Source organism: Actinomadura sp. NTSP31 (assembly GCF_041951385.1).
GTDB classification, from domain to species: Bacteria; Actinomycetota; Actinomycetes; order Streptosporangiales; family Streptosporangiaceae; genus Spirillospora; species Spirillospora napierensis.
The window spans coordinates 55,402-112,381 of record NZ_JBGNUT010000021.1; the positions used below are offsets into that span (position 1 = coordinate 55,402).

Consider the following 56,980-nt stretch of genomic DNA (forward strand, 5'->3'; position numbering starts at 1 on the left):
ATGTGGTTGCCGCCGCCGAGGTGGACGCCCCGGCGGCGGCGTGGCGACCGCATGTGCCCCTGTGCGCAGGAATTATGCCGTGCCGCCATCGTGCACGATACCGTCCGCATACGCGCGTGGACGGTAGGTCGTCATGCATGTCGTCACGGCTCCACTCGAGCGGTTCGGTGCTTTGCCCGAGCCGGTGGGGATTGACCGATGATGACCAGCAACACCCGCGCCGATGCTCTGCTCCCCATAGGGAGCTGCCGTAGAGGTGATGAACCGGCGCGGTCGGCGTCGTGCGGCCCGGCTGCCCGGACGCTGCCGATGAGGGCCACCGGTTTCGATGTGGTGGAGGTGGGGGCGGCCGGGGAACCGGTGCCGCACCCACGGATCCACCGTGCTGCACGGGGCAGTCGCCGTAACGCGGGCCTGCCGGCATGAGCGTCGCGATCCTGCCGGGCGCCTCAGTGTGGCAGGTCCCGATCGAGACGCGGGTCGGTGCTTTCACGCCCACCAAGCCCCCGCCTGAGTGGGACCAGGTCGCCGATCCGGTGCGCGCCGCGGTGATCGCGGCGGGACCGCTGGTGGTCGCCGACGCGCTGGAGGCGGTGTCGGTGCTGGGCAAGGCCGCGGTGTACGGGGTCAGGACCAGCCGCCCTGGCCGCAGGCGGTTGCGGGTGCAGGACTGGCTGGAGGCGGACTTCGTCGAGGAGTTCATCGACCAGGGCTGTCGCGGGGTGTCCAAGTCGACCCGGTCGGCCTACCGAACCAGGCTGCGGCGGCTGGGCGCGGCGCTGGTCGGGCCGCCGGGCACGCGGATACCGCTGTCGGCGTGGACCCAGTGGCGGCCCTATGGGCAGGCCGAGACCTCGGCGCTGTGGTCATGGGTCCAAGGGCAGCCGACAGCCCTGCTGCGTCACGATCTGGCACTGTTGACGGCGCTCGGGCTCGGCACGGGCGTGGTGGGCGGCGAGGCCGCCCACCTGCGCCGCGAGGACGTGCAGGTGCTCGACAACGGTGCGGTCCTGGTCGAGGCGGGCCGACCGCGCAGGTCGATACCGAGCCTGGGCGAGTGGGAGAGGGAACTGGCGCGGCTTGTCGGCACGATCGCCGACAAGTCCTGCTTCCTCGTCTCACCGGGAGTAGGCGACCCGTGCCGCCGCGGCTCGGTGATCGCCGCGGTGACGGCGCGTGCCCAACCAGCTCCGAAGACGCCGCGGCTGTCGGGGACCAGGCTGCGCGCCACCTGGCTGGCCGGGCTTGTCGAACGCCGGGTCGACCTGTCACTGATCATGTCGGGGGCGGGCCTGACGAGCCTGCAGCCGCTGGACCGGATCCTGCCGTTCGTGCACCGCCCCGACACTGTCACCGGCGACCGCATCATGCGCGGCAATTGATGCCCCGGGCACACATGAGCCGAACACCAGCCGACCTGACACCAACTGGCCCGGTGCTGTCGGATTCACCACGAGCCGCCACACCGCGGGGCAGGGGGCGTGGCCCGCCGACAGGGCGACCACAACGGTGGCGGTATACGTCTCACCGGATCGCGCGCAAAGAGCCGCCGCCGAGTTGCATCTCGGCGGCGGCGGACGGTCCGTAACCCATCCAGCTCCACGCAGGAAGATCAAGACCGAGGCTTCAGCCTACCCGGCTCGGCGATCTGTGCTGGGGATAGGCCAGGGCCCGGCCACGACTTCCTGTGCGCATTTCCACCCGAATGCGCTTCATGCAGGAGGTAACAGCCATGCAGGTTTCGCTCGCCATGCAGGTCTCAATAATTCTGGTCATCACCGGCCGGACCGGGCGGCGACGCGGCCGTCCTGCCAGCCCGCCGCGGCATCCCGCACACCAAGCCCTCACCAAGCCCAACACCGTCCCCGGCGCCTGGTTGCGGGGACGTCAGGTCGGCGGCGTGCCCTCGCGCGCGGGGGCTGCGAGGTTCGACCGCGCCGAGCGCGTCCGCTCCGTCCCCACAGCCGTCGCGGCACTCGGGTCGCCGTGCTGCGCGGCGGTGCTGCCCGGCGCCGGGGCCTGGCCACAGCCATACCTGCAACGCCGATTCCAGGTTGGCGATGGTCATCATGTCGACCCAGACCGCGCCGGACAGAAGGTTGGCGATCGTCTGCCGGTTCACCCCGCTGACGCGCCCGAGATGCTTGGCGCTGAACGCCTGCTCGGCCATCGCCGCCGCCAGGTTTGCGGCCACCGCCTGGGCGACGCGCGCGGCGTGGTGCTCCTGCAGGCGGGCATGGGGCCATTCCCCTTCGACCACGAAGTCGCATGGCCGTATCGCCCGGGAATTGTCGCCCACCACAGTGCACATTGTGAACCATGGTCACGGCACGAAACCAAAGTCCTGGGGGCTAATGGCATAGCACCCCCGCGGAGCGGGCAGGTGATGATCTTGAGGAGAACGGTTCTCCTGATCACTAACTGGGGGCGTGACCGGGTGACAGAGCAGAACACCGAGTTCGAGATCGGTGTCGAAACATATGTGCCCGCAGGGAATCCGCCGGGCTGGCGGCGTGTCGCTGCCGAAGTCCGCCGGGCCGTCCGGCGGGGCGCGCCGTCGGCGGTTTATCCGGCTCGAGAGCTGATGGGGGTGCTGACCCGGCTGGCGTTGTTCGCCGACGCCGAGGGCTATCCCCTGCAGGCCGAGCTGTGGCTCACCCGCGAGTACATCGAGCGGTTCGCCGCGGTCGGCTGCTGCGACCTCAGCCAGGCCACCCGGGCCAACTACCGGTCCAAGCTGCTGCGGCTGCGTGAGGCCCTGCTGGGCGGTGACTGCCTCACCGGCAGACCCGCCCAGCTCCCCGGATCGGGAGCCAACCCGCCCTACAGCATCATCGAGCAAGCGCAGTTGTACACCTGGGTGGCGGGGCAGCCCACCCAGGAACTGCGCCGGGGTCTGACAGTGCTTCTGGCGGCAGGACTGGGCTGCGGCATCGACTCGACCGAGATCGCCCGGCTCAGGATCGGTGACGTTCGTTCTTCCGGCCCCGCCCGGCGCCTGCCCGAGCCGGCCACGGCCGTCGACGGCGGGAACGAGGGCCCCGCCACCGGCCGGGATCGGGGCCAAGACACATCTCAAGACACCGCCCAGCGCCGAACCCCGGACCAGGTCCAAGCGAACGGGGACCGCCCTGACCACGCTGACCACGCTGACCACGCTGACGACGAGGGCGCGGTGCGGCTGGCCGTACGAGGCCGGCGCGCGCGGATCGTGGTGTGCAGGCGGCCCTGGGAGCGTGTCCTGGACGACCTCGCCGGGCAGGCCGGGCGCGACCACGGCGACGATGCTTACCTCTTCCGGCCGGGCGTGGCCAACCGGGGCGGAAACCTGGTCACCAACTTCGTCGCCCGAGCTCACCCGGCACCAGCGACACCGGCCTTCAAGACCGGCCGGCTGCGGGCGAGTTGGCTGGTCTCGCTGATCAGCGAAGGCGTGCCGCTGCAGGCCTTGGTCGCCGCCGCGGGGCTGCAGACCCTGCACGGACTCAGCCGGATCATGCCCCATCTTCCTGCCGTCCCAGCCGACACCGCCGCGACCATCCTGCGAGGCGTCCGGTGACCGATCAGCCCGACTCCCGCCCCCAACGTGGGGCCGGCGACCCCGCCTACACCGCTGACCATGCGCGCAACGCGCACAGTCCCGTCCCCGAGCGCACCCCCGACGCCATTACCGGGCCCGACGCTGAGCCTGGTCGAATGCGGGCCAGTACAGCAGCCTCGTCCTCCATCGGCGGGCAGACTCACGGGTGGACCGCGATCCGCCAAGAGAGGGTCTTCTTCCACAACGTGCGGGTGCGCGGTGCCGCGCAGTTCATCTGCAACAGCGGCATCGCCGAGGAGTTGCAGCGGCTCATCACCTGCAGCACCGGGCGGCGGCGGACCTGCACCGTGGAGGGGTTCCTGGTCGGGTGCGCGCTGGCATCGCGCATGCGCAACGGCGCCGTCCAACTCAACCACGTCACCGACATCCTGTACTGGGGCATCGATGCCGAGTGGCGGCGCCGCTTCGGCCTTGACGACAAACCCGACAACGCCATCGGCTTCGAAGCCGCCTACGCGGTGACCCGGCGGCTGTTCCACCGGCTCATGTCGGTCATGGACCCCTCACCGCTGCCCAAGAACAAGCAGATCCTCAAAGAGGACGCCCGGCAGATCATCGCCGCCGCCGACCCCGACGAGCTGCGGCGGCGCCGCGAGCTGCTCGACCGGGTCGCGGGCCAGATCCTGCACGCCTCCCACGCCAGTGTGCAGCACCTCCTGCAGGAGCACTGGGACGGTTCGCTCGGCGTGGACGCCACCGTGATCGGCACACCGGCACGCGGGACCAGCACCCGCAACCCGCTCACCTCCACCGACCCCGACGCAGGCTGGTACACCCGCAGCGGAGACCACGCCGACCCACACGACCCCAACCCGGCCGGGTCCAGCCCGGCCACAGACCAAGACCGGCTTCGAGGCGGCAGGAGCGGCAAGTTCCTCTTCGGCTACGACGCCGCGATCGCGGTGGCGCGCAACCCCCACCACGACCCGGTACCCGGCCGGATCGGCGACCCGGCCGAAATCCCCGCGCTGATCATGGGCCTGCGGCTGAGCAAGCCCGGCCACATGCCCGGACAGAACGGCATCGCCGTACTGTCCGACATCGTCCGCCGCGGCCACCCCGCCGGATACGTCGGGGCCGACGCCGCCTACAACGGCGCCAAGGAACAGGACTGGCAACTCCCGCTACGCGCGATGGGATACCGGCCCGTCTACAGCTACACAAGGAAGCAGCTCGGCACCCAGGCACAGGCCTTCGGCGCCCACTTGAACGAAGGCACCTGGTACTGCCCGGACATGCCCGACCTCCTCGTCGATGCCACCAACGACCTGATAAACCGCAAGGACGACGATCCCCGCAAGATCGACAAGCAGACCTGGCGCGCCCGCATCGACGCCCGCCAGCCCTACGCCCTGCCCCGCAAGGGCAAGCCCGATGGCGAGGGGCATCAGCGTTTCCTCTGCCCGGCCTCAGCCGGCAAGGTTCAGTGCCCCCGCAAACCCACCAGTCTGGGAGCCGACCCGGCACTTCCCTTGATCTCGATCAAGCACCGCCCCGTCCAGGACCCGCCGATCTGCCGACAGACCTCGATCACCATCGCACCCGAACACGGCGCCAAGCACTGGCAGCCCCACCCTTACGGCAGCGCCGAGTGGCAGCGGATCTACGGACGCCTGAGGAACTCGGTCGAGGGCATCAACGGCTACGCGAAGCAGGACACCTACGAAGCCATCGAACGAGCCTCAGGACGGCGCATCCGCGGCATCGCCGCCCAGACCTTCCTGCTGGCCTTCCAACTCGCCCACGCCAACCAACGAAAGATCTCCTCCTGGCTCGACACCCTGCCCGGCCTCGACGGAACGCCACGCCGCCGCGCCCGGCGACGTAAGACCAAGGCCCTGGGCACCTGGACACCCACAGGCCACATCGACGAGCCACCCGCCGCCTGACCACGAGCACAACACACCCACACGCGCCAAAACCAGGGCCGGGCGGCCACCACAGCCGCCCGGCCCCGACGCGCCCAAAACGCGCCCGCCCCCCAGAACGAGACCCCGCAAAGACGAAGGCCCCGGAGCTTGCCGCTCCGGGGCCTGATTCGTCACTGTGGGGCTAGGACTTTCGTCGGTACCCCGAGTGGGCGAGGAGGGATTTGAACCCTCACATCCTTTCGGACACACGGACCTGAACCGTGCGCGTCTGCCGTTCCGCCACTCGCCCGGGGCGTCGGCCCGTCTCCGGGCGCTTGAAAAGGCTAGCACGGTCGGAGCAGTGGTTAGGTACTCGGATACTTCTCGCGAACCTTCGCACCGATACGATCGTCTACCAGTGGTGAGAGGAGGTGCCCGTGGGCGTCATTCAGCGCTTCGAGCGACGGCTCGAGGGCATGGTCGAAGGGGCCTTCGCCCGTGCCTTCAAGTCGGAGCTGCAGCCGGTCGAGGTGGCCAGTGCTGTGCAGCGCGAGATGGACGATCGAGCCGCGATCGTGGCGCAGGGCCGCACGCTGGTCCCGAACGACTTCGTCGTCGAGATCTCCCAGCAGGACGGGCAGCGCCTGCAGGTGTACGCCGACAGCCTGAGCCAGGAGCTGGCGAATCTGGCGCGGGAGTACGCGAAGGAGCAGGGGTACTCCTTCGTCGGCCCGGTGCGCGTCCGGTTCGAGAACGCGGGGGATCTCGCCACGGGCATGTTCCGCATCCGGTCCGGTGTGATCCGGGGGTCCACCGTGGAGGGCGGAGAGATCCGCCAGCCGGTGAGCGACGTGCCGCAGGGGGGACGCGGGGGGGCGTTCGGCGGCAACCCGCGGCTCCTGGTCACGACCGCGGTGGAGGGCTCCGACACCACGCAGCGCACCTACGACATCAACACTCCGGTCACCCTCCTGGGCCGCGGCACCGACTGCGACCTGCGGCTCGTGGATCCGGGCGTGTCCCGGCACCATGCCGAGATCCGCGTAGAAGGTCCCGAAATCGTGCTCGTGGATCTAGGGTCGACCAACGGCTCGTTCGTGAACGGGCAGCCGATCCGGCGGGTCACGCTGGTGGACGGCTCCCGGGTGACGATGGGCCGCACTACCCTTGTGTTCCGCCGCGATAGGGAGTAACCCCGACTCCGATGTCCCCATTCACCCTCACGCTGATCAAGCTGGCGTTCCTCGCGGTGCTCTGGCTCTTCGTCATCGCGGCCGTCGGTGTGATCAGGGCCGACCTGTTCGGTTCGAAGGCGGCGACGAAGGCCGCCGCGCGGGCGGCCCAGCCCCGCCCGCAGAAGGCCGGCCGGCCGCAGGCGGCGCCGCCCGCGCCGCCGCGCCGCGCCGCCGCCGCCCCTGGCGGTGCCCCCGGCAAGCTCGTCGTCGTCCAGGGCGAGCGGGCGGGCACCGTCATCGATCTCACGGGGGTGCCCATCACCATCGGACGGGCCAATGACGCCACGCTCGTGGTGACCGACGACTACGCTTCGACCCGGCATGCCCGACTTTATGCGCAGGACGGTCAGTGGATCGTGGAAGATCTCGGCTCGACCAATGGCACATATCTCGGACGCACGAAGGTCAGCCGGCCGATGCCGGTACCGCCCGGCGTACCGATCCGTATCGGCAAGACCGTGATCGAGCTGCGCAAATGACTCTGGGAATCCGCTACGCCGCGCGCTCCGACGTCGGCATGCTGCGCGAGGGCAACGAGGACTCGGCGTACGCGGGGGCGCACCTGCTCGCGGTGGCCGACGGGATGGGCGGGCACGTCGGCGGCGAGATCGCCAGTGCCGCCGCCATCGACGCGCTGCGCGGGCTGGACAAGGACCTGCCGGCGAACGAGCTGCTGGCCGCGCTCGAGCACACGGTGAAGACGGCCAACGACAACCTGCACCGCATCGTGGAGTCCGACCCCGCCCTGCAGGGCATGGGGACGACGCTGACGGCGATGCTGTGGGCGGGCAACCAGGTCGCGCTGGTGCACATCGGCGACTCCCGGGCGTACCTGCTGCGGGACGGCAGCCTGTTCCAGATCACGCACGACCACACGCTGGTGCAGTCGCTGGTGGACGAGGGCCGGATCAGCCCGGACGAGGCGGCGACGCACCCGCAGCGGTCGCTGCTGCTGCGCGCGCTCGACGGCCGCGGCGAGGTCGACCCGGACCTGTCGCTGCGGGAGGCGAAGGTCGGCGACCGCTACCTGCTGTGCTCGGACGGCCTGTCCGGCGTGGTGACGGCCGAGACGATCTTCCAGGTGCTGACGGACGTGGCGGAGCCGGAGCAGGCCGTCCGGCAGCTGATCGACCTGGCGAACCGGGGCGGCGGCCCGGACAACATCACCTGCGTGGTCGCGGACGTGGTGGACCTGGAGCGGCATCCGCCGACGGGCGGGCCGGGCCACGCGGTGGGCGCGGCGGCGAACGCCGCGCCGCCGGAGCCGCCGGGCGGCGGGACGGGCCCGAACGTCACCGTGGCGGACACCCCGGCGGGGCGGGCCGCGCAGCTGCGGGACACGATGCCGCAGCCGCCGGTCGCGGTGGACGAGATGCCGCCGCCGGCGCCGATGCCGATGAACGAGCCGATGGCGGGGCCGCCCGGCGCGCTGCCGCAGGGCATGCAGGAGCCGATGGCGGCGCCGCGGGGGCGCGGCGGCGCGCGCCGGTGGACGTGGCTGATCGTGGTGGCGGGCGTCGTCGTGGTCGCCGTGGTGGCGGGCGGCTTCGTGCTGATCCAGAACGTCCGGAACGGCTACTACATCGGCGCGGAGAACGGCAGGGTCGTGCTGTACCGCGGGACGACGCAGAAGGTCCCGCTGATCAGCCTGTCCCGCAAGGCCGACCGGCAGCCGAACCCGCCGATCCTGCTCGCGGACCTCCCGAAGAACGTGCAGGACCAGGTGAAGGGCACCTACTCGGTGAACGGGCCGTCCGCGCTGGACGAGCTGAAGAGCCGGATGTGCAAGTACGTCCTCACCCAGGAGTCGGGGAAGGTCGTCATCGTCAAGGGGCAGGGCCAGCGCAGCTGCACGCCCCAGAAGGTCACCAACAGCGACATCCCGCTGAACGAGCTGCCGACGTCGGACGCGAACGCGGTGACGAGGGGAGGTCTGGCGTTCGTCGGCCAGCAGGCGGCGGAGGCGAAGCTCAAGGAGCTGGGCGACCGCCGGGACGCGTGCAAGGCGAGCAACCCCTCGATCAAGGACTGCCCGTCCGACGGGGGGAAGCCGTAGATGAACTCGCTCGGGGAGCAGATCAGGGCCGTCCTGCCCTACCAGCGGCGGAACGCGGCGTCGTTCGCGCTGCTGCTGTTCGCGATGGTGCTGACGCTGTCGGCGTTCGCGGAGGTCGGCCTGGCCCGGGACGGGTACCTGCCCGCCGGGCTGTTCACCTACGGCGGCGCGCTGCTGGTGCTGGCGCTCGCCGCCTACTTCGTGCAGGCGAAGTTCCTGCCGTACGCCGACCCGCTGCTGCTGCCGCTGGCGGTGGCGCTGAACGGGCTCGGGCTGGCGATGATCTACCGGCTCGACCTCGACACCAGCGAGGGCCACAAGGTGGCGCAGCTGGCCGGCAAGAAGCTGATCCCGGACGACGCGAACGCGACCCAGCAGCTGATCTGGACGTTCGTCGGGATCGTGCTGTTCGTCGGCGCGGTCATGATCATGCGGGAGACCACGAAGCCGGACGCGCCGCTGTCGTTCACGCCGAAGACCGCGCAGCGCTACACCTACCTGATCGGCCTCACCGCGATCATCCTGCTGCTGCTGCCGATCGTGCCGGGCATCGGCGCGCAGATCAACGGCGCGCGGGTGTGGATCCACGTCGGGCCGCTGTCGGTGCAGCCGGGCGAGTTCGCGAAGCTGCTGCTGGTGGTCTTCTTCGCCGGCTACCTGGTGAACAAGCGGCAGGCGATGTCGCTGATCGGCAAGAAGATCGGCCCGTTCAGCCTGCCGCGCGCCCGCGACCTGGGCCCGATCGTCGTGATCTGGTTCTTCTGCCTGGGCGTGCTGTTCATGCAGAAGGACCTCGGTACGGCGCTGCTGTTCTTCGGCCTGTTCGTGTCGATGCTGTACATCGCGACGCAGCGGGTGTCGTGGGTGGCGATCGGCGTCGGGCTGCTGGCGGTCGGCGTCTTCGTGGCGACGCAGCTGCCGTTCATGGCCCACGTCAACCAGCGCATCGACATCTGGCAGAACCCGAAGCCCTACTTCGACGGCGGCTGCCTGCTGGACAGCGGCAAGGTCGTCCCGGTGAACCCCGACACCACGATCTACAAGCAGTTCAAGGCGCAGGGCAGCGGCTACCCGGGCTACGCGGCCTGCGCGAAGCTCGGCGGCGAGTACTCCGACAGCCGGCAGCTGATGATGGGGCTGTTCTCGCTCGGCGAGGGCGGGGTGCTCGGCAAGGGCCTCGGGCAGGGCGAGCCGTGGCGGACACCGCTGTCGTTCAGCGACTTCATCTTCGACTCGATGGGCGAGGAGCTCGGGCTGACCGGGCTGATGGCGCTGCTGCTGGTCTACGCGTTAATCGTGCAGCGCGGCATGAAGACGGCGGTGGCCGCGCGGGACCCGTACCTGAAGCTGTTCGCGGGCGGCGTCTCGTTCGTGCTGGGCCTGCAGGTCTTCGTGATCGTCGGTGGGGTCACCAAGCTGATCCCGCTGACCGGCCTGACCACGCCGTTCCTGTCACAGGGCGGTTCGTCGCTGATGGCGAACTGGATCCTGATCGCGATCCTGGTGCGGATGAGCCACGACGCGCGCAAGCCCGCCCCTCAGGCCATCCAGGACGAGGGCATGACCCAGATCGTGAGCACGAGGTGATCTCTCCCGTATGAACATGGACAAGCCGATCCGGTGGGTGGCCGTCTTCGCGCTGTTGCTGTTCTTCGGGCTGATGGCGCAGGTGAACTACGTCCAGGGCAGCGAGGCGGAGAGCCTGCGCACCGACCCGCACAACGCGCGGCAGTACCAGGCGGTGTTCAACTCGCCGCGCGGGCAGATCTCGGCGGGCGGCGAGGTGCTGGTGGTGTCCACCCCGACGGGGAAGGACAATCCGAAGTACGGCCGGACCTACAAGGACGGCCCGGTGTTCGCGCCGCTCACCGGCTACTTCAACGGGAACGCCACCCAGGTCGAGCGGGCCTACAACTCGCTGCTCGGCGGTAAGGACAAGCGGATCGCCAACCAGCACTGGTTCGACACGTTCATCGGCAAGAAGCCCGAGGGCGCGAACCTCGAGCTGACGGTCGACCCGCAGGCGCAGCGCAAGGCGTACGAGCAGCTGAAGGCGAACACGGCGCCGGGCCGGCGCGGCGGCGCCGTGGTGATCGACGCGAAGACGGGCGCGATCCGGGTGGCGGCGTCATGGCCGTCCTTCGACCCGAACGAGGTGGCGCCGCAGACCGGTGACAAGGGCGCCAAGCGGCTGGAGCAGCTGGACAAGGGCAGCGGCGTGGTGCGGCCGCTGAACGACAACGCGCTGAGCCAGACGTTCCCGCCGGGGTCGACGTTCAAGACGGTGACGGGGACGGCCGCGATGCGGCAGCTCGGGATGGACGACCAGTCGACGCTGGACACCTCGCCGCTGTCGCTGCCGGAGTCGGGGACGAACCTGCCGAACGACAGCGACACCGGCGCCTGCGGGGGGCAGGCGGCGATGAAGGACGCCTTCGCCCAGTCCTGCAACACCTCGTTCGCGCGGCTGGCGCTGCAACTGGGCATCGAGCGGCTGAACTCGGGCGCGACCGCCTACGGGTTCAACAAGTCCGTGAAGATCGAGCCGCAGATGCCCGCGGCGGAGAGCGACGTGCCGGTGAACTTCACCGACGCCGACGGCAAGAAGCAGCACACCGGCCGGGACGCGACGGCGCGGTCCGGCATCGGGCAGGAGAACGTGCGGGCGACGCCGCTGCAGATGGCGATGGTCGCGTCGGCGATCGTCAACGGCGGCAAGCTGATGAACCCCTACGTCGTGGACAAGGTGCGGGCCAAGGACCAGAGCGAGCTCTACAGCGCTTCGCCGAAGCAGTACAGCCAGCCGCTGTCGGGGAGCCAGGCGTCGCAGTTCCAGGACATGATGCGCGCGGTGGTGCAGGCGGGCACCGCGACGAACCTGAAGGGCGACAACATCGCCGGCAAGACCGGTACCGCCGAGCAGGGTCCCGGCAACCCGAACGCGCGCTGGTTCGTCGGGTTCGCCCCGGCCGACAACCCGCGGTACGGGTTCGCGGTGATGACCGAGGGCTCCGGCTTCGGCGCGACCGGCGCGGGCCCGATCGCGGCGGCGATCATGCGCCAGGTGCTGAAGAAGTGAGCGCGGGCCTCGTCCTCAACGACCGGTACCGGCTGCTGGAGCGGCTGGCGACCGGCGGGATGGGCGAGGTCTGGCGGGCCCGGGACGAGTCGCTCGGCCGTCCGGTGGCGGTGAAGCTGCTGCGGCTGGAGCTCGGCGCGGACGTGTCGGCGCGCGGCCGGTTCGAGTCGGAGGCGCGGTTCGCGGCGGGCCTGGCGCACGGCGGGATCGCGCAGGTCTTCGACTTCGGCGAGCAGCACGGCCGGACGTTCCTGGTGATGGAGCTGGTGCCGGGCGAGCCGCTGGACGAGATCCTCGCGCGCGACGGCGGGCTGCCGGTGGAGGCCGTGCTGGACCTGCTGGTCCAGGCGGGCCGGGCGCTGGCGGTGGCGCACGAGGCGGGGATCGTGCACCGGGACGTGAAGCCGGCGAACCTGATGGTGTCGCCGGACGGCACCCTGAAGATCACCGACTTCGGCATCGCGCGGCGGCTGGCGGCGGCGTCGCAGACCCAGACCGGGATGGTCATGGGGACGGCGCACTACATCTCGCCGGAGCAGGCGTCGGCGGGCGAGATCACCACGGCGGCGGACCTGTACTCGCTGGGCGTCGTGGCCTTCGAGTGCCTGGCGGGCGAGCCGCCGTTCGACGGGCAGACACCGGTGGAGGTGGCGCTCAAGCACGTCCGGGACGCGCCGCCGGAGCTGCCGGCGCGGGTGCCGGCGGCGGCGCGGGCGCTGGTCGGGCAGCTGCTGGCGAAGGACCCGGCGGACCGGCCGGCCGGGGCGAGCGCCGTCGCGGACCGGGCGCTGGCGATCCGCCGGGCGCTGAGCACGGGCCGCCGGGCGCGGGACGGCCGGAACGCGGCGGAGCGCCCGACGGTCGTCGACCCGCTGGCGGCGCCGCTGCGGACGGCGCCCGTCCCCCAGGGCACGGCACGACGATCACCCGATATGTCGGGATTTGACGCAGCCAGTGCGGCGGATAACCTCACCAACGGGACAGTGACCGGGCAACGGCGCACGGCACTGGCGCTCACCTCGGTCGCCGCCGTGCTGGTCGTGGTGGGCGTCATCGTCGCCGGCTCGTGGTGGCGGGGCGCGTCCGGCTCGGCCCCCGACCGGCGGGACGAGCCGCAGGCCCCCGCGACGAGCCCGGTCGGCGGCGACAGCGTCGACGCCCCGGCCACCCGTGCCCCGAAACCGTCCGCGCGCCGGACGCCGACCCCCGCACCGGCTGTCAGCGGCCCGCACCGGGCGCATAGGATCCGTCCGTCAACGCCACGGAGCCACGGCGCGTCCCCTACACACAAGCCGACCACGAAACCGTCCCGGGCGACTCCCACCGCCCCTGAGCCCACACCGACACCGACGGGGAGCACCACGACTCCGTCAACTCCGACCCCGGATCCCTCTCCCACCGGGAGCGGGGAGCTAAGTTCGGACCACAAGGTGTAGACGTACGAGGGAAAGTGCACATATGAGTCAACCTCGGCTGCTCGGCGGCCGCTACGAGCTCGACACGGTGATCGGGCGCGGCGGCATGGCCGAGGTCTACCGTGCCCGTGACCTGCGATTGGATCGCGTGGTCGCGATCAAGACGCTGCGCTCGGACCTGGCGCGCGACCCCACGTTCCAGGCCCGGTTCCGGCGCGAGGCCCAGTCGGCCGCGTCGCTGAACCACCCCTCGGTCATCGCGGTGTACGACACCGGCGAGGACATGATCGGCGACACCCCGATCCCGTACATCGTGATGGAGTACGTCGACGGGAGCACGCTGCGCGACCTGCTGCGGGAGAACCGCGCGCTGCTCCCGGACAAGGCACTGGAGATCACCGACGGGATCCTGCGCGCGCTGGACTACAGCCACCGCGGCGGGATCGTGCACCGCGACATCAAGCCGGCCAACGTGATGCTGACCCGGCAGCACGAGGTCAAGGTCATGGACTTCGGCATCGCCCGCGCCATGGCCGACTCGGCGTCCACGATGACGCAGACCGCGCAGGTGATCGGCACCGCGCAGTACCTGTCGCCGGAGCAGGCGCAGGCCAAGCGGGTGGACGCCCGCAGCGACATCTACTCCACCGGTTGCGTGCTGTACGAGCTGCTCACCGGCCAGCCGCCGTTCACCGGCGACTCCCCGGTCGCGATCGCCTACCAGCACGTCCGGGAGGAGCCGGTCCCGCCGTCGCAGATCGATCCGCAGATCCCGCAGTGGGCGGACGCGATGGTCCTGAAGGCGATGGCGAAGGACCCCGACCACCGGTACCAGAACGCGAACGAGTTCCGGCAGGAGATCCAGCGCGTCCTGCAGGGGCAGCCGGTCGCCTCGACGGCGGCGTCCACGATGCTGATGGGCGCGCAGCAGCAGGGCACCCAGGTGATGGGCGGCTACCCGGGCGGCGGCCCGGCGCACACGCAGGTGCAGCGCCCGATGGACGACGGCTACAACCTGCCGCCCGTCCACTACGACGAGGACGGCGACCGCCGCGGCGGCGCGGGCAAGAAGGCCGCGCTGTGGATCGCGCTCGCCGTGGTGTTCATCGGCGGCGCCGCGCTCGTCGGCTGGATGATGAGCGGGGGCGGCGGAGACGAGAAGGTCGCGGTCCCGAGCGGCATCGTGAACGTCTCGCAGGAGAACGCCGCCGCGGAGCTGACCAAGGCCGGCCTGAAGGTCGGCACGGTGACAGAGCAGTACAACAGCGACGTCAAGGACGGCTACGTCATCAGCTCCGACCCGGCACCCGGCAAGAGCGTGGCCAAGGGCTCGTCGGTGGCGCTGGTGGTCTCCCAGGGGAAGAAGCCGCCGCCGCAGGTGGAGGTCCCGGACGTCACCGGCAAGCCGTACGCGCAGGCCAAGAACACGCTGGAGGAGAAGGGCTTCGAGGTCGAGCACTCGGTGCAGACCAGCGACAGCGTCCCGCGGCTCAGCGTGATCAGCTCCGACCCGCCGGGCGGCACCAAGGCCAAGAAGGGCTCGACGGTGAAGCTGGTCGTGTCGAACGGCCCGAGCAGCATCAAGGTGCCGGCGCTGTTCAACAACAGCAAGCGGGCGGCCTGCGCCAAGCTGGAGGGCCTCGGCCTGAAGTGCAAGGTGCAGGAGGGCGCGCCGCCGCCGGACAAGCAGGTCGCGACCGGTTTCGTCTACGACCAGTCGCCCGGCCAGGACGCGACGGTGGCGCCCGGCGACACCGTGACGATCTTCGTGGCGCAGAAGCCGACGCCGACGCCGAACCCGACCGACACCTCGCCCAACCCGCAGTGGCCGACCGGGTTCCCGAACCCCGGCGGCGACTAGACCGGCGATCGCGGCAGCAGGGGCCCGTTCCTCCAGTGGAGGGACGGGCCCCTTCGCGTCGGCGGGCCGGTTCGCGGCGCGGTCACGTTCGGCGGTGCGGTGCGGTCCGGCGCCGGGCATGCGAAGAGGGCTTCCGCCACTCGGGGGCAATGGCGGAAGCCCTCGATAGGTCTTCGGTTACCGCGTCCCGGACGTTACGGGTTTCAACCGAATTTTTCTCACGAATCCGGCTGATGCCGGACGGGGCGGCGAATGCGCACGTCAGCGGCGGTCTCGCAGGCGGTGAGCCAGTTGCGGAGCAGCCGGTGGCCGCCGGTGGACAGGATCGACTCGGGATGGAACTGGACCCCCTCCACCGGATGGACGCGGTGCCGCAGGCCCATCACGACGCCGTCGGGGGTGCGAGCGGTGACGTCCAGGACGTCGCGGGGCACGGTGGCGGGGTCGACGGCCAGCGAGTGGTAGCGGGTGGCGGGGAACGGGTCGGGGAGGCCGGCGAACACGCCGGCGCCGTCGTGCTCGATAGGGCTCGTCGACCCGTGCACGATCTCCGGCGCGCGCGCCACCACGGCGCCGTGCGCGTGGGCGATCACCTGGTGGCCGAGGCAGACGCCGAGCAGCGGCACGCCCGTCCGCCCGGCGGACCGGACGAGGTCGAGGCAGATCCCGGTGTCCGCGGGGTGGCCGGGCCCGGGGCTGAGGAGCACGCCGTCGGCGGACGCGGCGTCGGCGAGGGTGGCGCCGGAGCGGTCCAGGACGGTGCACTCGGCGCCGAGTTCCCGCAGGTACTGGACGATCGTGAAGACGAAGCTGTCGCGGTTGTCCACGACGAGGACGCGCATCACCCGGGTTTCGCGCTCGACGTGGGCGACGGGGTCCCGTCGACGACGCCGTGGTCGAGCTGGACCTTGGGCTCCAGCCAGGGGAACACGCCCCACCACAGGACGGCGGCGAGGACGGCGACGATCGCGAGGGCGATGCCCGCCTTGGCGGGCCAGGTCCCGGGCAGGTGGCGCCACAGCCAGGCGTACACGTTCTCTCCTACTTTCCTGCGGCGGCGGGCGGCGCGGACGCGCCGACACGCGGTGCGGCCGACACCAGCTCACCGAAGATGATCATCCGCTTGGCGGCCGAGTACTTGGGGTGGCAGGTGGTGAGGGTGATCGTCGGCCGGGTGGGCCGGCGCCCGGGATGGAACGGGACGGGGGCGGTCACGTCCACCTCGGTCGGCTTGACGATCTTCCGGTCGGTCATCTCGTAGACGTACTGGTGGTCGCGCGTGTCGATGAGGATCCGGTCGCCGCGGTCGAGGTCGCCCAGCTTGTTGAAGGGGGCGGAGTAGGTCGTCCGGTGGCCGGAGACCACGAAGTTGCCGACCTGGCCGGGCAGCGCGGTGCCGGGGTAGTGGCCGGGCCCCTTGCGCAGGTCGGACACCGTGACGCCCTCGATGATCACGTAGTGGTACCCCTTGCCGAGCTTCGGGATGCGGATCATCGCGAGGCCCTTGCCGAGCCTCACCTTCTCGGTGGTCGGCCGCGCCGGCGCCCCCCAGGTCCTCATCAGCTGCTTTCCCAGCTCGTCCTGCTGCGCGCTGGTGTACTGGCCGGTGCCCCAGAGCTCGTAGGTGACGAACAGCATCACGATGATCCCCGCGGTGATGCACAGCTCCCCCATGCCCCGGATCACCATCCGCACCGCGCGTCCCCCTCCCGAGCCTCAGGGCGCCCCGGACGGCGCCTCCGTCGGCACCGTAGCGTGCTTCATGGTGACGTTGGCGCTGTAGGCGGGGAGCGTGGCTCGGCCGATCGTCCGGACGGCGTAGCCGAGCCCGTAGGCGCGCACGTACTTGCGGTAGATCGCGACGTCGCGGGACGCGGCGAGCGCGGCGCGCAGCCGGCCCGGGTCGCCGGCGGCGGTGATCCGGAACGGCGGCGAGTACACGACGCCCTGCAGGATGAGGGTGTTGCCGACGCACCGGACGGCGCTGGTCGCGATCACCCGCTGGTCCATGATCTGCATCGCGCGGGCGCCGCCGGCCCACAGCGCGTTCACCACGGCCTGGACGTCGCTCTGGTGCACGACGAGGTCGTCGGGGCGGACGCCGGACGGCAGGTCGCCGGACGGCTGCGGGGCGTCGTCAAGCGCGACCCGGACGGCGGGCCCGGTGTGGGCGGTGAAGCCGGCCGCGGCGGCGAGCCCGTCGGCCTCGCCCTGGGCCCGCTTCACGCGGGCGTCGTTGCGTCCGGCGGCGCGGGAGAGGGCGTCGACCTCGCGGTGCAGCCGCCGGTACTCGGCGCGCTCGCGGCGGCTGCCGCGCTGCTCGTCGCCGATCAGGTCGGTGACCCGGGTGCGGCCCTCGTCGCGCAGGCTGGTGCCGCGGGCCGTGCTCGCGCTCGCCGCGAACAGGGTTCCCGCGGCGAGCGTGAGGACCGGGATGATGCTTCCCCACGCCGAACGCCGTACCCTCATCAACCGGTGCTGTTCATCAGACGGTGCTCACCAAGCGACTACGCTAACCGACAAACCACCCATGCGCGGACCGGCGCTCCGGCCGCCGGGCGCTCGAGGAGAACGATCCCACCGTGGCCAAGTCCAAAGTGCGCAAGAAGGCCGTTTACACGCCCCCGCAGAAGTCGAAGGCGCCGGAGGTCAGCCCGCGCTGGCTGGTCCCGACGATGGTCGGGCTGTGGCTGATCGGCCTGATCTGGATCGCGGTCTTCTACGTGACGGCCAGCACCGGCACGGACGTGCCGTTCATGTCCGACCTGCACAACTGGAACCTGGGGATCGGCTTCGTGGCGATCATCCTGGGCGTGGTGCTGTCGACCCGCTGGCGCTGATCCGGGCTGGATACCCGCTTCCGGAGCGGCCGAATCCACGAAAGTTATCCACAGGCTGGGGATCTCTGGCCCCGGCTTTCCCCAGGTTTTCCACAGGCGCGGGTACCGAGCGGTCTTCGGGGGACCGCCTCCGGACACGGAGAAGCCGCCCGCACCCTGGAGGGGCACGGGCGGCCTCCGCATGCCATGGGCCTGCCCGGCGCGCGTCCGGCGCCCGCTAGGTCAGTGCCAGCGTCTTGACCGTCACCAGGGTCGCGAGCGCCACCAGCATGACCACCGGCACACCGGTGTGCAGCAGCCGCCGCTGCGCCGCCGGCGCGTACGCGAACGCCAGCGCGATCAGCGCGCCGACGACCAGCCCGCCGATGTGCCCCTCCCAGGAGATCCCCTTCACCGAGAAGGTGATCGCCAGGTTGATCACCAGCAGGAACAGGATCGGGCCGGTGGGCGCGCCCAGCCGGCGGCCGATCACGAAGTACGCCCCGAACAGGCCGAAGATGGCGCCGGACGCGCCCACCGCCGCGCCGTACGGCTCGACCAGGTACAGCAGCACCGAGCCGCCCAGCCCCGACAGCAGGTACAGCGCCAGGTAGCGCCAGCGCCCGAGCACCTGCTCCAGCGACGGCCCCACCGCGTACAGCGCCCACATGTTGAACAGGATGTGGGTGAAGCCGAGCGAGCCGTCGCGGTCGTGCAGGAACATCGTGCTGACCAGCCGGTACCACTCGCCCTCGGCGACGCCGACGACCTCCCCCTGATGGGTGACGCCCAGCCCCACCATCTCCAGGTCGAGGACGACCCGCGGCGACGCCAGCTCGACGATGTACATCAGGATGCACAGGCCGATCAGCGTGTAGGTGACGACCGGCATCGCCGCCGCCGGCCCGCGCGCGCCCAGCACCGTTCGCGGGGCGGCACTGCGCGCGCCACGGTTGCCCTCGGCGACGCACTCGACGCACTGGTGCCCGACGGCCGCGTCCCGCATGCACTCGGGGCAGATGTAGCGGTCGCACCGCGTGCAGCGGACATAGGTCTCCCGCCCCGGATGCCGGTAGCAGGTCGGCACCGAGGTCTCGGGCGCGGGACTTTGTTCTGTGCTCATCCGGTCTCCGTCGGGCCGTCGCGTGGGTGTCAGCCGGCGTTGGTGCTCACCCAGGGAAACGACTAACGCCGCTCGATCGTCACCGACTGGATGACGACGTCGTCCTTCGGGCGGTCCATCCGGCCGGTCGGGGCATTGCTGATCTTGTCGACGACGTCGGTGCCCTCGACGACCTTGCCGAAGATGGTGTGCCGGCCGGTCAGGTGCTGCACCTGCCCGATGTTGTCGGTGGTGATGAAGAACTGCGAGCCGTTGGTGCCGGGCCCGGCGTTCGCCATCGCCAGCAGGTACGGCTTGTTGAACTTCAGGTCCGGGTGGAACTCGTCCTTGAACTGGTAGCCGGGACCGCCGGTCCCGGTGCCCAGCGGGTCCCCGCCCTGGATCATGAAGCCGGGGATGACGCGGTGGAAGATCGTCCCGTTGTACAGCGGCGCCTCGGACTTCTGCCCGGTGCTCGGATCGGTCCAGGTGCGCCGGCCCTCGGCCAGTTCGGTGAAGTTCGCCACCGTCTCGGGCGCCTGGTCCGGGTACAGCTGGATCACGATCTTGCCGAGCGACGTGTCGAGCGTCGCGAAGGTCTCGTTGGCCACGCTGGCCGCCTCCTCGTGAAGTGGGTCTGTGCACGTTCCCGCGGGTCTCGACCGGCCCCCGATTCGTCACATTGCGTGACCGGTTGGTCGCGCGCATCGGGTTTACCTTCCGGCACTCGGGAAGGGTGCCTGGCAGGACCTCGCAAACAGGGAGGTTAGCGTGTCCCTAATGATTAGTATCCGCCGGAAGCCGCAGGACGAGATGCTGACGCGGCTCGGCCGCGTCCAGGAAGCGGCCCGCCAGGGCGCGGGACGGTGCCAGGAAGGCGCCTCCGTCATGGCGGAGCGGATGATGCCGGCCGCCCAGGAGCAGCTGATGGTCATGCGCGGCTGGAGCGCGCCTCGGCTGCGGCTGGCCGCCCGGTACGTGGAGACCGGGCTCGCCCCTCGGGTGAGCTCGTTCCTCGGCGACGTCGCCCAGCGGGTGGAGCCGCCGAACCGCGACCGGCCGAGGCGCGGCGCCGTCATGGCGATGATGGGCGTCGTGGCCGCGGCCGGGATGGCCGGTGTCGTGCTGACCAAGCGCGACGCCATGCGCGACATGGCCAAGGGCTCCGGGGAGCAGGGGGAGGCCGTGTCGGCCGACTCCATGACGGTCTCCGGGTCCGACGTCGACGGCTCGGTGCAATCGCCGCACTGACCGTCCGGGCCGTCCGGGCCGTCCGGGCCGTCCGGGCCGTCCGCGGCTTCAGCGGCTTCGGCGGTGCGTGTGCGTGAGCGGGGCCCCGGCCGGACCGGCCGGGGCCCCGCGCATGCGTGCGGGCGGCATGCGGGTGCTCCCGTCACACCGGTTACTACCAACCGGTACGGTGAACGCCATGTCGCCGAAACCGCGCTCGCTGGGGCAGCAGCTGGCCGCCGGGGCCAGGGAACGGGCCCGCCGCGGCCTGCACACGGCGGTGCACGCCACCTGGCAGTGGATCCAGCGGCAGGGCGAGATCACCCCGCACACGCCGGGCCGCCGCCGCTTCGCCTATCTCGGCGAGGGCGCGTGCATCGGCTTCCCCGTCGGCGCCATCTACGGCGAGCCGTGGATCTCGATCGGCGACCACACCCTCGTCGGCACGCACGTGACGATCTCGGCGGGCTTCGTCCCCGGCCTGGACCTCGGCCCGGACGTCATCGTGTCGATCGGGTCGAGCTGCTCGCTGGGCCGCGGCACGCACATCGTCGGCCACCAGTCCATCGAGATCGGCGACGACGTCTTCACCGGGCCGAACGTCTACATCACCGACCAGAACCACACCTACGGCGACCCGGCCATGCCGATCGGCCGGCAGTGGCCGGAGAACAACCCGGTGGTCATCGGCGACGGCTGCTGGATCGGCACCGGCGCGATCATCCTGCCGGGCACCCGGCTCGGCCGGAACGTCGCCGTCGCGGGCGGCGCGGTCGTCCGCGGCGAGTTCCCGGACCACTCGGTCATCGGCGGCGTCCCCGCCAAGGTGCTGCGCAGCTACGACGAGGAGAACGGCTGGCAGCCGCCGCTGCGCAACGGACCGCTGATGTCCCTCGACGAGCTCGCCGCCCTCTCCGTGGACGGCCTGGAAGGCCTTCAGCTCCTCCAGGACAAGCTCCGCGAGGAGGCCGGCTGAGAAGCCGGCTGGAAGAGCCGCCCGTTCGCGTGCAAAGGCCGAGGCCCCGTCCGTCCGGACGGGGCCTCGGCGTTCGCGTGCGTCAGTTGTAGCGGGCGGCGCGGCGGTCTCCGCCGTCGCGGCGCTTGCCGCCGCCTCCGCCCCCGAAGGAGCGGCGGCCGCTGTGCGGCGCCCCACCGGACCTGGGGCCGCCGCCACGGCGCTCCCCGCCCGCGTAGGAGCCGCGGTGCTCGCCGCCGCTGTAGCCGCCGCCCTCGCGGCGTCCCTCGTACGAGCCCTCACTGCGGCCCTCCGAGCGCTGGCCGCCGTCCTGGCGGTCGAACGAGCGTCCGCCGCGTCCGCCGCCGCCGCCGAAGCCGCGTCCGCCCCGGCGCCCGCCGCCCGGACGGCCCCGGCCGCCCTCGCCGCGGCGCGGCCGGTCCGGGATGAGCGGCTCCTCGATCGGGATGCCCGACGGGATCCGCGCCCCGGTCAGCTTCATCAGCTCGGCGTCGCCGCTGCTCACCCGGACGCGCGGCGCGTTGATGCCGGCGCGGCGGGTCATCGCGGACGTCGACCGCACCTGGTGCGGCAGGACGAGCGTGACGACGGTGCCGCGCTCGCCGGCGCGGGCGGTGCGGCCCGCGCGGTGCATGTAGTCCTTGCTGTCGGCCGGCGGGTCGACGTGCATGACGAGGCTGACGTCGTCCACGTGGATGCCGCGCGCGGCGACGTCCGTGGCGACCAGCACGCTGATCGTGCCCTCGCGGAACTCGGCGAGCGTGCGGGTGCGCAGCCCCTGGCTCTTGCCGCCGTGCAGCCCGGCCGCGCGGACGCCGACCTGGGTGAGCTGCTTGGCGAGCCGGTCGACGCCGTGCTTGGTGCGGGCGAACAGGATCGTCCGGCCCTCCCGGTTGGCGATCTCGGCGGTGATGGCGCCCTTGTCCTTGGGCGCGACCAGCAGCAGGTGGTGCTCCATCGTGTCGACGGACTCGTCCACCGGGCCGATCGCGTGCGTGACCGGGTCCTTCAGGTACCGCTTGACCAGGACGTCCACGTCCTTGTCGAGGGTCGCGGAGAACAGCAGCCGCTGCCCGCCGGGCTTGGCGCCGTCCAGGATGTCGGTGACGTCGGGCAGGAAGCCCATGTCGGCCATGTGGTCGGCCTCGTCCAGCACGACGATCTCGACGTCGGACAGGTCGCAGGCGCCCTGCCGCATCAGGTCCTTGAGCCGGCCCGGGGTGGCGACGATGATCTCGACGCCGCGGCGCAGCGCGTCGATCTGCTTGAACATCGACGTCTGGCCGATGACGGTCTTGAACTTCAGCCCGAGCCCGCGGCCGAGCGGCTCCAGGTTGGTCTGCACCTGCTGGGCCAGCTCGCGGGTCGGCACGAGGATGAGCGCCAGCGGGCGCTTCGGCGCGGCGCGGCGCCCGGACAGCCGGGCGAGCAGCGGCAGGCCGAAGGCCAGGGTCTTGCCGGAGCCGGTCTTGCCGCGCCCGAGGACGTCGCACCCCGACATCACGTCGGGGATCGCGGCGGCCTGGATCGGGAACGGGGCATCGATGCCCTGGCGGGCCAGGGCGGACACCAGCGCGGCCGGGAGGCCGAGCTCGGCGAAGGTGGGAACCTGCTCGTCGGCGATGTCCGGGCCGGCCGGGACGTCGGCGGACGGGTTCTGTGCAGCAGCAGCTGTGGTCACGCATTACCTTCCGAGAGGGGGGCACGTCTCGGGAGGCACCACGGTGTGATCGGCAGGAAGCGATCGGTGCGCTACAAGGACGAGCCTGGCGCCATCGGGGCGCCGAAGATTGATTCGTAGAGTCTAACGTCGGCCGGGTGCCTGCTTATGCCCCGTCCCGGGTGGAACATGCGTCGCGGGTGACTCAGCATGCGCATGAGATCCCTGTGACGGGGGTCGTGAGAGGGTCGGGGGAACGCCGGGTCACCGCGCCGGCGCCGGTCGCGACGGGGAGTCCCTCGCGCGCCCAGTACTCGAATCCCCCGATCATCTCCTTGACGGGAAGGCCGAGCTTAGCGAACTCCAGCGCGGCCTTCTGCGCGCCGTTGCAGCCCGGGCCCCAGCAGTAGACGACCACGGTCGTCCCTTGGGGGATCAACGCTTCGGCGCGCGCGGCGATTTCCGCGGTCGGCAGGTGGACGGCGCCGTCCACGTGGCCCTGCGCCCAGCTTTCGGCGCTGCGCGTGTCGACGATCACGATGCCGGGTGCGGCGGCGGCCAGGTCGGCGGCCACGTCTGAGACGTCCGTCTCGAAGGCGAGGCGGGCGGCGAAGTGGCGGCGCGCCTCGTCGGCGTCGGCGGCGGGTACGGCGGTGACGGCGCTCATAGCGGCTCCCTTGACTCGGATGTGTCGATCCTCTGTGCTGGCACCGCATGTCCGGGAGTGGCATGAATGTCGCCTATCGCTAAGATTGCGCCATGCGCGTCGCCGCCCCCGCCCGCCGGCACACCGTCTCGGTCCTGGCGTTCGACGGCATGGCCCCGTTCGAGCTCGGCTCCGTCGTCGAGGTGTTCGGCCTGCCCCGGCCCGAACTCGGCGTCCCCTGGTACGACCTGCGGGTCTGCTCGCTGGAACGCGGCCCGATGCGCGCGGTCGGCGGGTTCACGATGGCCGCCGAGCACGACCTCGAGACGTTCGCGTCCGCCGACACGGTGATGGTGGTCGCCGTCGCGGACGTCCACGGCGACCCGTCCCCCGAGGTCGTCGCCGCGTTGCGGAAGGCCCACGCCCGCGGCGCCCGCGTCGTGTCGATCTGCTCGGGCGCGTTCGCGCTGGCCGCCGCCGGCCTGCTGGACAATCGGGACGCCACGACGCACTGGCGGTACGCGGACCTGCTGCAACGCCGCTACCCGGACGTCCGCGTGACCCCGGACGTCCTGTACGTCGACGGCGACGACGTCCTCACCGGCGCGGGCAGCGCCGCCGGGCTCGACATGTGCCTGCACCTCGTCCGCAAGGACCACGGCGCCCGGGTCGCCAACGCGGTCGCGCGCCGCCTGGTCGTCCCGCCGCACCGGGAGGGCGGGCAGGCCCAGTTCGTCGAGGCCGCGGTCACCGCGCCCGCCGCGGACGGCGCCGACGACGCGATCGCGCGGAGCATGCGCTGGGCGCTGGCGCACCTCGCCGAGCCGATCACCGTCGCGCGGATGGCCCGGGAGGCGCACCTGGCGCCGCGCACCTTCATCCGGCATTTCAACCGGCAGACCGGGACCAGCCCGCTGCGCTGGGTCGTCACCCAGCGGATCATGGCCGCGCTGCCGCTGCTGGAGGAGGGCACGGCGCCGGTCGAGCGGATCGCCGCCGCGGTCGGCTTCGAGAGCCCGGTGACCTTCCGGCACCACTTCGGGCGGGCGATGCGGACGTCGCCGTCGGCCTACCGCCGCACCTTCCGCGCCACCGCGTCCTGACGCCCCCTCCCGCTCAGCGCGCGCGTCCGGGCGGACGCCCGCGCCGCCGTTTGTGAGCGAGCTTACGACGACAGGTAGTACTACGCGCCGTAGTATTAGCCACAGGACGTAGTACTACAGCTTGTAGTAGATAAGCCGGAGAGGCGCGCGCCCATGGACTCGGTCGACATCGCACGGTGGCAGTTCGGGATCACCACCGTCTACCACTTCCTGTTCGTCCCGCTCACGATCGGGCTCTCCGCGCTGGTCGCCGGCCTGGAGACGGCGTGGCTGCGCACCGGGAGGACGCGGTACCTGCGCGCCGCCAAGTTCTGGGGGAAGCTCTTCCTGATCAACTTCGCGATGGGCATCGTCACCGGCATCGTGCAGGAGTTCCAGTTCGGGATGAACTGGAGCGACTACTCCCGCTTCGTCGGCGACATCTTCGGCGCCCCGCTCGCCATCGAGGGCCTCCTCGCGTTCTTCGTCGAGTCGACCTTCCTCGGCCTGTGGATCTTCGGCTGGGACAAGCTCAACGCCAAGCTCCACAACGCCTGCATCTGGCTCGTCCACATCGGCACCCTGCTGTCGGCCTACTTCATCCTCGCCGCGAACTCGTGGATGCAGCACCCGGTCGGCTACCGCATCGACCACGCGACCGGACGCGCCCGCCTCACCGACTTCTGGGCGGTCCTCACCAACTCCACGCAGCTCGTCTCGTTCCCGCACACGATCACGGCGGCGTTCGTCACCGGCGGCTTGTTCATGGCGGGCGTCAGCGCCTGGCACCTCGCCCGCGGCAGGAACATCGAGGTCTTCCGGCCGTCGCTGAAGGTCGCGCTCGCCGTCACGGCCGTCGCGTCGATCGGCGTCGCCATCACCGGCGACCTCCAGGGCAAGGTCATGACCGAGCAGCAGCCGATGAAGATGGCCGCCGCCGAGGCCCTCTACGAGACCGAGCAGCCCGCGTCGTTCTCCGTCCTCACCATCGGCACGCCGGACGGCCACAAGGAGGTCTTCGGCATCAAGGTCCCGCGCGTGCTGTCGTTCCTCGCCACCGGCACCTTCGACGGCGAGGTCAAGGGGATCAACGACGTCCAGGCCGCCGAGGAGGCGCGGTTCGGACCCGGGAACTACCGGCCGGCCGTCCCGGTCGCCTACTGGAACTTCCGGGTCATGGCCGGGGTCGGGATGCTCACCGCGCTCGTCTCGCTGGCCGGGCTGTGGCTGCTGCGGCGCGGGCGCCTGCCGTCCAACCGCTGGGTGTACCGGGCCGGCGTGCTGTCGCTGACGCTCCCGTTCATCGGCAACTCCGCCGGATGGATCTTCACCGAGACCGGACGGCAGCCCTGGTCGGTGTTCGGCGTGATGAAGACGTCCGCGAGCGTCTCGCCCGGCGTGTCGCCGACGTCGATGCTCATCTCCGTCGCCTCCCTGACCGCGCTCTACGGCGTCCTCCTGGTGATCGAGACCGGGCTGATGCTCAAGTACGCCAAGGCCGGGCCGCCCACGGAGGACGAGGTGCTGCCCCCGCCGCCGTCCGGCGACGACGCCGACGACACCGAGCGCTCGCTCGCGTTCGCCTACTGAGTTCGCCTACCGAGGGAGCCGGCCATGGAACTCACCACCGTCTGGTTCGTCATCATCGCCTTCCTGTGGACGAGCTACTTCTTCCTGGAGGGATTCGACTTCGGCGTCGGGATGCTGATGCCCGTCCTCGCCCGCGACGACGTCGAGCGCCGCGTCGTCATCAACACCATCGGGCCCGTCTGGGACGGCAACGAGGTGTGGTTCATCGTCGCCGGCGCCGCCACCTTCGCCGCGTTCCCCGAGTGGTACGCCACCCTGTTCAGCGGCTTCTACCTGCCGCTGCTGGCGATCCTGCTCGCACTGATCATCCGCGGTGTCGCGTTCGAGTACCGCGGCAAGCGCGACGACGCGCGGTGGCGGGCCCGCTGGGACCGGGCGATCTTCTGGGGGAGCCTCGTGCCCGCGTTCGTGTGGGGCGTCGCGTTCTCCAACATCGTCCGGGGGGTGCCGCTGGACGCCTCGCACGACTACGCGGGGACGCTGCTCGACCTGCTCAACCCGTACGCGCTGCTCGGCGGGCTCGCCACGACGTCGCTGTTCGTCCTGCACGGTGCGGTGTTCCTCGCGCTGAAGACGTCCGGCGAGATCCGGTTCCGGGCGCGCCGCGTCGCCGGGATCGCGGTCGTCGCGGCCATCGCCGCCGGCGGGAGCTTCCTGCTGATCACCCAGCTCCAGCACGGCAAGCCGGTGACCTGGCTGACCGCCGGAGGCGCCGCGGCCGGGCTGGTGCTCGCCGCCGCCGCGAACCGGCGGGGGCGCGAGGGCTGGGCGTTCATCGGCACCGGCGCCGCCATCGTGCTCGCCGTCGTCACCCTGTTCACCGCCCTGTTCCCGGACGTCATGCCGTCGACGCTCGGCTCCGGCGGCCTGACCACGGACAACGCCGCGTCGAGCGACTACACGCTGAAGATCATGACGTGGGTCGCCGCCGCGTTCACCCCCATCGTGATGATCTACCAGGGGTGGACGTACTGGGTGTTCCGCAAGCGGATCGGCACCTCCCACATCCCCGCGGCGCCGAAGAAGAAGCCGGAGCCGGTGCGGTGAAGCCCCTCGACCCGCGGCTGCTGCGGTACGCCCGGACGACGCGGATCTTCCTGCTGTCGTCCGTGGCGCTCGGCACCGCCACCGCCGCACTGATCATCGCGCAGGCGACCCTGCTCGCGGACATGCTCACCCGCGCGTTCCTCGGCGGCGCCTCGCTCACCGGCCTGCGCACCCCGCTGCTGCTCCTGCTCGGCGTCGTGCTCGGCCGGGCCTTCGTCGCCTGGCTGCAGGAGGTCGCCGCCCACCGCTCGTCCGCCGCGGTCAAGTCGCAGCTGCGCGGCCGGCTGCTCGCCCACGCGATGGCGCTCGGCCCGCGCTGGCTGTCCGGCGAACGCAGCGGCGAACTCGCCACGCTCGCCACCCGCGGGATCGACGCGCTGGACGACTACTTCTCCCGCTACCTGCCGCAGCTCGTCCTCGCGGTGATCGTGCCGGCGGCCGTCGGGCTGCGGATCCTGCTGGGCGACTGGCCGTCCGCCGTCACGATCGCGGCGACGCTGCCGCTCATCCCGGTCTTCGCGATCCTCGTCGGGCTCACTACCCAGCGGAAGATGGACCGGCAGTGGCGGACGCTGTCCGTCCTCGCCGCGCACTTCCTCGACGTCGTCGCCGGCCTGCCCACGCTGAAGGTCTTCGGCCGGGCGCGGGCGCAGGCCGACCGGATCCGCGAGGTCACCGACCGGCACCGGCGCGCGACCATGGCGACGCTGCGGATCGCGTTCCTGTCCGCGCTCGTGCTGGAACTGCTGTCGACGCTGTCGGTCGCCCTCGTCGCCGTGTCGATCGGGCTGCGGCTGGTCGACGGCGGGCTCGGGCTGGAGACCGCGCTGCTCGTCCTGGTCCTGGCGCCGGAGGCGTACCTGCCGCTGCGGCAGGTCGGGGCGCAGTACCACGCGAGCGTCGAGGGCCTCACCGCCGCGTCGCGGATCTTCGAGGTCCTCGAGACGCCGCCGCCCGCCACGGGGAGTCGATCGGACGTTCCGGACGTTTCCCGCGCGACCCTCCGGCTGGACGGCGTGACGGTGACCTATCCGCGGGGCCCCGCGCTCAAGGACTTCTCGCTGACCGTCCATCCGGGGGAGACGGTCGCGCTGGCCGGGCCGAGCGGCGCCGGGAAGTCGACCGTGCTGTCGGTGCTGCTCGGGTTCGTCCGGCCGGACTCGGGGCGCGTCCTGGTCGACTGGGACGACCTCGGCTCCTTCTCCCCGGACGCCTGGCGCGAACGGATCGCCTGGGTCCCGCAGCGCCCCTACCTGTTCGCCGGGACGGTCGCGGAGAACATCCGGCTGGGCCGTCCGGACGCGCCGGACGCCTCCGTGCGGGCCGCCGCCGAGGCCGCCAACGCGCTGGAGTTCGTCGAGGCCCTGCCTGCCGGGTTCGAGACGGTGCTCGGCGACCGGGGAGCCGGGCTGTCGGCGGGGCAGCGCCAGCGGATCGCCCTCGCCCGCGCCTTCCTCCGCGACGCGCCGCTCCTCCTGCTGGACGAGCCCACCTCCAACCTCGACGGCGAGAGCGAGGCCGCCGTGATCGACGCCGTCGAACGCCTGAAGACCGGCCGTACCGTCCTGCTCGTCGCCCACCGCCCGGCCCTCACCGCGCTGGCCGACCGGGTGGTCGCCGTCGAACCCGCGGCGGTGGCGGCATGATCCTCCGGCTGATCAGATTCGCCCGCCCGGCGCGGGGACGGCTGCTGCTCGCCGTCCTGTTCGGCGTCCTGGCGCTCGGCAGCGGCGTCGGCCTCATGGCGACCTCCGCCTGGCTCATCTCCCGCGCGGCACAGCACCCGCCCGTGCTGATGCTGATGGTCGCGATCGTGGCCGTCCGCGCGTTCGGGCTCGGCCGCGGCGTGTTCCGCTATGCCGAACGCCTCGTCGGGCATGACGCGACGTTCCGCATCCTGGCCGATCTGCGCGCGCGCGTGTACGAACGGCTGGAGCGGCTGGCGCCTGGCGGGCTCCCCGGATTCCGTGGCGGGGACCTGCTGAACCGGCTCGTCGCCGACGTCGACGCCGTCCAGGACCTCTTCCTCCGCGTCCTACTGCCCTGCACGGCCGCCGCCATCGTCGGCGGGGCCTCGGTGGGGCTCGCCTGGGCGCTGCTTCCCTCGGCCGGCGTCGTCCTGCTGCTGGCCTTGCTGCTTGGCGGCGTGGTCGCGCCCTGGCTGTCGTCCGCGACGGCGCGCCGGGCCGAGCGCCGCACGACCGACCTGCGCGGCGAGCTGACGTCCCATGTCGTCGACACCCTCCAAGGCGCGGCCGAACTCATCGCCTACGGCGCCGCACCCGCGCAGCTCGCCGAGGCCGCCCGCCTGGACCGCGCCTTCACCCGCGGCGCGGCGCGGTCCGCCGCGTCCACCGGCCTCGGCGCGGCCGTCTCCGCCCTCGCGGGCGGGCTGGCCGTGTGGGGCGGCCTCGCCGTCGGCGTCCCGGCCGTCCGCTCGGGCGCGCTCGACGGGGTGCTGCTCGCGGTGGTCGTCCTGCTGCCGCTGGCGGCGTTCGAGGTCGTGGCGGGTCTGCCGCTGGCCGCCCAGTGTCTGGAACGCGTCCGCCGTTCCGCCGCGCGGATCTTCGCCGTCCTGGACGCTCCGGTACCGGTCGAGGACCCGCCCACCCCGTCGCCGCTCCCCGAGGCGCCGTACACCCTCCGGGTCGAGAACCTCCGGGCCCGGTGGACGCCCGCCGCCCCCTACGCCCTCGACGGCGTCTCCCTCGACCTGACGCCGGGCCGCCGCTGCGCGATCGTCGGCCCGTCCGGTTCGGGCAAGACGACCCTGACCGCCGTGCTGCTCCGGTTCCTGGAACCCGCGTCCGGCTCGGCGTCCCTGAACGGCGTCGACCTGCGCGCGCTGACCGGCGACGACGTCCGGAAGGTCATCGGCCTGTGCGCGCAGGACGCGCACCTCTTCGACTCGACGATCGAGGAGAACGTCCGCCTGGCCCGCCCCGCCGCCACCGACGGCGAGATCCGCGACGCCCTCCGCCGCGCCCGCCTCCTCCACTGGGTCGACTCGCTGCCCCACGGCCTCGCCACCCGCGTCGGCGAGCACGGCGCCCAGGTGTCCGGCGGCCAGCGGCAGCGCATCGCCCTCGCGCGCGCGCTCCTCGCCGGCTTCCCGATCCTGCTCCTCGACGAGCCCGCCGAACACCTCGACACCGCGACCGCCGACGCGCTCACCGCCGACCTGCTGAGCGCCACCGAGGGCCGGACGACCCTGCTCGTCACCCACCGCCTCGCCGGACTGGACGCCGTCGACGAGATCATCGTCATGTCCGAAGGGCGCGTGGCGGACCGCGGCACCCACACCGAGCTGATCTCCCGGCCCGGCCTCTATCGCTCGCTGTGGCGGCGCGAAACGGAGCTTCCGGTCATCCCGGGACGCGGACCCCGGCCTCGGGAGATGCGTCTCCCGTGACCTGCTCCGGCTCCCGGCGCCACGGCAGGAACGCGCACGCCGCGATCAGCAGCACGCCCGCCACCGCGATGGCCGCCCGCACCCCCACGAACCCCGCCAGAACCCCCCACACCGCAGTGAGCACGGCGATGGCCGTGCGCGAACTGACCGTCCACGCGGTCACCATCCGGGCGACCTTCCCGGCATCGACCAGCTCCAGCCGCCGCGTGGCATAGACGGGATTGAACACCCCCATGCACGTGATGATCCCGAGCTCCATCGCCATCACCAGCAGCAACGCGCCGATCCCCGTCCCGACGAACGCCAGCCCGACCAGCCACAGCGCCCGGCCGACACCGAACACCAGCATCACCCAGCGCCGCCCGTACCGCTGGACGAGCGGCCGCGAAAGCCGCGCGCCGAAGATCCCGCCCACGCACGGCACACCGAACGCCAGCCCGTACTCCAGCGGCGAGAACCCCAGGTCATGGAGCATCAGATACGCCAGCAGCGGAGCCGTCGCCATGATCAGCGCCCCGGTGAGCACGCTGTTCGCGAACAGCAACCGCAACTCCCGGCCGGACACGATCACCCGCCAGCCCTCGCCGATCTCCGCCCACCGCGACGCGTCCCCCGTCCGGACGGGCGGCTCGGCCTCCGGCGCCGCGATCTTCCGGATCCCCAGCGCCGACAGCACATAGCTGACCGCGTCCAGCAGCACCGTGACCACCGGCCCCAGCACCCCGATCAGCGCCCCACCCGCCGGCGGCCCCACCGCCGTCGACATCCACTGGACGGTCTCGAACCTGCCGTTGGCGTCCATCAGATGCCGCTGCGGCACCAGCGCCTTCAGATGCGCCCCGCTCGCCCCCCGGAACACGATGTCCGCCAGCCCGACGACCACCGCCACCACGAGCAGATGCACGTACGTCAACGCGCCGAATCCGTACGCGATCGGCACCGTCACCAGAACCGCGAACCGCAGCAGGTCCGCCCGGACCATCAACCGCCGCTTGTACTGGAACTCGATCCACGGCCCCAGCGGCACCGCCAGCAGCGCCGCCGCCGTCCCGCTCGTCGCGGCGATCATGGACACCTGCGCCGGCCCCACGTGCAGCGCCAGGACGGCGATCAGCGGGAACGCGTCCAGCGCCAGGAACGTCCCCAGCGTGCTGACCGCGTACGCGCGCCACAACCACGCGAAATCCCGTCCGAGCCCGGCTCCCCGTCTGTTCATCGCCGACGATCAAACACCCGTCGCCCGGCTCCCACAAACAACGAACCGGCACCCCACCACAACCACCGGTTGTGCCCCTTGACGCAACGCCCCGCACCGGGAGACTGACCGCGACTACAACGAGGCGCTCCATGTGGGCCACTTCTTCCGCAACAAGCGCTGCCCGGTCGTCATGGACCTGACGGCCCTCACCGACGACGTGGCAAAGCAGTTCGTCGACTTCGCCGCAGGCCTCGTGTTCGGCCGCGGCGGCGACATGGACCGGCTGGCCCCCAAGGTCTTCCTGCTGGTCCCCGCTGGCCTCACCCGCCCCGCCGTCCTCCCGGACGGCTCAACCCCCGGCTGACGCCTCCAGCAGCGGACCGACGACCCGGTAGAGGCACTCGGCCACGTCCGGCCGATCCGTGAGCACATCGTCCAGAATGGCCCGCCAGCACCCGGCCTCTTTGTAATAGACGTCGTCCTCCTGCAACCGCAGGCGGGTCTCCAGCAACCGCGCCTCGTACGCCGTCCCGAGGCACCGCCCGACCTCCCCGCACAGCCACCAGCACAGATCGCTGCCCGCGGCCGACACGAGCACCCGCGCCGCGTCGAACGCGACGCGCTGCGGACTCACCCCTGCCATGACCGGAAAATACGTCCCGGCACCCCCACTGTCCACCGCCCCGAAAAGGTGCACGTCGACGTTTCGATGCCCAGCGAAGTGTCCGCCACCTACGGTGACCTCCATGGTGAGGTCCGGGATGTCAGATGACACCGACAATCGTGATCCTGCGTCAGTCGTAACAGGAACGATCGACCATGTACTAGCGCTCGCCGCGACCTGGACAGCATGGAACGGGCGCCCACTGCAGGCCGACGACCGGCTGTACACCCCGCACAAGGCGATTCGACGAGTCGCCGACCACTTCATCGACCACCTCGCGGAGGTGGAGGCGCGCCTGATCGGAGAGCGGACGATCCCCGACCACTGGCATGCCTCCGCGAGCACCACTCCCGCCGATCTGGCGACCTTCACCGACCAGGACCTGGACGAGGCCAAGAGCCGCCTTACCCGCCTCGGCCTGATCTGGGCCGCCCGGCTGAACGCCATGACACCCGACCAACTCGACCACTCACCTGGGGAAGGCTGGACATTCCGGCAGATCGCCATCCACCTGGCCGAATCCACCTACTACGCCGACGCAGTAGGAAACCTGACCGACTCCCGCTGACACCCGCCGAGTGCCCGCCATTCCACCTCGCCCCGCACGGTCCAAAAGAAGGCGTCCCGTCCCCGGTTCACAGCAGCTCCCCTCCCACATCAGGCACGACGGATGATCTCCCACTCCGCAGGCTGGAGTGACCAAGCCGAGGAGTAGCCGGCGCACGGACGGCCCCACAACAACCAGGGTCGCCCGTTCTGTGATCGCACCACGCTGGTAGCCGTGCGCGTCACGCCGGCAGCTATCGCTGCGCCTGCTCGTAGAACGCTCGGACTCGTGCCGCCTGCCCGTGCTGGTCCAGCTCGACCACGTCCAGCGCGCGGTTGCCGTTCTCGCGCCGGTACAACAGGGCGTAGCCGCCGGGGCTGGTCAAAAACGCCTCTTCGATGAATCGCAGCTCCGGTGCAAGCTCCAAGCCTCGCTCGAAGTGGCGGCGCAGCTCTGCCTTGCCCCGCAGCTGGCCGTCCGGTCGATCCCAGCGGGTCACGACCGTCGAGGCCACAAAGTCGACGTCCTCGGAGTAACACGCCATGACGGCGTCCAGATCGCGGGCTTCCCAACCTGCCAACCACTGATCCGCATGTGCTCTCACATCCATGTTGATCAGTATTCAGGCGAGCATGATCCGCGTGCGACAAAATATCGGACACGCTCCCCCCGTCATCCTCGACAACGGAGAGTGCCCTCACGCGAACAGCCCGCAATAGGCGCCGACGCACCCAGAGCGACGGTTTCGCGGCACAGCGCCCACGCCGCACGCTCCAGGCACCCAGACGCGCTGCCGCGCCGGCGGCGCGAGCACCGTCGCCGCTTGGGTGCGTCCATGGCCGAGGCCAAGAAGCGGTCGGGCACGGAAGCGGAAGAAGGAGTCGTGGAAGACGAGAGCCCAGGTCCGGATTGGCTTCTGACCTGGGCTTCTTGGTGCGTGGACCCTAGAGGATCCGAACCCCTGGCACCCGACTTGCACATCTGCGAGATCATCCCCCGCCGGGCCTCCCACCTCGGCGTACCTTGACCGTCAAGTGATGCTGGACGGTGCGGCTTGGGTGCAACACCTGCCGGCATTGAGCAGTCACACGATCGCCCATAGCATCCTGTGCATGCCCCTGGTTGAGCACGGAATGACCAAGAGGCAGGTCAAGCGCCTCCTCGGACCTCCGCATAATCGAGTCAGTCAGAGGGCGTTCGAGCGCCAGTACAGAAGCGCGATGTTCGTGGGGGGTCGGCGCCGAGGGGACGCTTGGCTGTACCTCAACGTCCCGCAGGCCGGAGACATGACGTTCATCGCCTTCGACGGAAGGCGGGTCGCCACCGTGCAGGTTCAACAAGCCTCAGACCAATAGGTCGCCGCTGGGGTAGTGATCTCAACTCGGCGCCTACCTAATGGGGCCGGCTCACAAGTCGACGGGCCCGTCTACGCGCAGACCGCAACAGACGAACGGACCTGTCCCGAGGATGCTCCCGCGCGTATGGCGCCCAATCCCGTGACAGACAGATTCACCCGGGAGCGCCCTCCGGACCGCGGGGGTCAAGAGGGCTGCGAAGTCCCCTTGTTCGAGTTCGCTCAACCAAAAGCGCACCCCGCTTACCCTGATGACCTGGAAGGACGCTCAACCACGGTCACGGCCTGGTGCTCGATGACGAACCGGCCTCGACGCAACAGCGACGCTTCAGACTGGGCGGCGGCGCGGTCGGGGCAGGGCCGGCGGACGCGTCGCGATGCGCGGCCCCGGCGCGGCCGCCCGGTGACCGGCGCCCTCTACTCTCAAGATGTGCGCGGTGATAAGTACACGAAGTTGTGGGTCGAATCGAATGGCGGCCCGCTGGTTGCGGTCCCGCAGCAAGATCTGTCTCTGTGGCGTTCAGCTCCCGAGGATCCGGACGCCGATGACCCATCTGGCTGGGGGGACTACGGCCGTGCCTGCGAAGTCGGTGATTACCTTGGCGTCCTGCCGATCGCACACTCAGAGGCCTTGGTCTTCGGCGAGGCTCCGGAGCCGACGACCTTCCTACCGGAGCGATCGATATTTGTGCGCTGGGGAGGGGCTAACTCGGAGGCAGCACTGCTTGGCTCGGTCGATGCGGCCTTGTCCATGGCTAGTTGGCAAAGCGAAGTGCGTTGGAACGTCCCGGGGCCGGTCGTACTCTTCGACTCGGCTTACCCTGGCACCGATGTCTTTGCCCATCTTGCTGATGAGCACTTGGTCATCGACCTTGCACCAGGTTGTTACAGCGTTCGTCACGCCTCGGTCGAACCTGACGATGACACGATGATCGGACTGGTTCAACTGGATCTTCTTAGCGGCAGGCCGACCGAGCTTCCTGGTCGAGAAGCTCCTTGACGGCTGTGAACGGCAGCATGCCTAGTCGGCTGGTTTGGCGGCGGCGCGTACCCCCGTGGAGGCGGTCAGCTGGGGGCCGGCGCCCGGCGATACGGCGAGGCGAGCGCCGCCACCCCTCGATCTCAAAACGGGGCGGCGACGATGGCGAGGATGACGGCGGCCTCGGTGGCGCGCTCGTCCCGGTGGCCTAATCACACGCTAATTGCACGAACGCCCCCGTCCATGATCCGGATGGGGGCGTTTTCGGTGGTGGAGCCTAGGGGATTCGAACCCCTGACACCCGGCTTGCAAAGCCGGTGCTCTACCAACTGAGCTAAGGCCCCTCGGCGCGTCAAGCTTACCGGTGGTCGGCGGCCGCCGCGTCATCGAACGGGGCGGGCAGGAGGAGGTCGGGGAGCGCGGCGACGCTCGGGAGGACGTGGGTGGCGCCCGCGGCGAGGAGGCGGTCGCGGTCGTGGGCGCCGGTGAGGACGCCCGCGACGACGGACGCGCCCGCGCGGCGGCCGGTCAGCATGTCGTTCGCGGTGTCGCCGCAGACGGCGATGTGCCGGACGTCGCCCGCGCCGAGGCGGAGCGCGGCGGTGAGGACGAGGTCGGGCCATGGGCGGCCGCGGCCCGCCGTGTCCTCGGGGCACAGCGCCAGGTCGACGCGGTCCCACCAGCCGAGCGCGTCCAGGACGCGGGCCTGGGTGCGGCGGCCGAAGCCGGTCAGCAGGCACACGCGTACGCCGGCGCCGCGGATGCGCTCGAGAGCGCGTTCGGCGCCGGGCACGGGACGCAGGCCGCGCCGGTCGACGAGCTGGTCATAGGACCGCTCGAAGGCCAGGTGCGCGGCCTGGGCGCGCGGCTCGTCGAAGAGCGAGCGAAAGATCTCGATCTTCGACCCGCCGCGTGACTCGCGGACACGGGCCATGGCCCGGTCGTGGGCCGCCGTGCCGGCGGCGATCCCCAGAGCGGCGATCGCCTCGGCGAAGGCGGTCTCGACCGTGCCTCCGTCCGCGACGGTGGTCCCGGCGAGATCGATGCAGGCGATGGAGATCGGCGCCGCACCGTTCACGCCGGGGCCCGATGTGGCCGGCGTCTCAGCTGTCGGACGACGTGGCCTCGGTCCACAGGTCGAGCTCGGCGCGGTCCTGCTGGAGGCGGCGCCAGACGGCGAAACCACCGAGGGCGACGACGGCAAGGATCAGCAGCTTCTTCACGGTGGGGACCCCTTCACCTCGACTATGAAGTCAGAACCCGGGGTAGATACGGATCAGTGTCTGCTCCCCCAGGTCCTCCGCAGCCTAGCAACCGATCCCGGGCGGTCCGCACCCACTCGCCGGTATCGGACCGATCGTCCAATCCCGGGTGCCGCCGCGCGGGGACGCGCGGCGGGACGACCCTCGGGAGTGCCGATGGCTGAGGACGACTTCCGGCGCTGGGAGCGCGAGCTCGACCCGGGCGCGCCGGAGAAGGCGCCGGGCGGCCGGGGGCTGGTGGTGGCGGCCGCGGCGACGGCCGCCGGGTGCGCGCTGCTGATCGCGCTGGGGGACGTGCGGCTCGGCGCGGTGGGGCTCGGGCTGTCGTCGGTCATCCTGCTGCTGTGGCGGATCGGGTTCTGACGCGGCCGCAGACAAAAGCGGATCTTGGGGTGATAATCCGGGCAGTCCCGCTTGATCAGCGGGACTGGCGCGCCGCTCCCGGGCCGGCACGGCCCTCGCGCGCCCCCCGGAGGAGGTCCGTGCATGTGGATCGGCAGGACGAGCATCATCGGCGCCGCGGCGCTCACCGTGACGGCCTTGGCGGCGGTGCCCGCGCGGGCGGACGCGGCGGACGCGACGGTGGTCCCGGTCCAGGTCACCGGTGATCCGGCCAAGCGGTTCAACCTGGTGGTCATGGGCGACGGCTACACGGCGGCGGACATGCCGAAGTTCCGCGCCGACCTCGACAAGCACCTCAACGACCTGTGGACGATCGAGCCGTTCAAGTCGTACCGCAGCTACATCAACGTGTACGCGGTCGAGATCACGTCGGCGGAGTCGGGGGTGAGCTGCGACCCCGATCTGTCCTCAGCGCGCCGTACGACGCCGCTCAGCATGGCTTTCTGGAGCGGGTGCAAGCAGGACGGGCTGCAGCGGCTGCTCGTGATGGATTCCGCTGCGGCGAAGAAGTACGCAGACATGGTGCCGGGCACCAGCGCGAACAACCGGCAGATCCTCGCGATGGCCAACAGCGACACCTACGGGGGCGCCGGCGGTACGTACGCCACGTCCTCTGGTGGGAACGCCATGTCGGCGCTCATCGCGCCGCACGAACTCGGGCATTCGCTAGGCGGGCTCGATGACGAGTACGACTACTACCAGCGGGGTGTGCCGGGCGGTACGTACAGCGGGGCGGAGCCCGCGTCCATCCACCACACGTTGCTGACCGTCGAGCAGATGAAGGCGCAGAAGCAGAAGTGGTGGCGCTGGCTGGGAGAGCGCAGCGAAGCGGGCGGCGTCATAGACCGCTATGAGGGCGGCCTCTACTTCAGCAAGGGCGTGTGGCGGCCGAGCCAGCACTCCATGATGAAGACGCTCGGCTACTACTACGACCAGGTCGCCCGGGAACGGATGACGCAGCGCATCTCCGGCAAGGTCAACCTCGTTCAGGCGCAGACCTCCACAGACGCTCCTGTAGGTGCCGACCGTGTCCTTTGGGTGGAGACCTTGCACCCCACCGGGCACCAACTGTCGGTCACGTGGACGGCCGATGGAAAGGTCGTAGGGAAGTCGCCGAACCTTGACCTCAAGCGCCTGCACCTGAGGAAGGGGACCCACACCGTCAAGGCAACGGTCTCCGACCCCACCGACTTCGTGCGGGATCCGGCGATACGCGCCTCCACGGCACTCACACAGGTCCGTACATGGACCATCGACACGTCGCTGAAGACGCCTACGGGAAACGTGCCCGATGACTTCACCTCGTCCACGCCCACTGACGAGCCCGTCGGGGCCGAGTCCGTCGTGTACGCGGAGACGACCCATCCCGCTAAGAAGACGCCGGTCGTCCGCTGGGAACTCGACGGACGGCGTGTGCGCGGCAGTGAACGCGACATCGCGCTAGGGCGCCTCCATCTGCGCAGTGGCACGCACACACTGGTCGCAAGGGTCGGCGCCAAGGCCCGTACGTGGACGATCGACGCGCAGCGTCCGACGGTCAAGGTCCAGTTGTCGGACGCGGCGCAGACGCAGGCGCGTCCGGGCAGCACACCCGAGTACACCTTCGACGGTCCGTTCACCATGAGGCTGACGGGCGCGGACGACCGTCCGGGCGTGGTCGTCTCCGAGTTCCGCGTGGACGGCGACGGCTGGTTCAACTACTTCGGCTGGCCGACCGACTCGTCCGCGCCGTGGCGGTTTACCGAGAACGGCACGGTGATCGACTCGCTGACCTACGGCAGGCTCCCCAAGGGGCGGCATACCGTCGAGTACCGGGCGACCGACCCGGCGGGCAACGCCGGCCGGCCGGGGAAGTTCATCGTGACTCTTCGCTGACCGGCACGTCCACGGCGGGCGCGGCCGGGCCGGCCGCGCCCGGCCCGGCGGGTGCGCGGCGGACGGTCGCGAGCACGGAACCACCCAGGATCAGCGCGAACGAGGTGATGATCGTCCCGGTGAGCGGCTCGTCGAGCAGCAGCACGCCCGCGACGACCGCCACCGCCGGGTTCACGTACGTGAACACCATCGCCCTGGACGTGCCCGCCTCGCGGATGAGCTCGAAGAACACGATGAACGCGAGCGCGGTGCAGACCAGGCCGAGGCCGCCGAGGGAGGCCAGCACGCGGCCGCTCGGCGCCGCGTCCGGCCAGGTCGCGACGGCCGGGCCCGCGTACACCACCGCGGCGATCGTCAGCGCTCCCGCGGCCATGTGCAGGCTCGGCAGGTCCTGCAGCCGGCGCGTCGCGACCATGGGGGCGACGGCGTAGCCGAGCGCCACCAGCATGACCTCGCCGACCGCCCACGCGCTGCCGCCGCCGAGGTGCGGGCCGGCCAGCACGCCGACGCCCGCGAGGCCGACCAGCAGCCCCGCCCAGCGGACCGGTCCCAGCCGCTCCGCGTCGCCGGTCAGCCGCGCCAGCACCACGCCGATGATCGGCACCGCGGCGATCAGCAGCCCGGTCATCGAGCTGGTCAGCCGGTGCTCGGCGTCCGACAGCAGCGCCCACGGGCCGAGGATCTCCACCGCCGTGAAGGCCAGCAGCGGGCGCCAGTGCCGGCGCACCGGCTCCAGGCCGCCGGACCGGGCGGCGAGCGGTACGAGCACGAGCGCGCCGAGCGCGGTCCGCGCGAACACCAGCACGGGCACCGACACGCCCTCGACCGCCACCTTGATCATCAGGTAGGGGATCCCCCACAGCACGCTCATCAGCGCGAACAGCGTCCAGCCGCGGCGACTCACCACGTCCTCCGATCCGGGTCGGCCGCCCGGCTCCACCGCCGGGCACCGGTTCAGGATGCGGTGCGGCGGCGGGCGCGGTCTTGAACGCTGTTGCGGTACGCGCCGGGCGTCACGCCGAGGACGCGCCGGAACCAGCGGGTCAGGTGCGCCTGGTCGGCGAACCCGACGAGCGGCGCGGCCTCCGCGGGCCGGTGCCCCGCGTCCAGCAGCGCCCGCGCGCGCGCCACGCGGTGCTGTGCGAGCCACGCGTACGGCGGCATGCCCATGGAGTCGCGGAAAGCGCGCAGCAGCTGATACCGGGACAGGCCGAGATCGGCCGCCATCTCGGCCAGCGTGGGCGGGCTCACGAGCTCGTCGGACAGCCGCGCCGCGACGGCACGCGCGATCCCGGACGAACCCGGCGGACCGGGCTCCTCCCGCCCTCCCCGGACGGCATGCCGCCGGACGAGCGCGCCCAGCACGCCGAGCAGCCGGCTCTCACCCTCCAGTGGATCATCGCCCACCCGCAGCGACCGGTGGGCGAGCCGCAGGACGCGCGCCAGCCCCGGATCGTCGATGATCGGCTCACCGAAGTGCGGCGCCCCGCGGTCCCAGCCCGACGCCGCCCCCACCAGCTCGGCCGTCGGGTAGAGGCACAGGTACGCGAAGCCGTCCTGGTCGGCGGGGCCGCCCGTGTGCGCCTCGCCCGGCTCGATCACCACGACGCTGCCGGCCGCCGAGTACAGCCGCTCGCCGCGGTACCGCATGGTCTCCAGGCCGTCGACGCACACGCCGATCGCGAACTCGTCATGGGCGTGCGGCGCGTAGTGCCGGGTGCCGATCCGCGCGTCGAGCAGGTCGAGCGAGGCGCCCTGGATGCCGTCGACCCGCGTCCACACCACCCGGTCCGGCGGGCGCGCCGCGCCCCCGGTGCCGCCGGTCCCCCCGCTGCCGCCGTCAGGCGGAGAAGATGTGGCGGAGCCGCCAGCGGTCCCGGTCACGGCCGAGCTCCGCGACGGCCACGCCGTCCGCGCCGACGATCCGGACCCGGTAGACGCGGCCGTCCTGGGGCGTCCCGTAGGTCTTCAGGACCTTCTCGACGGCGTAGCGCGACCCCCGCCATTCGTACGCGGTCAGCCGTCCGGACGGGTCGTGCTCGGCCCGGACCGGCTCGTTCAGAAGGTGCCCCATGAGTCCGGGAGCCTAGCACGCATTCGAACAAATGTTCGCAGGTGGGGGGCCGTCCGCGCGGCGTCGCGGCGACCGTCCCGGGCATCATCCCGCCATTAAGACGCAGCCCGCCGCACATGTCCAGACCGTCCGAAACGACGATCTCCGCGCCGGACCCGCCGATCGCCCCCGCCGGTACGGGTTCTGCCGACGCGCACCCCGTCGGCGCCCGTAATCCACAGGCTGGGGGCAACGTTTCGCACATCCTCCAGCCCTTGTGAGCAGGCCTTCCGGGAGCCGGCTCCACAACGGAATCCCCAGGCTGCAGGGCCTTTCGAACATCCGATCGGGATCGGCGGGTGCACCGCCACGCCGTCCACACCCATCCCGGGCCCTACACACTGTCCACAGCTTGTGGATAACTCCCGTGCACAACCTGGGTACGACCGCGGAACCGCGCCGTCCACCATTCTTCCCCACCCGGTCCCCAGATGGCAGGACCGTTGTCCACGGCGTGGATAACCCGCTGACCAGCGATGAGACGGTGCCAGCCGCCCGTCCGTGCACATGGCGTTCACAGCTTGTGGGCAGCCGCCCTCCACAGGCACCCCCGACCCGTGGAAGGCGTCGCCCACCGGGAATCCCCAACGACGTCCCCAGCCGCCACCCGACCCCACATCTGTGGACAGCCGCTCGCGCACCCCTCCGGCCGCGTGACGAGGCCCGAAGTCGGCACGCCGAGGCCTCGTCCACGCCTTCCCCGCCGGTGTGCGCCACCTGTGGATAACATCGTCCACGTCCCTGAAGCGGCCACCGTACCCACCGCCGTCCACCGGACGTCCCCACCCGCACTTCCTGGGGATATCCGCGTCATCCCTGGCCACGCGCGATTCCGTCGCCAGGGAGCCCGCCAATCCACATCCTGTGGATAACTCTGTTCACATCCCCGGCACGCCGGGCCCCGCCATCACGACGCGGTCCCCGACGGGATGCGCGCCCGCACCACGAAGCCGCCGCCCGGCCGCGGGTCCGCGCCGAACTCCCCGCCCAGCGCCGCCACCCGCTCGCCCAGGCCCACCAGGCCGCGGCCGCCGCCCCCGACGGCCGCGGCGCGCGACCCCGAGCCGTCGTTGCCGACCTCCACCGTGATCTCCGTCGCGCCGTAGCGCACCTCGACCTCGACCTGGCTCCCATGGGCGTACTTCAACACGTTCGTCAGTGCTTCCTGCACCACCCGGTAGGCGACGGACTCGGCGCTGCCCGCGGCCACCGGGGCCTCGCCCACCTGCTTGAACTCCACCGGTTGCCCGGCGCTCCGCGTCTGCTCCACCAGCGCGCCCAAATCTCCAGCGGACGGTGCCCTGCCCTCCGCACCCGTGCCGGTGCCGGTGCCGTGGTCGGGGTTGAGCAGGTCGAGCAGATGCCGCAGATCGGTGATCGCCCGGCGGCCGGTGTCGGTGACCGCGCTCAACGTCGCGTCCAGGCGGTCGGGGGCCGCGAGCAGGTAGCGCGCCGCCTCCGTCTGCACCACCATCGCCGTCACGTGATGGGTCACCACGTCGTGGAGCTCGCGGGCGATACGGGTGCGCTCGGCGGTCCGGGTGGCCTCGGCGACGCGGAGCCGGCGCTCGGCCTCGGCGGCCCGCGTGGAACGCAGCCACGAACCGGCCCCCCACGCCAGGCCGAGCGCCAGGTAGAACGTCACGTACTCTTCCACGTCCTCCTGCGCGCCCGCCCGGTTCAGCGCGACCGCGAACACCGGGTACAGGACTGACGCCACGATCAAGAACCTCCGCCGGTGGCGCTCCGCATGGGCGCCCGCGCTGATCAGCGCGATCGGCAGCGCGGTGCCCGCGGCCAGGTGGTACCCGCGCAGCTGGTCGGCGGCGAACCCCACCATCACCAGCGCGGCGCACACCGTCGGCCACCGCCGCCGCACCGCCAGGGGGAGGCACTCCAGAAGGACGACCAGGCCGCCCACCGCGTCGAAGGGGCGGTTCGCGATCTCCCCGATCTGCGTCCCGTGCCCGTAGAAGCCCGGCAGGAACGACGAGACGGCCAACAGCAGCGCCAGCGGGAGGTCCCGGACCGTGACGTCGAGCCGACGCCACAGGTCCGGGGCCCAGTCGAGACTTTTCGCCGGAAGCCGTCGCGAACCGATCATCGGGAGAGCGTAGCGGTCGCGGCGGCCGCGTCGACGCCCCGGCGGCGGGCGGGCATGATGTTGCCGCGCCGGCGCGCCAGCCACATGAACGACGCCGCCACCGTCACCCCGGCCACGACCGTGTACAGGCTCGCCTCCGGGCCGAACTCACCGCCGGTGACCAGCGACGAACCCGACATCGAGCTCTCCAGCAGCCCCTTGTTCGCGCCGCTGCCCGACACCTCGGTGCCGAAGATGCCCGACTCGGCGAAGTTCCAGGCGAAGTGCAGTCCGATCGGCACCCACAGGTTCCGGGTCGCGGCGTACGCGGCGGCCAGCATGCCACCGGCCTCGATGGCGATCGCGATCGCGCCCCAGAAGGTGGCGTGCTCGTTGGCGAGGTGCATCAGCCCGAACACCAGCGCGGTCAGGACCAGCGCGGCCCATGTCCCGATGCGCCCCTCGACGATGCGGAACAGGACGCCCCGGAACAGCAGCTCCTCCGTCACCGCCGCGGCGGCCATGAACCCGAGCAGCCCGAGCGCGCCCGCGACCGAGCCGAAACCGTCGATCCGGTAGTCGCCGAGGAACGCGATGTTCGCGATCACGGCCCCGAACATCGCGAAGCCGATCAGCATGCCGCGTCCGACGGCGGCGCCGGCGCCCTTCGTCGCGACCTCCACCGGCGCGCGGTGCTCGGTCCGCCGCACCACCCAGGCGTACGCGAGGGGCGCCAGCACCGCCGTCACCATTCCCACCACCAGGGTGAGGGCCGCGTTCCCGTCCACCGCGGCGGCGATCTGCCCGCCGACGAGGGCGACCGCTGCGACCACCAGCAGTTGCTTCACCAAACGCATTTCCGACTCCTTTACGACGCACGCGGACCGATTTCCGCGGTCGTGATAACGCTATGAATTCAGGCCTTGAGAAACGTCACCGCGCGGAGGACATTCACGGGTAGCTCGCACGGGGGACGGACCGTTCCGCGGTCACCCGGCCGAGGGGCGGGACACCGCAGCGCCCGTCGGCCGCCTTCGCGTTCTCAGCTCGCGGCCTGCGCGGCCACGCGCTCGACGGCCCGCACCGCGACCTCGGGCTGCTCCTGGTAGATGTAGTGGCCGCTCTTGCCCGCCACCGTGAACCGGCTGCTGCCGGACAGCCCGAGCCACTTGCGCTCCCCGGCGGTCCAGGCCGCCTCCAGGCGCGGGCCGACCCCCGGAACGGCCGCGAGGTACGGCTTCCCGTGCTTGATCACCTCGACCGGGATGTTCCCGGCGGACTGGACCTTGCCGTCGGGCGTCGCGATCCGCTCCGGGTTCTCGCCCCCGAAGACCGCGAGGTTCTGCGCGCGCAGCTGCGCCGCCGGCCCCTTGGCGGACGCGGGGATGGCGCTCTTGAGGTCGGCGAGCATCGTCGAAGGCGTCGCGTCCATCAGGACCAGCCCCTTGACGTGGTCCTTGTGGTCGGGCGCGTACCGGGCGGCGATCAGCCCGCCCATCGAGTGGCCGGCCAGGACCACCGGCGCGTCGCCCGCGACCTCGTCGATGACCCCGGTGAGGATCTTTCCGGTGCTGGCGAAGCTCTGCGGCGCGTCCGGCTTGCTGCTCGCACCCTCCCCGAGCCGGTCATAGGAGCACACCCGGTTCTTCTCGCTGAGCGTCTTCTGGAAAGCGGCCATCTTGTCCAACCCGTCCCCCAGGCCGGGCAGCAGGACGACGATCGGCGCGTCCCCCTTCCGCTTCCCCGAGCAGGACACGTTCACCGTCTTCTTTTCGATGGTGAACTTCCGCGCGCCAGAGAACGTGTCGGGCTGCTTCGTGGCGAACCCGTCGTCGTCGCAGGCGGTGAGACCCGTCGCGGCCACCGCGAAGCACGCCGCGACCGCGGCGACCGTCCTGAACTTGCGGATCATCATGTCCTCCAGCGATAGAACCGGCGGCCGGGTGCAATTCACCGGCGCCTGGATTTCGCGGCCATAAACGCCGCGCTCACAATGAGAACGCTAGAGATTCGACGACCCCTGAATCATCACCGCGCGGAGGACATTCCCGGGTAGCTCGCTCGGGGGATCCCGCTCGCCTAGGGCCGTCGGACCGAGGACGTGTCGCTCGTCAGCGGCGTTCCGTCCACCGCCACGGGCAGGAGGTCGGGGACGCGGGCACCGTCGCCGTCGACCAGGACCGAGTGCCTCTCGCCCGGCTCGAAGGCATGGCGTTCGCCCCACTGCCGCAGCGTGACGATCACGGGGAAGAGGTCCCTGCCCGCCTCGGTGAGCTCGTACAGCCTGCGCCTGCCCGACGGGGCGCCGACCTGGGCGAGCAGGCCGCGGGCGGTGAGCCTGCGGAGCCGTTCGGTGAGGATGTTGCGGGCGATGCCGGTGCGCTGCTGGAAGTCGGTGAACGAGCGGGCGCCGTCCATCGCGTCGCGGATGATGAGCAGGCTCCACCGGTCGCCGACGAGATCGACCGTGCGGGCGACCGGGCAGGCCGGATCCGTCCAGCTCTGCCTGTCGGCGTCGTCGCGTGCCATCACACCTCCAGTGAGTTGCACATTGAAACCATTCTGGCCTAGCCTCCGATCAGTTGCAAAATGAAACTGATCGGAGGAGCCGGTGAACTGGAGGACCAGGCTGCTGCCTGCGGTGGTGTGCGGAGTCGCGGTGGCCGGCGTCTACGCCGCGCAACCGGTGCTGGACCCGATGGGCCGCGACCTGGGCGTTCCGGCCGGCTCGCTCGGCTGGCTGGTGGCCACGGGCCAGCTCGGCTACCTGGCGGGACTGGTCCTGCTGGTGCCGCTGGGCGACGTCCTCGACCGCAGGCGCCTCATCGCCGCGCACCTCGCCCTGGTGGCCGCGGGCACGGCCGTCACCGCGGCCGCCCCGGCCGCCTGGGCGGCGTTCGCCGGACTGGCCGCCGCCGGCGCGTTCGCGGTGGTGGTGCAGACCACCGTCGCGTACACGGCGTCGATCTCCCCGCCCGCCGAACACGGCCGCAACCTCGGATTCGTGACCTCGGGCGTGGTGATCGGCATCCTCGGCTCGCGCGTCGCGGCCGGAGTCCTGGCGGACCTCTGGGGATGGCGGAGCATCTACCTGACCCTCGCGGTCCTCGCCGCCGTCCTCGCGCCGCTCACCCTCACCGCACTGCCCGCGGATTCCCGTCCGGACACCGCACGGTACGGGCAGGTGCTCCGATCCTTCGGCGGGCTGTTCGCGCAGCCGGTCTTCCTCGGCCGCGGGCTGATCGCGTTCTTCCTGTTCGCCTCGTTCGGCACCCTGTGGAGCGGCATGGCCCTGCCACTGGCCGGCGCGCCGTGGCACCTCGGCCAAGCGCAGATCGGGCTCTTCGGCGTCGCCGGTCTCGCCGGAGCCCTCGGCGCCGCCAGGTCCGGACGCTGGGGCGACGCCGGGCACGCGCACCGCGTCACCGGCATCGCGCTGGCGCTCCTGCTCGCCTCCTGGGCCGCCATCGGACAGCTCTCCTGGTCGCTGCCGCTCCTTGCCCTCGGCGTGCTCCTGCTCGACTTCGCCGTCCAAGCCGTCCACGTGAGCAACCAGCACGCTCTCACCACCGCCTACCCCGACCGCACCAGCACCGCCATCGGCGCCTACATGGTCTTCTACTCCCTCGGCTCCGCCCTCGGAGCAGCCGCGACCACGGCCCTCTTCGCCACCGCCGGCTGGCTCGGCCCCACAGCCCTAGGCGCGACCCTGACCCTCTGCGCACTGACCACCTGGAAACTAACCTCACCGCCAGCCCCAGTAAACCCGCTGACCGAAGGCGCCGGCCTCACCGAAAGAACAAGATCAGCGATAGCCACCGAAGTTTCCGCCCCACCCTCCACCCGCGAGGGAACGAAGCCAAGGGGGGCGTAGCCCCAAAGGGGGCAAGGGGGCGAAGCCCCCAAAGGGGGCGTGGGGGGCGGAGCCCCCCACATCGGGGGTCCGGGGGTCGCCCCCCGGGTGAAATGACGAAGGAGTGGCGCCCGCGCTCTCCGCGGGCACACCACTCCCAACTCCGAAGTGGGCCTAGGAGGACTTGAACCTCCGGCCTCATCAGTTCGATCACGGCCAAGATGGCGTGCCTGCTTCGCCGTGCTGGCCTGCGGGTGAGGGCTGATCACGTTCGGCGGTGTTCGCTCGGGTTGCTGTCAGAGTTGCTGTCACTGCTGTCAGCTCACACGGCTCCGGACGGGCGCTTCCCAGATCATCGGCCACAGGGCGGCGGGCCTGCGCGCGGACGCTCCGCCCCGTCCCTCCTACGCCTGCCCGTTCCGCGCATGTTCCGGATCTTGATCGTCAGCTGTAGAAGTGCCTGAAGTACTCCTCGGGGCCGACCGTGAAGTCATCCGGCCGGGTCTCGCGAAGAAGCCTGTACCGGGCGCCGAACGCATCGATCGCCTCATGGATGCTGTGGCCGAACACCTCTCGCAAGATCATCATGGCCGGGATGATGCGGTGGCTGACGATGTGCTCGTCGATATCGGGCCACCGGTCGGTCATGCGACGAGTCTGCCACGCGGGCATCGGTCAGCGCCGGTCCCGGCAGTTCTGCCCTGTCTCCCTCGCCCGCCGCGGGCCGTGACAGACGAGCGGACCGTCCGGAGGGTGGTCCCGCGCGAACGGTGCTCAACCCCTGACAGACCGGTGCGCGCGGGAGTGCCCTCCGGGTCCAGGAGGGGTCTGGGGAACCACGGGGTTCCCCAGTAGCGCACGCGCAACCGATCTTCCGGCAACAGTGCTCGCTACCAGGGTTTGCCTTGTGCGAGACGTTGCTGCTTCATGCCCTCTATGGCGTCGTGGAGATCCGCGAGGACAGCGCGGGCAAGAGAGCGATCAGCTCCGAGGCGAGTCCGAAAGTCTCGTGCATCGATGTGCCCGCCGTTGCACATTTCGTTCAAGGCGTTGTTGATCAAAACTGCCTCGTCCGGGCTCAACTCGACTCGGATTGCGTCGTCGGTCACGTCGGTAACGTTCATGCTCCCCATCTTCGTGCACGGATGGTCGGGCTCTCGGTGGCACTGGCCTGGTCGGCCGTCATGGCCTAGCTACCAGGTGGCGGCGCGACCCCGAGTAGACCGGGCCGGCGACCGGCAAGCGTGGCCACGCAGCGATGCGCGGCCGGGCGCGCGCGCCGTTGGCGCGAGCGCCGCCGCCCCTTGACTACTGGCTCGAAGAGGTCGTGCGGCCGTCCAAGCGGTGGAACACCTACAAGAAGTACGAGCAGACGGCGCGGCTCTACCTCAAGCCGGGTCTCGGCAATCAGCGTCTCGACCGGCTTCGGGTGGCCAAGGTTCAGTCCTTTCTGAACCAGCAGGTCAAGGACGGCCAGTCGCTCGCGATGGTCCACATCATGCGCATGGTCCTGGGGGCGGCGCTGACCAGGGCCACGCGGGAAGAGTTGATCTCGGTCAACGTCGCTCGCCTGACCACGCTGCCGCCGGCCCCCGCCCATAAGTCCAAGCCATGGACGGCGGACGAGGCTCGCGCGTTCCTGCGCGCTGCTCGAAACGAACCCCTGTACCCGGCGTTCGTGCTGCTGATGGTCTACGGCCTGCGGAGCGGTGAGGTGCTAGGCCTCGCCTGGGACGACCTGGACCTGGACGAGCGAGTGATGCAAGTGTCCTGGCAGTTGCAGCGCATCGACGGGAAGCTCACCCGGACGCGGGTCAAGACCGATGCCGGAGACCGCCCCCTGCCCGTGCTCCCGATCATCTATGAGGCGTTCATCGAACTGGCCGACCGGCAGATGTACGCCAAGCGCAGGGCGGGCGCGAACTGGGACGCGGACTGGGAGGAGATCGGCCTTGTGTTCACCACGCGCCACGGCGGGCCGATCGAACCGCGCAACCTGTCGAGGGCCTTCGATCGGATCTGCGTGAACGCGGGGCTTCGCCGCATCCGGCTTCACGACCTGCGGCACGTGACCGCAACGCTTCTCAAGCGGCTGGGCATGCCTCCGCGCGATGCCGCTGCGATCCACGGTCACGCGAAGATCTCCACGACCATGGAGATCTACACTGACAGCGACATCGAGGACCACCGGACCGGACTCGGCAAGGTGGCGGACGAGCTGTTCGGAACGCCGGAAAGCTGAGCCGTTGCTGTCACCGCTGCTGTCAAAAGACCCCCACCGGTACCCGGTGGGGGTCTGTGAGCTGGTGGGCCTAGGAGGACTTGAACCTCCGGCCTCATCCTTATCAGGGATGCGCTCTAACCGACTGAGCTATAGGCCCGTACTGCCGCCGCCTTGCGGCGCAACCAGAGATTACCCCATGGGGAACGGCAACCGGAAATCGATTGGCGGGCGGCGGCGGGGTCGCGCTATTCGGCCTCCTTGAGGGTGACCTCCACGCCGCCGACGAGGTCCGCGGCGAGGTTGTAGATGACGGAGCCGACCGTGGACAGGGCGGTGATGAGGAGGACGTTCAGGGCGCCGACGAGGACCGTGTAGCCGAAGACGCGGGCGAAGGAGAACCAGCTGCCGGCGTCGACGCCGCCGTCGGTCTCGCCCTGCTGGGTGGTGAGGCTGTTGATCGTGTCGCTGATGGCGTCGAAGACGCCGAGGCCGGACAGGATGATGTACAGCACCACCACGGCGACCAGCAGGACGACGAAGCAGACCAGCGACATCACGAAGCTGAACTTCATCACCGACCACGGCTCGAGCCGGGCCAGCTGGAGCTGGGCCTTGCGGGCCGGCTTGGCCGGCGCGGGCGCCTTGCCGGAGTTGACCGGGGCGACGGCGGCGGACGGGCGGTCCTTCAGGACGGTCCCGGCGAAGCCGGAGCCCGTCCGGCCCGGGCCCGCGCCGGACGAGTTGCCCGACGCGGCGGCCGCGGCCGGCGGCTTCTCCGTCCGGCCCGTGGAGACCGACCCGGCCGGCTCGGCGGGCTTCGCCCAGCTGGACGGGCCGGGCCGCTTCGCGGCCGCCGGGCCCTTGGCCGGCTCGGCGGTGTCCCTGACCGGGGCGATCTCCGGCGTCTCGGGCTTCGCCGGCTCGTCCTTGACCTGGGCGAGGTCGATCCTGGTCGCGTCGGAACCCGAAGCGGAGCCCGCGGAGCCCGTCGAACCCGGCGCGGCGTCCGAGCCGTTCTCGGAGGCCGCGTCGGAGTCGATCTCGACGGTGGCCTCGTCCCGGGCCGGCTTGGCGGACGCGGCGGCGACGGTCTTGCCGCCGGGCTTGTCCGCGGCCTTGCCGCCCGCGGGCTTGCCGGTCGCGGCCGGGCGGCCGCCTGGCTTGCCGGCGCCCTCCTTGCCGCTCCCGCCTTTGCTCTTGCCGGGCTCGGTGCTCACGTGTCCTCCTGGCCTAGCGGCGCGGTGAGGCGACCGGATGCGTCACTCACCATCGCCCCCCTCGGCGTCGACTGAGTCCTCAATCGTGGACTCTACGTTCCTCGCGATGGCGACCACGCTGTCCCCCTCGGCGAGGTTCATCAGGCGGACGCCCATGGTCTGCCTGCCGGACTGCTTGATCTCCGCGGCACTGGTGCGGATGACGCCCCCGTTGGAGGTCATTCCGAACACCTCGTAGTCCGGGCGGACCATCAGCGCCCCTACCAACCTGCCGCGAGATTCCACGATCTTAGCGGTGAGAACTCCCTTACCACCCCGTCCCTGGACGGGGTACTGGTCGGCGGGGGTCCGCTTGGCGTAGCCGCCCTCGGTCGCGACCAGGACGTCGTGCTCGGCGTCCTTCACGACCAGCATGTTCAGGACCTCCTGGTCCTCCTCGAAGCGCATGCCGATCACGCCGGAGGTGGCGCGGCCCATCGGCCGCAGGGACTCGTCGTCGGCGTGGAACCGGATCGCCTGGGCGCCGGTCGACACCATCAGCAGGTCGTCGTCGGCGGAGACGAGCCGGGCGGCGATCACCTCGTCGTCGTCGACCAGGTTGATCGCGATGATGCCGCCGGTGCGCGGCGAGTCGAAGTCGCTCAGCGCCGTCTTCTTGACGCGGCCCTTCTTGGTCGCGAGGACGAGGTAGGGGGCGACCTCGTAGTCGCGCAGGTCCATGACCTGGGCGATGTGCTCGTCAGGCTGGAACGCGAGCAGGTTCGCGACGTGCTGGCCGCGCGAGTCGCGCGCGGCGTCGGGCAGTTCGTACGCCTTCGCCCGGTACACCCGGCCCTTGTTGGTGAAGAACAGGATCCAGTGGTGCGTCGTGGTGACGAAGAACTGGTCGACGATGTCGTCCTGCTTCAGCTGCGCGCCGCGGATGCCCTTGCCGCCGCGCCGCTGCGCCCGGTACAGGTCGGTCTTGGTGCGCTTGGCGTAGCCGCCGCGGGTGATGGTGACGACGACGTCCTCTTCGGCGATGAGGTCCTCGTACGACACGTCCCCGTCGAACGGGATGATCTCGGTGCGCCGCTCGTCGCCGAACTTCTCGACGATCGGGGCCAGCTCGTCGCCGACGATCCGCCGCTGCCGCTCCGGCGAGGACAGGATGTCGTTGTAGTCGGCGATCTCCGCCATGAGCTTGTCGTACTCGTCGGTGATCGCCTGGCGCTCCAGGGCGGCGAGCTTGCGCAGCTGCATGTCCAGGATCGCCTGCGCCTGGATCTCGTCGATGTCCAGCAGGTTCATCAGGCCCCGCTGCGCCTCCGAGGCGGACGGCGAGCGGCGGATCAGCGCGATGACCTCGTCGATGCGGTCCAGCGCCTTCAGCAGCGCGCGCAGGATGTGGGCGCGCTCCTCGGCCTTGCGGAGCAGGAACCGGGTGCGCCGGACGACGACCTCGATCTGGTGCGTCACCCAGTGCCGGACGAACTGGTCGATGCGCAGCGTGCGCGGCACGCCGTCGACCAGCGCGAGCATGTTCGCGCCGAACGTCTCCTGCAGCTGCGTGTGCTTGTACAGGTTGTTCAGGACGACCTTGGCGACGGCGTCCCGCTTCAGCACGATCACCAGGCGCTGGCCGGTCCGCCCGGAGGTCTCGTCGCGGACGTCGGCGATGCCGTCGAGCTTGCCGTCCTTGACGGACTCGGCGATCTTCAGCGCGAGGTTGTCCGGGTTGACCTGATAGGGGAGTTCGGTGACGACCAGGCAGGTGCGGCCCTGGATCTCCTCGACCTCGACGACGGCCCGCATCGTGATGGAGCCGCGGCCGGTGCGGTAGGCCTCCTCGATGCCCTTGCGGCCGACGATCAGGCCGGCGGTCGGGAAGTCGGGGCCCTTGATCCGCTCGATCAGCGCCTCGAGCAGCTCCTCGTCGGACGCGCCGTAGTTGTCCAGGAACCAGCGGACGCCCTCGGCGACCTCGCGCAGGTTGTGCGGCGGGATGTTGGTGGCCATCCCGACCGCGATGCCGGCGGACCCGTTGACCAGCAGGTTCGGGTACCGCGACGGCATGACGTCCGGCTCCTGGGAGCGGCCGTCGTAGTTCGGGGAGAAGTCGACGGTCTCCTTGTCGATGTCGCGCAGCAGCTCCATCGCCAGGGGCGCCATGCGGCACTCGGTGTACCGCATGGCCGCGGCCGGGTCGTTGCCGCGCGAACCGAAGTTGCCGTTGCCGTCGACCAGCGGGTACCGCATCGACCACGGCTGCGCCAGGCGGACCAGCGCGTCGTAGATGGCCGAGTCGCCGTGGGGGTGGTAGTTGCCCATGACGTCGCCGACGACGCGGGCGCACTTGAAGTAGCCGCGGTCGGGCCGGTAGCCGCCGTCGTACATCGCGTACAGGACGCGGCGGTGGACCGGCTTCAGCCCGTCGCGGACCTCGGGCAGCGCGCGCGCGACGATGACCGACATCGCGTAGTCGAGATAGCTCTTCTGCATCTCGACCTGGATGTCGACCGGTTCGATCCGCTCGCCGGGGTGTCCACCCTCTGTGGTCACGTCCGTCACTCTCAAGACCTCTTCTGCTAAGTGGGAACGAAGTACGACGCCCGATGGGAGCCCCGCCGCCGGTCAGGACGGGCCGGGGCCGCCGCACCTGTCAGATGTCGAGGAAGCGCACGTCCTTGGCGTTGCGCTGGATGAACTCCCGGCGGGGTTCGACCTCCTCGCCCATGAGCACGCTGAACAGCTCGTCGGCCTGGGCGGCGTCGTCGAGCTGCACCTGCAGCAGGACCCGGTTGTCGGGGTCCATCGTGGTGTCCCACAGCTCGTTGGCGTTCATCTCGCCGAGGCCCTTGAAGCGCTGCACCTGGTCGCGCGGGCGCGGGTCGCGCCGGCCGGCCGCGATCCCGGCCTCGATGACCGCGTCGCGCTCGGAGTCGGAGAAGGCGTAGTCGGCCTCGTTGCCGCGCGCGTCCCACTTGATCTTGTAGAGCGGGGGCTGCGACAGGTACACGTGGCCGGCCTCGATCAGCGGCTTCATGAACCGGAACAGCAGCGTCATCAGCAGCGTGTTGATGTGGTGGCCGTCGACGTCGGCGTCCGACATCAGGATGATCTTGTGGTACCGCAGCTTGCCGATGTCGAACTCGTCGTGCACCCCGGTGCCGAGCGCGGTGATGATCGCCTGGACCTCGTTGTTCTTGAGGATCTTGTCGATCCGCGCCTTCTCGACGTTCAGGATCTTGCCGCGGATCGGCAGGATCGCCTGGAAGTGCGGGTTGCGGCCGCCCTTGGCCGAGCCGCCCGCCGAGTCGCCCTCGACGATGTACAGCTCGGTCTTGGACGGGTCCGTCGACTGGCAGTCCGACAGCTTGCCGGGCAGCGACGTCGACTCCAGCAGGCTCTTGCGCCGGGTGAGGTCGCGCGCCTGCCGCGCCGCCACCCGCGCGCGCGCGGCCTGCGACGCCTTGTTGATGATCTCCTTGGCCTCGCCCGGGTTCTCCTCGAACCAGTCGCGCAGATGCTCGTTGCAGGCCCGCTGCACGAACGACTTCGCCTCGGTGTTGCCGAGCTTGGTCTTGGTCTGCCCCTCGAACTGCGGGTCGGCCAGCTTGATCGAGATGATCGCGGTGAGGCCCTCGCGGACGTCCTCACCGGTCAGGTTGTCGTCCTTGTCGCGCAGCAGCCCCTTGTCGCGGGCGTACCGGTTGACGATCGTCGTCAGCGCCGCGCGGAACCCCTCCTCGTGGGTGCCGCCCTCCGCCGTGTTGATCGTGTTCGCGAACGTGTGCACCGACTCGGCGTACGAGGAGTTCCACTGCATGGCGATCTCCACCGACATGCCCTCGGTGTCGTCGCCGAAGTAGATCACCGACTCGTGGACGGCGTCCTTGCGCGCGTTGATGTAGCGGACGAAGTCCTCGATGCCGCCCTCGTAGTGGTACTTCACCACGTTCGGCTCACCGTTGGAGTGGTCCGGGCGCTCGTCGCGAAGGGTGATCGACAGCCCGCGGTTCAGGAACGCCATCTCCTGCATGCGGCGCGACAGCGTCTCGAAGTTCCACTCGAGGGTCTCGAAGATGTCGCCGTCGGGCCAGAAGGTGATGCGGGTGCCCGTCTCGGCGGTCTCCTCGCCCTTCCGCAGCTCCGTCTCCGGACCCTGCCAGGTGTAGGACTGGCGCCACACGTGGCCGTCCACCCTGACCTCGGCCTCCAGCCGGGTGGACAGCGCGTTCACCACCGCCGAGCCGACGCCGTGCAGGCCGCCGGAGACGGCGTAGGACTTGCCGTCGAACTTGCCCCCCGCGTGCAGGGTCGTCAGCACGAGCTCGATCGCCGGCCGCTTCTCCACCGGGTGCTCGCCCACCGGGATGCCGCGGCCGTTGTCGACCACGCTGACGCCGCCGTCCGCGCGCAGGGTCACCACGATGTCGTCGGCGTAGCCCGCGAGGGCCTCGTCGACCGAGTTGTCCACGATCTCGTAGACCAGGTGGTGGAGGCCGCGCTCACCGGTGGACCCGATGTACATGCCCGGACGCTTGCGCACCGCTTCCAGGCCTTCAAGGACAGTGATCGAACTAGCGTCGTACGCCAAAGGAGATCCTCCTGCCGGGGATGGTGAGCCGCCCCGCGCCCAGGGGAGCGCGGTGTGCCCCGTACACACATGAGGGCGCCCTGGTGCTCCGTACGTGTTCGGTAGAGCTCTGGGCACCCCATGGCGGTGCAGCATCCTGAACCCGTCATCATTCTACCGGGTCACACGGCGAAAAGTGGCACTCCCGAGCGCTGTGTGCGCGTGTGGCGGCCGAGCGGGCCCGGAGATGCATCCCCCCCTAGCCCTGGGGGGGTTCTCTGGCCTACGGCGCGCTCGTTGCTGAACTCGTCACCAGGCTTCCCGAACAGATGTTCCCACCCGCCACCGACATCCCGTCACGCCGCGCGACCGCCTCCGAGGCACGCCGTCCCCGCCCGCCCCTTGTCACCCAGCTGAGCGCCGGGAGCGCCCCTCCGCGCGGCACTGCGCCCGGCATCAACCGCTGGACCGCTCCCTCGCGAGCGCTCGGCCGCCGGTTCAGCGGACCCGCCAGGCGCCGTTGCGGCGGGGGCCCGACGCCGGGCCGACCACCTTCACCCGGCGGACCGTCCCGTGCCCCAGTTCCTCGTTCAGCCGCCGTACCAGTGTCGACGACAGCAGCCGCAGCTGCGTCGCCCACGTCGTGGAGTCGGCGGCGACGGTCAGCTCGCCGTCCTCGAAGCGCTCCGGACGGGTGTGCTCGGCCAGCTCGGGACCGACGATGCCGGCCCAGTTCCCGAACACGCCGCCGACCGCCGCGCGCTGCTCCCACCCGCGCGAGGCCAGCAGGTCGCGGATCGCCGCGCCGAACGCCTGCGGGTCGCCGCCGCGGCTCGGATCCCGCACCCGGATGGGCTTCGCCGCGCCCTTGCGCTTCCCGCCCTGGCCGGGCAGGGTGCCGCGCTTCAGCGCGTCGGCCTTCGCCTGCGCGAGCGCCTCCCGCGCCAGCTCGATGCCCGACTTCGCCGGGACCCCGCCGGACTCCCCGGACTCGGCGGCGTCGGCGGCGTCGGCCTGCGGACCGGCGGCCTGTGGATCAGCGGCCGGCGGGCCGGCGGCCGGCGGGCCGTCCACAGCCTGGGGATCGCCGGCGCCGCCGGGATCCGGAGAATTCACCGGACCGGGGGAGTTGTGCACATCCTGTGGATCATTCGTCACCTGCGCGCCCCTTCCCGGTCAGTCCCGGACCACCCGGCCGTCGGAGACGGTATACGAACCGCCCGTCAGTTCCGCCGGGACGTCGGCGGGGACCGCCGCGGTGATCAGCACCTGCTCGGCCGGCACCACCATCTCCGCCAGCCGGCTCCGCCGCCCCACGTCCAGCTCGGCGAACACGTCGTCGAGGATCAGCACCGGGTCGTCGCCGTCCGCGCGGAGCAGGTCGAACGCCGCGAGCCGCAGCCCGAGCGCGAACGACCACGACTCGCCGTGGCTGGCGTAGCCGCGCGCGGGCAGCTCCCCCAGCCGCAGGACGAGCTCGTCGCGGTGCGGCCCGACCAGGCTCACCCCGCGCTCCAGCTCCTGCTTGCGCGCCTCGGCCACGCCCGCCAGCAGCTGCTCGGCCAGCCGTCCACGGTCTGTGGACAACTCCTCCGCCGCGAGGGAGCTCTTGTAGTGCAGATCGGCCGCGCCGCTGGACGGGGCGAGCGCCGCGTACGCGCGCGCCACGAGCGGGCGGAGCGCCTCCACCAGTTCGAGCCGCCCCGACAGCAGCTCCGCCCCGGTGCGCGCCAGATGCGAATCCCACACGTCGAGCGTCGCGAGCACCTCGGGGCCGGGGGACCGGCGATGCGCGGCGGCCGACTTCAACAGGGCGTTGCGCTGCTTGAGGACGCGGTCGTAGTCGGACCGGACCGCCGCGAACCGGGGGGCCCGCGCCGTCAGCAGCTCGTCCATGAACCGGCGGCGCTCCCCCGGGTCGCCCTTCACCAGCGCGAGGTCCTCCGGGGCGAACAGCACCGTCCGCAGCATCCCCAGGATCTCCCGCGGC

52 protein-coding genes, 3 tRNA genes and 1 pseudogene (1 of these 56 cut by a window edge) are annotated in these 56,980 nt (G+C 71.0%); 25 read left to right on the top strand and 31 right to left on the bottom strand.

Annotated elements, in window-relative coordinates:
* The first annotated feature begins 422 nt into the window (after positions 1–422).
* Positions 423–1,382, top strand: a complete 960-nt coding sequence (locus tag ACA514_RS30800) for a hypothetical protein (RefSeq protein WP_375044770.1) — start codon at positions 423–425, stop codon at positions 1,380–1,382.
* A gap of 377 nt (positions 1,383–1,759) precedes the next feature.
* On the opposite strand, the gene ACA514_RS30805 is transcribed toward ACA514_RS30800, so the two are convergent.
* Positions 1,760–2,311: a hypothetical protein gene (locus ACA514_RS30805; RefSeq protein ID WP_375044771.1), complete on the bottom strand. Its 552-nt coding sequence runs from the start codon at positions 2,309–2,311 to the stop codon at positions 1,760–1,762.
* Between the two features lie 72 nt (positions 2,312–2,383).
* Here ACA514_RS30805 and ACA514_RS30810 point away from each other — a divergent pair, with 72 nt between their 5' ends.
* Both ACA514_RS30810 and ACA514_RS30815 read left to right on the top strand, forming a co-directional pair.
* Complete coding sequence (locus ACA514_RS30810; protein WP_375044772.1) at positions 2,384–3,559, top strand: hypothetical protein; 1,176 nt, start codon at positions 2,384–2,386, stop codon at positions 3,557–3,559.
* Positions 3,556–5,490, top strand: a complete 1,935-nt coding sequence (locus tag ACA514_RS30815; RefSeq protein ID WP_375044773.1) for a hypothetical protein — start codon at positions 3,556–3,558, stop codon at positions 5,488–5,490. Before ACA514_RS30810 ends, ACA514_RS30815 begins: the two co-directional genes overlap by 4 nt.
* 188 nt (positions 5,491–5,678) lie before the next feature.
* Here ACA514_RS30815 and ACA514_RS30820 read toward each other — a convergent pair.
* Positions 5,679–5,761: transfer RNA gene (locus ACA514_RS30820), tRNA-Leu, on the bottom strand.
* Between the two features lie 127 nt (positions 5,762–5,888).
* On the opposite strand from ACA514_RS30820, the gene ACA514_RS30825 reads away from it, so the two are divergent.
* Genes ACA514_RS30825 through pknB form a run of 7 tightly spaced genes read left to right on the top strand, consistent with a single transcriptional unit; the run spans position 5,889 to position 15,097 of the window.
* Entirely contained in the window at positions 5,889–6,644 is a 756-nt protein-coding gene (locus tag ACA514_RS30825; protein ID WP_344260986.1) for a DUF3662 and FHA domain-containing protein, read from the top strand.
* 11 nt (positions 6,645–6,655) lie between these two features.
* Complete coding sequence (locus ACA514_RS30830) at positions 6,656–7,165, top strand: FHA domain-containing protein (protein ID WP_375044774.1); 510 nt, start codon at positions 6,656–6,658, stop codon at positions 7,163–7,165.
* Positions 7,162–8,742, top strand: a complete 1,581-nt coding sequence (locus ACA514_RS30835) for a Stp1/IreP family PP2C-type Ser/Thr phosphatase (RefSeq protein WP_375044775.1) — start codon at positions 7,162–7,164, stop codon at positions 8,740–8,742. The genes ACA514_RS30830 and ACA514_RS30835 overlap by 4 nt, the downstream gene beginning before the upstream one ends.
* Positions 8,743–10,329 carry an FtsW/RodA/SpoVE family cell cycle protein gene (locus ACA514_RS30840; protein ID WP_375044776.1) on the top strand — a complete coding sequence of 529 codons (1,587 nt, stop codon included), beginning with the start codon at positions 8,743–8,745 and terminating at the stop codon, positions 10,327–10,329.
* A gap of 16 nt (positions 10,330–10,345) precedes the next feature.
* Entirely contained in the window at positions 10,346–11,821 is a 1,476-nt protein-coding gene (locus tag ACA514_RS30845) for a peptidoglycan D,D-transpeptidase FtsI family protein (protein ID WP_375044777.1), read from the top strand.
* Positions 11,818–13,257, top strand: coding sequence for a protein kinase (locus ACA514_RS30850; protein ID WP_375044778.1), 1,440 nt, complete (start codon positions 11,818–11,820; stop codon positions 13,255–13,257). Before ACA514_RS30845 ends, ACA514_RS30850 begins: the two co-directional genes overlap by 4 nt.
* A gap of 22 nt (positions 13,258–13,279) precedes the next feature.
* Complete coding sequence (gene pknB / locus ACA514_RS30855) at positions 13,280–15,097, top strand: Stk1 family PASTA domain-containing Ser/Thr kinase (RefSeq protein WP_375044779.1); 1,818 nt, start codon at positions 13,280–13,282, stop codon at positions 15,095–15,097.
* A 218-nt stretch (positions 15,098–15,315) separates the two neighbouring features.
* Here the strand turns inward: pknB and ACA514_RS30860 are convergent, their stop codons facing one another.
* The 4 genes from ACA514_RS30860 to ACA514_RS30875 are packed head-to-tail and all read right to left on the bottom strand — an operon-like array spanning position 15,316 to position 17,566.
* On the bottom strand, positions 15,316–15,939 hold the full coding sequence (locus tag ACA514_RS30860) for an anthranilate synthase component II (RefSeq protein WP_375044780.1): 624 nt from the start codon (positions 15,937–15,939) through the stop codon (positions 15,316–15,318).
* Positions 15,939–16,130, bottom strand: a complete 192-nt coding sequence (locus ACA514_RS30865; RefSeq protein WP_375044781.1) for a hypothetical protein — start codon at positions 16,128–16,130, stop codon at positions 15,939–15,941. The genes ACA514_RS30860 and ACA514_RS30865 overlap by 1 nt, the downstream gene beginning before the upstream one ends.
* A gap of 8 nt (positions 16,131–16,138) precedes the next feature.
* Positions 16,139–16,786, bottom strand: a complete 648-nt coding sequence (locus tag ACA514_RS30870) for a class E sortase (protein ID WP_375044878.1) — start codon at positions 16,784–16,786, stop codon at positions 16,139–16,141.
* Between the two features lie 27 nt (positions 16,787–16,813).
* Positions 16,814–17,566 (bottom strand): DUF881 domain-containing protein, encoded by a 753-nt coding sequence (locus tag ACA514_RS30875; protein WP_375044782.1) that lies wholly within the window; start codon positions 17,564–17,566, stop codon positions 16,814–16,816.
* 113 nt (positions 17,567–17,679) lie between these two features.
* Here ACA514_RS30875 and ACA514_RS30880 point away from each other — a divergent pair, with 113 nt between their 5' ends.
* On the top strand, positions 17,680–17,937 hold the full coding sequence (locus ACA514_RS30880; RefSeq protein ID WP_344273210.1) for a cell division protein CrgA: 258 nt from the start codon (positions 17,680–17,682) through the stop codon (positions 17,935–17,937).
* 217 nt (positions 17,938–18,154) lie between these two features.
* Here ACA514_RS30880 and ACA514_RS30885 read toward each other — a convergent pair whose 3' ends face one another.
* Together ACA514_RS30885 and ACA514_RS30890 are read right to left on the bottom strand one after the other, a co-directional pair.
* A complete protein-coding gene (locus ACA514_RS30885; RefSeq protein ID WP_375044783.1) occupies positions 18,155–19,039 on the bottom strand; it encodes a rhomboid family intramembrane serine protease in 885 nt (294 codons plus the stop codon).
* Between the two features lie 62 nt (positions 19,040–19,101).
* Entirely contained in the window at positions 19,102–19,629 is a 528-nt protein-coding gene (locus ACA514_RS30890; protein WP_375044784.1) for a peptidylprolyl isomerase, read from the bottom strand.
* A gap of 169 nt (positions 19,630–19,798) precedes the next feature.
* Here ACA514_RS30890 and ACA514_RS30895 point away from each other — a divergent pair, with 169 nt between their 5' ends.
* Both ACA514_RS30895 and ACA514_RS30900 read left to right on the top strand, forming a co-directional pair.
* Complete coding sequence (locus ACA514_RS30895; RefSeq protein WP_375044785.1) at positions 19,799–20,269, top strand: hypothetical protein; 471 nt, start codon at positions 19,799–19,801, stop codon at positions 20,267–20,269.
* Between the two features lie 178 nt (positions 20,270–20,447).
* Entirely contained in the window at positions 20,448–21,224 is a 777-nt protein-coding gene (locus tag ACA514_RS30900) for an acyltransferase (protein WP_375044786.1), read from the top strand.
* A gap of 82 nt (positions 21,225–21,306) precedes the next feature.
* Here the strand turns inward: ACA514_RS30900 and ACA514_RS30905 are convergent, their stop codons facing one another.
* Together ACA514_RS30905 and ACA514_RS30910 are read right to left on the bottom strand one after the other, a co-directional pair.
* Positions 21,307–22,848: a DEAD/DEAH box helicase gene (locus tag ACA514_RS30905; protein ID WP_375044879.1), complete on the bottom strand. Its 1,542-nt coding sequence runs from the start codon at positions 22,846–22,848 to the stop codon at positions 21,307–21,309.
* 241 nt (positions 22,849–23,089) lie between these two features.
* Positions 23,090–23,551, bottom strand: a complete 462-nt coding sequence (locus tag ACA514_RS30910) for a rhodanese-like domain-containing protein (RefSeq protein WP_375044787.1) — start codon at positions 23,549–23,551, stop codon at positions 23,090–23,092.
* A gap of 92 nt (positions 23,552–23,643) precedes the next feature.
* Between ACA514_RS30910 and ACA514_RS30915 the strand changes: the two genes are divergently transcribed.
* From ACA514_RS30915 to cydC, 5 genes are all read left to right on the top strand, one after another.
* Positions 23,644–24,633: a helix-turn-helix domain-containing protein gene (locus ACA514_RS30915; RefSeq protein ID WP_375044788.1), complete on the top strand. Its 990-nt coding sequence runs from the start codon at positions 23,644–23,646 to the stop codon at positions 24,631–24,633.
* Between the two features lie 153 nt (positions 24,634–24,786).
* A complete protein-coding gene (locus tag ACA514_RS30920) occupies positions 24,787–26,202 on the top strand; it encodes a cytochrome ubiquinol oxidase subunit I (RefSeq protein WP_375044789.1) in 1,416 nt (471 codons plus the stop codon).
* Positions 26,203–26,226: 24 nt separating this feature from the next.
* The gene (cydB, locus tag ACA514_RS30925) at positions 26,227–27,249 is read left to right on the top strand and encodes a cytochrome d ubiquinol oxidase subunit II (protein ID WP_375044790.1); all 1,023 of its coding nucleotides are present in this window, start codon (positions 26,227–26,229) and stop codon (positions 27,247–27,249) included.
* On the top strand, positions 27,246–28,895 hold the full coding sequence (gene cydD, locus ACA514_RS30930; RefSeq protein WP_375044791.1) for a thiol reductant ABC exporter subunit CydD: 1,650 nt from the start codon (positions 27,246–27,248) through the stop codon (positions 28,893–28,895). The genes cydB and cydD overlap by 4 nt, the downstream gene beginning before the upstream one ends.
* Positions 28,892–30,661 (top strand): thiol reductant ABC exporter subunit CydC, encoded by a 1,770-nt coding sequence (cydC, locus tag ACA514_RS30935; RefSeq protein WP_375044792.1) that lies wholly within the window; start codon positions 28,892–28,894, stop codon positions 30,659–30,661. The genes cydD and cydC overlap by 4 nt, the downstream gene beginning before the upstream one ends.
* Here the strand turns inward: cydC and ACA514_RS30940 are convergent.
* A complete protein-coding gene (locus ACA514_RS30940; RefSeq protein WP_375044793.1) occupies positions 30,615–31,877 on the bottom strand; it encodes an MFS transporter in 1,263 nt (420 codons plus the stop codon). The genes cydC and ACA514_RS30940 overlap by 47 nt on opposite strands.
* Before the next feature lie 121 nt (positions 31,878–31,998).
* Here ACA514_RS30940 and sepF point away from each other — a divergent pair.
* Positions 31,999–32,223 (top strand): annotated as a pseudogene (sepF, locus tag ACA514_RS30945) (cell division protein SepF); the annotation flags it as partial.
* Here sepF and ACA514_RS30950 read toward each other — a convergent pair.
* Positions 32,209–32,502: a hypothetical protein gene (locus tag ACA514_RS30950; RefSeq protein ID WP_375044794.1), complete on the bottom strand. Its 294-nt coding sequence runs from the start codon at positions 32,500–32,502 to the stop codon at positions 32,209–32,211. The pseudogene sepF and the gene ACA514_RS30950 overlap by 15 nt on opposite strands.
* Positions 32,503–32,620: 118 nt before the next feature.
* Here ACA514_RS30950 and ACA514_RS30955 point away from each other — a divergent pair, with 118 nt between their 5' ends.
* Positions 32,621–33,091 (top strand): hypothetical protein, encoded by a 471-nt coding sequence (locus ACA514_RS30955; protein ID WP_375044795.1) that lies wholly within the window; start codon positions 32,621–32,623, stop codon positions 33,089–33,091.
* A 232-nt stretch (positions 33,092–33,323) separates the two neighbouring features.
* Here the strand turns inward: ACA514_RS30955 and ACA514_RS30960 are convergent, their stop codons facing one another.
* Positions 33,324–33,680, bottom strand: coding sequence for a nuclear transport factor 2 family protein (locus ACA514_RS30960; RefSeq protein ID WP_375044796.1), 357 nt, complete (start codon positions 33,678–33,680; stop codon positions 33,324–33,326).
* 1,174 nt (positions 33,681–34,854) lie between these two features.
* Here ACA514_RS30960 and ACA514_RS30965 point away from each other — a divergent pair.
* The gene (locus ACA514_RS30965; protein WP_375044797.1) at positions 34,855–35,424 is read left to right on the top strand and encodes an Imm21 family immunity protein; all 570 of its coding nucleotides are present in this window, start codon (positions 34,855–34,857) and stop codon (positions 35,422–35,424) included.
* Between the two features lie 247 nt (positions 35,425–35,671).
* Here ACA514_RS30965 and ACA514_RS30970 read toward each other — a convergent pair.
* From ACA514_RS30970 to ACA514_RS30980, 3 genes are all read right to left on the bottom strand, one after another.
* A tRNA-Ala gene (locus ACA514_RS30970) sits at positions 35,672–35,747 on the bottom strand.
* A 14-nt stretch (positions 35,748–35,761) separates the two neighbouring features.
* Entirely contained in the window at positions 35,762–36,481 is a 720-nt protein-coding gene (locus tag ACA514_RS30975; protein WP_375044798.1) for an HAD-IA family hydrolase, read from the bottom strand.
* A 25-nt stretch (positions 36,482–36,506) separates the two neighbouring features.
* Complete coding sequence (locus tag ACA514_RS30980) at positions 36,507–36,626, bottom strand: DLW-39 family protein (protein ID WP_211238580.1); 120 nt, start codon at positions 36,624–36,626, stop codon at positions 36,507–36,509.
* Positions 36,627–36,821: 195 nt separating this feature from the next.
* On the opposite strand from ACA514_RS30980, the gene ACA514_RS30985 reads away from it, so the two are divergent.
* Together ACA514_RS30985 and ACA514_RS30990 are read left to right on the top strand one after the other, a co-directional pair.
* Entirely contained in the window at positions 36,822–37,028 is a 207-nt protein-coding gene (locus tag ACA514_RS30985) for a hypothetical protein (protein ID WP_375044799.1), read from the top strand.
* A 123-nt stretch (positions 37,029–37,151) separates the two neighbouring features.
* Complete coding sequence (locus ACA514_RS30990) at positions 37,152–38,942, top strand: M64 family metallopeptidase (RefSeq protein WP_375044800.1); 1,791 nt, start codon at positions 37,152–37,154, stop codon at positions 38,940–38,942.
* On the opposite strand, the gene ACA514_RS30995 is transcribed toward ACA514_RS30990, so the two are convergent.
* The 7 genes from ACA514_RS30995 to ACA514_RS31025 form a co-directional block, all read right to left on the bottom strand.
* On the bottom strand, positions 38,923–39,846 hold the full coding sequence (locus tag ACA514_RS30995; protein ID WP_375044801.1) for a DMT family transporter: 924 nt from the start codon (positions 39,844–39,846) through the stop codon (positions 38,923–38,925). The genes ACA514_RS30990 and ACA514_RS30995 overlap by 20 nt on opposite strands.
* Positions 39,847–39,896: 50 nt before the next feature.
* A complete protein-coding gene (locus tag ACA514_RS31000; RefSeq protein ID WP_375044802.1) occupies positions 39,897–40,826 on the bottom strand; it encodes a helix-turn-helix domain-containing protein in 930 nt (309 codons plus the stop codon).
* Positions 40,783–41,016 (bottom strand): hypothetical protein, encoded by a 234-nt coding sequence (locus tag ACA514_RS31005; RefSeq protein WP_375044803.1) that lies wholly within the window; start codon positions 41,014–41,016, stop codon positions 40,783–40,785. Before ACA514_RS31005 ends, ACA514_RS31000 begins: the two co-directional genes overlap by 44 nt.
* A gap of 946 nt (positions 41,017–41,962) precedes the next feature.
* Positions 41,963–43,159: a sensor histidine kinase gene (locus tag ACA514_RS31010; RefSeq protein WP_375044804.1), complete on the bottom strand. Its 1,197-nt coding sequence runs from the start codon at positions 43,157–43,159 to the stop codon at positions 41,963–41,965.
* Positions 43,156–43,995, bottom strand: a complete 840-nt coding sequence (locus ACA514_RS31015) for a lysostaphin resistance A-like protein (protein ID WP_375044805.1) — start codon at positions 43,993–43,995, stop codon at positions 43,156–43,158. The genes ACA514_RS31010 and ACA514_RS31015 overlap by 4 nt, the downstream gene beginning before the upstream one ends.
* Before the next feature lie 185 nt (positions 43,996–44,180).
* Entirely contained in the window at positions 44,181–45,053 is an 873-nt protein-coding gene (locus ACA514_RS31020) for an alpha/beta fold hydrolase (RefSeq protein WP_375044806.1), read from the bottom strand.
* Between the two features lie 164 nt (positions 45,054–45,217).
* Entirely contained in the window at positions 45,218–45,667 is a 450-nt protein-coding gene (locus tag ACA514_RS31025) for a winged helix-turn-helix transcriptional regulator (RefSeq protein ID WP_375044807.1), read from the bottom strand.
* An 82-nt stretch (positions 45,668–45,749) separates the two neighbouring features.
* Here ACA514_RS31025 and ACA514_RS31030 point away from each other — a divergent pair, with 82 nt between their 5' ends.
* Positions 45,750–47,012, top strand: coding sequence for an MFS transporter (locus ACA514_RS31030; RefSeq protein WP_375044808.1), 1,263 nt, complete (start codon positions 45,750–45,752; stop codon positions 47,010–47,012).
* A 423-nt stretch (positions 47,013–47,435) separates the two neighbouring features.
* Here ACA514_RS31030 and ACA514_RS31035 read toward each other — a convergent pair whose 3' ends face one another.
* Complete coding sequence (locus tag ACA514_RS31035) at positions 47,436–47,639, bottom strand: hypothetical protein (RefSeq protein ID WP_375044809.1); 204 nt, start codon at positions 47,637–47,639, stop codon at positions 47,436–47,438.
* A gap of 242 nt (positions 47,640–47,881) precedes the next feature.
* The gene (locus ACA514_RS31040; protein WP_375044810.1) at positions 47,882–48,115 is read right to left on the bottom strand and encodes a hypothetical protein; all 234 of its coding nucleotides are present in this window, start codon (positions 48,113–48,115) and stop codon (positions 47,882–47,884) included.
* A gap of 134 nt (positions 48,116–48,249) precedes the next feature.
* Between ACA514_RS31040 and ACA514_RS31045 the strand changes: the two genes are divergently transcribed.
* Positions 48,250–49,233, top strand: coding sequence for a tyrosine-type recombinase/integrase (locus tag ACA514_RS31045; protein ID WP_375044811.1), 984 nt, complete (start codon positions 48,250–48,252; stop codon positions 49,231–49,233).
* 62 nt (positions 49,234–49,295) lie between these two features.
* Here the strand turns inward: ACA514_RS31045 and ACA514_RS31050 are convergent.
* The 6 genes from ACA514_RS31050 to recF form a co-directional block, all read right to left on the bottom strand.
* Positions 49,296–49,372 (bottom strand) — tRNA-Ile (locus tag ACA514_RS31050).
* Positions 49,373–49,460: 88 nt separating this feature from the next.
* Positions 49,461–50,432 carry a DUF3566 domain-containing protein gene (locus ACA514_RS31055; RefSeq protein WP_375044812.1) on the bottom strand — a complete coding sequence of 324 codons (972 nt, stop codon included), beginning with the start codon at positions 50,430–50,432 and terminating at the stop codon, positions 49,461–49,463.
* 42 nt (positions 50,433–50,474) lie between these two features.
* Complete coding sequence (gene gyrA, locus ACA514_RS31060; RefSeq protein WP_375044813.1) at positions 50,475–52,982, bottom strand: DNA gyrase subunit A; 2,508 nt, start codon at positions 52,980–52,982, stop codon at positions 50,475–50,477.
* A gap of 91 nt (positions 52,983–53,073) precedes the next feature.
* Entirely contained in the window at positions 53,074–55,011 is a 1,938-nt protein-coding gene (gene gyrB / locus ACA514_RS31065; RefSeq protein ID WP_375044814.1) for a DNA topoisomerase (ATP-hydrolyzing) subunit B, read from the bottom strand.
* 477 nt (positions 55,012–55,488) lie between these two features.
* Positions 55,489–56,064 carry a DUF721 domain-containing protein gene (locus ACA514_RS31070; RefSeq protein ID WP_375044815.1) on the bottom strand — a complete coding sequence of 192 codons (576 nt, stop codon included), beginning with the start codon at positions 56,062–56,064 and terminating at the stop codon, positions 55,489–55,491.
* Positions 56,065–56,166: 102 nt separating this feature from the next.
* Positions 56,167–56,980: the 3' portion of a DNA replication/repair protein RecF gene (gene recF / locus ACA514_RS31075; RefSeq protein WP_375044816.1), read on the bottom strand. 311 nt of this gene lie beyond the right edge of the window; the window shows 814 of its 1,125 coding nt (coding positions 312–1,125); its start codon lies beyond the right edge, outside the window — the gene reads right to left on this strand; its stop codon occupies positions 56,167–56,169.

Excerpts from the sequence above, each read along its gene's own strand:
- ACA514_RS30910 (WP_375044787.1), bottom strand. The coding sequence starts at position 23,551 with ATGAGCGCCGTCACCGCCGTACCCGCCGCCGACGCCGACGAGGCGCGC.
- ACA514_RS30805 (WP_375044771.1), bottom strand. The coding sequence starts at position 2,311 with ATGTGCACTGTGGTGGGCGACAATTCCCGGGCGATACGGCCATGCGAC.
- ACA514_RS31010 (WP_375044804.1), bottom strand. The coding sequence starts at position 43,159 with ATGATCGGTTCGCGACGGCTTCCGGCGAAAAGTCTCGACTGGGCCCCG.
- cydC (WP_375044792.1), top strand. The coding sequence starts at position 28,892 with ATGATCCTCCGGCTGATCAGATTCGCCCGCCCGGCGCGGGGACGGCTG.
- ACA514_RS30920 (WP_375044789.1), top strand. The coding sequence starts at position 24,787 with ATGGACTCGGTCGACATCGCACGGTGGCAGTTCGGGATCACCACCGTC.
- ACA514_RS30990 (WP_375044800.1), top strand. The coding sequence starts at position 37,152 with ATGTGGATCGGCAGGACGAGCATCATCGGCGCCGCGGCGCTCACCGTG.
- ACA514_RS31045 (WP_375044811.1), top strand. The coding sequence starts at position 48,250 with ATGCGCGGCCGGGCGCGCGCGCCGTTGGCGCGAGCGCCGCCGCCCCTT.
- pknB (WP_375044779.1), top strand. The coding sequence starts at position 13,280 with ATGAGTCAACCTCGGCTGCTCGGCGGCCGCTACGAGCTCGACACGGTG.
- ACA514_RS30885 (WP_375044783.1), bottom strand. The coding sequence starts at position 19,039 with ATGAGCACAGAACAAAGTCCCGCGCCCGAGACCTCGGTGCCGACCTGC.
- ACA514_RS30900 (WP_375044786.1), top strand. The coding sequence starts at position 20,448 with ATGTCGCCGAAACCGCGCTCGCTGGGGCAGCAGCTGGCCGCCGGGGCC.
- ACA514_RS31025 (WP_375044807.1), bottom strand. The coding sequence starts at position 45,667 with ATGGCACGCGACGACGCCGACAGGCAGAGCTGGACGGATCCGGCCTGC.
- ACA514_RS30875 (WP_375044782.1), bottom strand. The coding sequence starts at position 17,566 with ATGAGGGTACGGCGTTCGGCGTGGGGAAGCATCATCCCGGTCCTCACG.
- ACA514_RS31020 (WP_375044806.1), bottom strand. The coding sequence starts at position 45,053 with ATGATGATCCGCAAGTTCAGGACGGTCGCCGCGGTCGCGGCGTGCTTC.
- ACA514_RS31040 (WP_375044810.1), bottom strand. The coding sequence starts at position 48,115 with ATGAACGTTACCGACGTGACCGACGACGCAATCCGAGTCGAGTTGAGC.
- ACA514_RS30800 (WP_375044770.1), top strand. The coding sequence starts at position 423 with ATGAGCGTCGCGATCCTGCCGGGCGCCTCAGTGTGGCAGGTCCCGATC.
- ACA514_RS30915 (WP_375044788.1), top strand. The coding sequence starts at position 23,644 with ATGCGCGTCGCCGCCCCCGCCCGCCGGCACACCGTCTCGGTCCTGGCG.
- ACA514_RS30955 (WP_375044795.1), top strand. The coding sequence starts at position 32,621 with ATGTCAGATGACACCGACAATCGTGATCCTGCGTCAGTCGTAACAGGA.
- ACA514_RS30840 (WP_375044776.1), top strand. The coding sequence starts at position 8,743 with ATGAACTCGCTCGGGGAGCAGATCAGGGCCGTCCTGCCCTACCAGCGG.
- ACA514_RS31035 (WP_375044809.1), bottom strand. The coding sequence starts at position 47,639 with ATGACCGACCGGTGGCCCGATATCGACGAGCACATCGTCAGCCACCGC.
- ACA514_RS31005 (WP_375044803.1), bottom strand. The coding sequence starts at position 41,016 with ATGGGGCACCTTCTGAACGAGCCGGTCCGGGCCGAGCACGACCCGTCC.
- ACA514_RS30830 (WP_375044774.1), top strand. The coding sequence starts at position 6,656 with ATGTCCCCATTCACCCTCACGCTGATCAAGCTGGCGTTCCTCGCGGTG.
- ACA514_RS30860 (WP_375044780.1), bottom strand. The coding sequence starts at position 15,939 with ATGCGCGTCCTCGTCGTGGACAACCGCGACAGCTTCGTCTTCACGATC.
- ACA514_RS30835 (WP_375044775.1), top strand. The coding sequence starts at position 7,162 with ATGACTCTGGGAATCCGCTACGCCGCGCGCTCCGACGTCGGCATGCTG.
- ACA514_RS30895 (WP_375044785.1), top strand. The coding sequence starts at position 19,799 with ATGATTAGTATCCGCCGGAAGCCGCAGGACGAGATGCTGACGCGGCTC.
- ACA514_RS30940 (WP_375044793.1), bottom strand. The coding sequence starts at position 31,877 with ATGAACAGACGGGGAGCCGGGCTCGGACGGGATTTCGCGTGGTTGTGG.
- cydB (WP_375044790.1), top strand. The coding sequence starts at position 26,227 with ATGGAACTCACCACCGTCTGGTTCGTCATCATCGCCTTCCTGTGGACG.
- ACA514_RS30870 (WP_375044878.1), bottom strand. The coding sequence starts at position 16,786 with ATGGTGATCCGGGGCATGGGGGAGCTGTGCATCACCGCGGGGATCATC.
- ACA514_RS31015 (WP_375044805.1), bottom strand. The coding sequence starts at position 43,995 with ATGCGTTTGGTGAAGCAACTGCTGGTGGTCGCAGCGGTCGCCCTCGTC.
- ACA514_RS30960 (WP_375044796.1), bottom strand. The coding sequence starts at position 33,680 with ATGGATGTGAGAGCACATGCGGATCAGTGGTTGGCAGGTTGGGAAGCC.
- ACA514_RS30985 (WP_375044799.1), top strand. The coding sequence starts at position 36,822 with ATGGCTGAGGACGACTTCCGGCGCTGGGAGCGCGAGCTCGACCCGGGC.
- ACA514_RS30950 (WP_375044794.1), bottom strand. The coding sequence starts at position 32,502 with ATGGCAGGGGTGAGTCCGCAGCGCGTCGCGTTCGACGCGGCGCGGGTG.
- ACA514_RS30845 (WP_375044777.1), top strand. The coding sequence starts at position 10,346 with ATGGACAAGCCGATCCGGTGGGTGGCCGTCTTCGCGCTGTTGCTGTTC.